The following is a 57671-nucleotide window of genomic DNA, read 5'->3' on the forward strand; positions in this document are numbered from 1 at the left end:
AATGTTCATATAGATGAAGAGACTCTTCTTAATAGGGTTACTTTGAAGAAAGGTGAATATTTTAGTAGCGAAAAGTTCCAGAAAGATATTGAGACTCTTACAGAGTCCTTTACTGCTATAGGGTATGCGTTTGCAAATATTGAACCGGAAACAAGTGTGGATGATGAAAAGCATATTGTTAATATCACGTATCATGTGGATGAAAATATGCTTTACAGAATTGAAAGAATAGAAATATCTGGCAATGAAAAGACGAGAGACAGAGTTATTAGAAGGGAGCTTGAGATTGCTGAAGGGGATGTTTACAGCAGTGTGAAGATAAAGCGGTCAAAACAGAACGTGCAATATCTTAATTATTTTGAGGAAGTCACTCTAACGGAAGAACCGTTGCCAGACAACAAGATGAATTTAAGACTTAATGTAAAGGAAAAACCAACAGGCACATTCAGTATAGGTGCCGGGTATTCTACCCTTGATGGGTTTGTCGGTACTTTACAGATTCAAAAAGATAATCTTTTCGGGTTGGGGTATTCGCTTAATTTAAAAGGGGAATTTTCTTCAAAAAGAACGGATTATACACTTAGCTTTACAAACAAGTGGCTTTTTGACAGGCCCATTACCTTTGGTTTTGATCTTTATAACCTTGAAAGAAGTTACTATGACTATACTAAAAAATCTCAAGGTGGAGCATTAAGGCTTGGGCATCCTATTGTTGGAAGAAAACTTTATATGTATTATAGATTTGCATATGAAATGGAAGATATTTATGATATTGATGATGATGCATCAGATTATGTCAAGGAGCAGGAAGGTAAGACTACGGTTATAAGTTTTACTCCAAGCATAGTTTATAATACTACAAACCATCCTTTGACACCGTCTAAGGGCAATAAATCAAAGTATTATATCAAATATGCCGGAGGAGTACTCGGCGGAGATAACAATTATGCAAAAACAGGCTTTGAGTCTTCGCAGTTTTTCCCGCTATTCTGGAAATTTGTTGGCATGGTGCATGGCGAAATCGGATACCTCAAATCTCTTGATGACAAACCTCTGCCAATTGACGAAAGATTCAGGTTAGGCGGAATGTATAGTGTTAGAGGCTTTAAATACGGAGATATATCTCCAAAAGATGAAAACGGTTATGATTACGGCGGTGACAAATATGTCCTTTTTAATGTAGAGGTGACTTTTCCGATATCAGAGTCGGCCAATCTTATGGGTGTAGTATTTTATGATACCGGTCAGGTTTATGACAATGGGGAAGCTTATTTTTCATACGATTTAAGAAAATCAGCTGGTTTTGGATTTAGATGGTACAGTCCAATTGGCCCTTTAAGACTTGAATATGGTAAAAAGCTTGACAAAAAAGAAGGTGAGTCGAGCGATAGATGGGATTTCTCAATAGGTGGAATGTTTTAGAAAATTAAATATATCAGGAGGTATTACAATGAAAAAGATTTTAGGAGCACTATTAATTTTTACTTTGATTTTTGGTGCGGCGGCATTTGCTGAGACAAAAATTGGTGTGGTAAATATGCAAAGGGCACTGGATGAGAGTGATGCAGGAAAAGATGCCGTAGCAAAAATGAAAAAAGATTACGATCAGATGCAACAGAGAATAAACGAAGAGAGTGAAGTGTTGAAAAAGATGCAGGAAGAATTGAATAATCAGAGCTCACTGCTTACAGAAGAAGCGAAACAGAAAAAAATTGATGAATATCAGAAAAAGCTGAAGGAAGTTCAGAGACTTATAAAAGACTCAAACGAGGAACTGAAGAAAAAAGAACAGGAGTATGTGGGTAAAATTGCAAAGGATCTGGCTGAACTTGTGGAAAAACTTGGTAAAGAGCTAAATTATGACATTATAGTGGAAGCCAAGGAATCGGGTGTCATGTATAATTCCAAAAAGGTAGATATGACAGATATGTTGATAGACAGATACAATAAAGAATGGCATAAGAAATAAATATGTTGCTATCTGAAATTGCATCAAAAATAGGTGGAGAACTTTTTGGTGAAGATATAGAGGTGTTAAACTTTTCTTCACCTGATATGCCCGGGGAAAAAAGTATTTGCATCTTAAGTAACAAAAAGATGCTTAAACACATTGAAAAACCTGTCATTGCTGCTGTTGTTACGACAGAAAAGTTTAAAGATGAAATTAACAAGCCGATGGTTATTGTAAATGATACTCAAAAGGCCATGCTTGTTTTGACAAATATTTTTTATCCTGAAAAAGTGTATTCTGGTGAGATTTCACCGCAAGCATATATATCAAAAAGTGCCATAATAGGGGAAAATGTCACCATCGACCCTTTTGCATATGTAGGTGAAAATGTAAAAATAGGTGATAATTGTTACATTGGGGCAAATGTTTGTCTTCAGGAAAATGTTGAAATAGGTGAAAATACAAAGATATTTCCTGGAGTAGTTATCTATAATGACTGTAAAATAGGAAGAAATGTCATTATTCATTCAGGTACTGTGATTGGTGCTGACGGGTTTGGCTATATAAATGCTCCAAATGGCCACATAAAAATAAGACAGGTGGGCAATGTAATTGTGGAAGACAGTGTGGAAATAGGCTCAAACTGTTCAATAGATAGGGGGACATTGTCCTCTACGATAATTGGTGAAGGGACTAAGATTGATAACCTTGTTCAGATAGGCCATAACGTCAAGATTGGTAAACATTGTATTATAGTATCTCAAACAGGTATTGCCGGAAGCTCAACAGTTGGCAACTTTGTAGTGATAGGTGGTCAGGTAGGAATAGCTGATCACGTCAATATTACTGATGGTGTAATGTTGGCTTCAAAATCAGGAGTCATGTCTGATATAACAGAGCCGGGAGTTTACTCTGGTGTTCCATTGGTGGAGCATAGGAAGTGGCTTAAAAATCAGGCTTGCCTTAAGGATATAGCCAGTACCATAAAGCAGATTGAAAAAATCATAAAGGGGTAAAAGATGGATATAAAAGAGATAATGAAAAATCTCCCTCACAGATATCCTTTTTTGCTGGTTGACAGGGTACTTGAAATAGATAGTTCTCATGTAAAAGCTATAAAGAATGTAACAATAAACGAGAAATTTTTTGTTGGGCATTTTCCAGGTGAGCCTGTTATGCCCGGTGTTTTAATTGTCGAGGCTATGGCACAAGCTGGGGGGCTTATAGCATTTAATGAGCAGGAAGGGAAGAATAGCGAAAATGTGCTTGTGTATTTTATGGCAATAGACAATGTAAAGTTTAGAAAACCTGTTACACCTGGGGATACCCTTGAGCTTCATGTTGAGGTTTTGAAAAAGAAAAAGAATGTATGGAGAATGAAAGGGGTAGCAAAGGTTAGTGATGATGTGGCGTGTGAAGCTGAATTTATGGCCATGATAAAGGAGAAACAATGATACATAAAACTGCAATAATAGATAAAACAGCACAGGTATCAGAAAATGCGGAAATTGGGCCTAATGTGTTTATCGGAAAAAACTGTATTATTCACGATGGTGTTAAGATTGGTGTAAACTCTGTTGTTGAGGAGAATACGGAAATAAAAAAGGGTACGGTTTTATCTCCAAATGTTCATGTAGGTGGAGCGCCACAAGATATAAGTTATAAGGGTGAAGATACAAAACTGATTATTGGTGAAAATTGTATAATCAGAGAGTTTACCACAATACACAGGGCAAGCACAAAAGAGGACTGGGTTACAGAGGTTGGTGACAACTGTTTTATAATGAGCAGCGCACATATTGCCCATGACTGTAAAATTGGAAACAAAGTAATAATTACCAACTATACTGCACTTGCAGGTCATACCCATGTGGGGGACTATGCTGTGATATCAGGACTCTCAGGCACCCATCAGTTTGTGAGAATCGGAAAAATGGCAATGGTTGGCGGGATGTCAAGAATAACCAAAGATGTGCCTCCATTTTGCCTTATAGAAGGGAATCCAGCTATCGTTCACGGGCTTAATGTTGTTGGCTTGAGAAGAAATGGTGTTACCCCTGAGGCGAGAAACCTGTTGAAAAGAGCGCTATCTCTTTTTCTTGACAGGAGTCTTTTGCTTGAGGATGCCATAGCTGAGATAGAGAAAATAGAAGGCTCAGTTGAGGTCAAAGAATTTTGTGATTTCCTAAAAAATTCCAAAAGAGGAATAACCAGGAGATAAAAATGATAAAAATGGGTTTGATTGGTATTGGTAGAATGGGTTCGTACCATTTGAATTTGTATGATGAAATACCATCATTGAGGCTAACAGCTTTAAGTGATGCAAATGAACAGATATTGCAAGAAAAAGCAAAACAGTTCAATGTGTTTTCCAGTTCAAATTTTGAGGACATTCTTGATAAAGTTGATGCTGTGACAATTGCAGCGCCCACTAAGTTTCATTTTGAAATAGCCAGGAAGTGCCTTGAAGCGAAAAAACATGTACTGGTTGAAAAGCCAATTACCACGAATTTTGAAGAAGCTGTTGAGCTTTTTAATATAGCCGAAAAAAATAATCTTGTGCTGCATATAGGGCATGTAGAGAGATTTAATGGCGCTGTTCAGGAATTGAAAAAGATTGTAAATAATCCTTATTTGATAGAATCAAGACGTGTAGGGCCTTATGTTGAAAGGATGAAGGATGACAGTATTGTTCTTGACCTGATGATACACGACATTGATATTATTTTGAATGTGATGAACAGGGAAGTTATTGATGTTGAAGCTAAAGGCAGCAAGGTGTATTCAAATCTGCCAGATTTTGCATCAGTAACCCTTGTTTTTGACAATAATGCGATAGCTAATATTCTCGTAAGCAGGGTAACTCAAAAAAAAGACAGGACAATGAGTATTTCTCAGGAGGATGCCTTTATTCATCTTGATTACACAAGTCAGGATATAAATATTTATAGAAAGGGGCTTTCTCAGCATATATTTGGCAACAAAGAGCTCACTTATAAAAATGAATATATACTTGAGAGGCTTTTTGTGTATAAAGACAATGCACTGAAGCTTGAAATCAAACATTTTATTGACTGCATTGAAGGTCGAAAACCAAGAATAGTATCTGTAAATCATGAGCTGAGATCTCTTAAAGTTGCCCTCGAAGTGGATAGAATTTTAAAAAGTAAAGTGGGCAGGTGTGAGGTAATTTCTTGAAAGTAGCCCTTATTGCCGGTTATGGCAAATTACCGGTTATAGCGTATAATTCTCTGCTTGGTTTAGAAAAAGATTTTATTGTAATTACTCTTGATGAGGAGTTTAATCAGACTATAAACTCTTCTACGGTAAAGATTTATTCGCTGAGTGTCGGCCAAGTGGGCAAAATACTGGATACCTTGAAAAAGGAAAATGTTACCGATGTGATTTTTGCCGGAAAAGTCAATAAGTCGCTTTTATATAATAACCTGAAGCTTGATATGAAGGCAGTAAAAATGCTTTTTTCCCTTAAAGACAGAAATGACGATACTATTATGAATGCTGTTGTTGATGAGTTGAAAAAAATAGGGATAAATGTACTTAAACAGACAGATATCTTGAAGGAATTATTGGCCGAAAAGGGGATGTTAATAGGAAAAAGGCCTAAGGATTCTGAGTTAAAAGACATTTGTTATGGATTTAAAATTGCAAAAGAGCTTGGAAGACTTGACATTGGTCAGACAGTAGTCGTAAAGAGGAAGGCGGTAATGGCGCTGGAGGCAATTGAAGGTACAGATGAGGCGATAGTGAGGGGATTAAGATTTGCAAAAAAAAGTGGCATTGTAGTGAAAGTAGCAAAACCTGATCAAGACGAGAGATTTGATGTGCCTACAGTTGGAGTTGACACTTTGAAAAAAATAGCCGATAATAACGGTCGCTTGCTGGCAATAGAGGCAGGGCGAACTTTTGTTGTTGATAAAAAAGAGTGCGAAGAGTATGCGAAAAAAAAAGGGATTACAATTTTGGCTGTTGATGAATCAATGTGCAAGGGGGATAGATGAAAGCAGAGTATATTAATCCTTTTATAGAATCCACATTGTCAGTTTTTAATACAATGATAGGAATAGAGCCCAAGAAAGGGGAGTTGTACATAAAAAAGGATGATGAACCGTCCTTTGACATTTCGGGCGTAATCGGGCTTGCAGGTCAGGCTGTGGGGTCTGTAGTTATTAGTTTACCGGAAAATCTGGCCCTTAAAATTGTTTCAAAATTTCTTGGTGAAGAGAAAAAACAGGTTGATAATGATGTGGTAGATGCGGTTGGAGAGCTTATAAACATGATAGCTGGCAGCACGAAAAAAGTATTTTCTGAAAAAGGATTGAGATTTAAGATTTCGATACCTAACGTGATTGTTGGTAAAGGCCACAAGATTAAAAGGCCTTCAAGTGTTCCTTGCCTTGGTGTTTTTTTTAATGTCGGAGATGAGAAATTTACAGTGGAAGTTGCCCTTAAAGAAAGCTAAAATCGAATGTTTTCTTTTATATTTTTTATATTGGGTCTTATTTTTGGAAGTTTTATGAATGTAATGATATCGAGGCTTCCATATGGAAAATCAATTGTCCATCCATCTTCAATGTGTCCGATATGTGGTCATAAGATAAGATTTTATGAAAATATCCCTGTTTTGAGTTTTGTTTTGCTGAGAGGCAGGTGCAGTAGCTGTAAGTCCAAAATATCATTTCAATATCCTCTTGTGGAGATTTTGACAGGTATATGTTTTTTGATGATTTACAGTAAATTCGGGATATCTTTGCTTGGTCTGAAGATGTTGATATTTGTTTTTTTACTTCTTGTGATAGCTTTTACTGACTTTTTTACCTCTCTTGATACGGAAAATTTTGAGTGTGGTGTGATTCCTGTTGTTTTAACAAGAGGTGGGATGCTGGCTGGCTTAATACTTTCTTTGGTTGTAAAGCCGGAATTAAAAACGTTAATTAATTCATTTATTGGTATTCTGGCAGGCGGACTGATTATGTGGCTTCCAGGATTTATATATAAACTAATAACAAAAAAGGAAGGGATGGGTTTTGGCGATGTGGAACTTTTTGGGACGATAGGGGCATTTCTTGGCTATAAGCCTTTGTTTATTATTCTTCTTTTAAGTTCGTTTTTGGGTACAGTTGTTGGTATTCCGGTTATAGCAATCAAAAAGGACAAAAACTACCCTTTACCATTTGGCCCCTTTATTTCTCTTGCAACTATTGTTTATATATTTTATGGTGAGGCTCTTATAAAAATATATTTAAATTCAATCTACGGATATGGAGGCTAAATGTTACCTGTAGAAGAACAGCTTAAGGTGATTAAAAGAGGCACGGAAGAGATTATCGTGGAAGAGGAATTAATTGAAAAATTAAAATATTCATATGAGAATAATATACCTTTAAAGGTGAAGGCAGGATTTGACCCTACTGCTCCGGATTTGCATCTTGGCCATACGGTTTTGATACATAAAATGAGACATTTTCAGGAGCTTGGCCATCATGTGATTTTTCTGATCGGTGATTTTACAGGGATGATAGGGGATCCCACAGGCAAAAATGAGACGAGAAAAGCGCTTACAAGAGAAGAGGTTTTGAAAAATGCTGAAACCTATAAAGAGCAGGTTTTCAAAATCCTTGATCCCGAAAAGACAGAAATAGCATTTAATAGTAAATGGATGCTTGAAATGGGAACAATAGGGTTGATACAGCTTGCATCCCAGTACACAGTGGCAAGGATGCTTGAGAGGGACGACTTTTCAAAAAGATATGAAGCCGGTAAACCTATAAGCATACATGAATTTTTATACCCTCTTGTACAGGGGTATGATTCTGTTGCTCTAAAGTCAGATATAGAGCTTGGTGGCACAGATCAGAAGTTTAACTTGCTTGTAGGAAGAGACCTTCAGAGAAATTATGGCCAAAAACCGCAGATTGCTATAACAGTACCTATACTTGAAGGCCTTGATGGTGTTCAAAAGATGAGCAAGTCTCTTGGTAATTATGTAGGGATTAATGAGCCTGCCAATGATATGTTTGGAAAAATTATGTCGATTAGTGATGAGCTGATGCTTAGATACTATTTGCTTTTGAGTGAAAAAAGTCTTGAAGAGATTGAGAAGATTAAGGTTGATATTGCATCTGAAAAACTTCATCCAATGAAGGCAAAAAAAGACTTGGCATATGAAATTGTGAAAAGGTATCATGGGGATGAGGGTGCAAAAGGTGCATTATCTCACTTTGAAACCCTTTTTTCCAAAAAAGAGATTCCTGATGACATAGAGGAATACACATTTGAGACCGGTTTGAGATTGATAGATATTATAAACAGATTAAATTTTGTTTCTTCTAATTCTGAGGCAAGAAGATTGGCTACTCAGGGCGGTGTGACAGTAAATAATGAAAAGGTATCAGACGTTAATGTGGTTTTAGAAAATGGTGAATATATCCTTAAGGTAGGAAAAAGGAAATTTGCCAAAATAAAAATAGGTTAGGGAGGAAGCTGTGGTATATGTAAAGCCTTTTAAGGGTGTTAGATACAATCTGGAGAAATCCCTTTTGAAGAATGTGATAGCCCCCCCTTATGATGTTATTTCGGGTGAAATGAGGGAAAAGTTGCTGACAAAATCCCCTTATAATATTGTTAAGCTTATTTTACCTGAAGGTGATGACAGATACGAAAAGGCAGCAAAAGAATATAAAACTTGGAAAGAGGAAGGTATTCTGGTTAAAGATCAGGTTCCGGCGTTTTATATTTATGAGCAGGAGTACGAATATGAAGGGACCACATATGTAAGGACAGGTTTTATAGGGCTTTTAAAGCTTGAAGAATTGGGTAAGGGAAAAGTTTTTCCACACGAAAAAACCCTGTCGGGTCCAAAAGAGGACAGATTTAATCTGATGAAAGCCTGCAGGACAAATTTCAGCCAGATTTTCGGACTCTATATGGACAAGGAAAATAAACTTGAAAGAGTCTTTTCCTCTGTAAAAAAGGATATGGCAGTATCTTCTGCCGTGGATATATATGGTGTAAAGAATACTTTATGGACTGTTGATGATGAGGAATTAAAGGAAAAGATTGAAAAGTTTATGATTGATAAGGCAGTCTATATAGCTGACGGTCATCATAGATATGAAACCGCTTTAAATTTTAAGAAGTATATGAGAGAGTTAAACGGAGATGATCCTGAAGATACAAAACCTTATGACTATGTAATGATGATGTTTGTGAATTTTTATGATGAAGGTTTAAAAATATTTCCAACACATAGAGTTATAAGAATTGACGAAAATTTTGATGAAACAGCCTTTTTAGAAAAGTTGAAAGGGTATTTCAATGTTAAAGAGATAGCTTTTGACGAAAAAGATGTATTTTTAAAGGAAGATGGTGATAAAAAAATTATATGGAAACATAAGGACAAGTATTATGGGCTTACTGTTCTTGATAATGTCTTTGAAAAACTTCACCCTATTTATAGGAAGGTTAATACATACATACTTCAGGAGATAGTTTTAAAGGAAATTATGGGGTTTGAAGAGGAGAAAATATTAAGAAAAGATGGTATCTATTTTGTTCAAAGTGAGGATGAAATAGAGAAGCTTGCCAAAAAGTACAGTGTTACTTCGTTTTTGCTGAAAGGTATAGATATTGAAATTATCAGAGACATTTCTGAAAGTGGGCTTGTAATGCCGCAGAAGTCGACTTATTTTTATCCCAAGCTTCAGACCGGTCTGGTAATAAATGAACTATGATATTGCTGATTTGTCAAAAAACAATTGACAACTTATGGCCATTGAAATATAAGACTGTTTCCAAATTTAAATAGGATGCCAAGGGATAGATTAGATGTTTGGTGCATTGAATGAAAAGTTGCAGTCTGTCTTTAGAAATATAAAAGGGCAGGCAAAAATTAGTGAAGATAATATAAAAGATGCCATTAAGCAGGTGCGTATGGCGCTTCTTGAAGCCGACGTCAATTACAAGGTGGTCAAGAAGTTTATACAGAATGTGCAGGAAAAAGCCCTTGGTGAGAAAGTCTTAAAGAGCCTTACGCCTGAGCAGGTTTTCATAAAAATAGTAAATGATGAGCTTACTGCCATTCTTGGTGGAAGTCAGGATGACAGTAAATTAAAACTGAGCTCCAACCCTCCTACTGTAATAATGCTTGTGGGTTTACAGGGCTCCGGTAAAACCACTTCAGCAGGAAAGCTTGCAAGACATTTCATGAAAAATGGCAAGTCTGTATTACTGATTGCAGATGATATATACAGACCAGCAGCGATTGATCAGCTTGAGACATTGGCAAAGCAGCTTAAGTGTGATGTTTATTCAGACAGGGTTAGTAAAAATGCAGTTAAAATAGCTGAGGATGGTCTCAATACAGCCAAAAAGAGTGCAAAAGATGTTGTAATAATAGATACCGCCGGGCGACTTCACATTGATGAAGAATTGATGAATGAACTTACTGCTATAAAAAAACATATAAACCCCCATGAGATTCTTTTTGTGGCAGATGCAATGACGGGGCAGGATGCGGTAAATGTTGCATCAAAGTTTGATGAGCTTCTTGGAATAACAGGTGTAATATTGACGAAGCTTGATGGTGATGCAAGGGGTGGTGCCGCACTCTCTATCAAGGAGGTAACGGGGAAGCCTTTAAAATTTATTGGTGTTGGGGAAAAACTTGACGCATTTGAACCTTTTTATCCTGACCGAATGGCTTCAAGGATTCTTGGCATGGGAGACATTGTTACCCTGGTAGAAATGGCCCAAAGTGCAATTGATGAAGATGAGGCTGAGCAGATTGCAGGAAAACTGACCAAAAGTGGAATGGACTTCAATGATATGCTTCAGCAGTTTAAGATGATAAAAAGAATGGGTTCATTTGAAAGTATTTTGAGGTTGATTCCAGGTTTTTCGGGACTTGGTGATGTAGATATTGACGAAAAACATATTAAGAGAATTGAAGCGATTATTTCTTCTATGACACCAAAAGAGAGAAAATATTACAAAATAATAAATGGAAGCAGGAAGAAGAGAATAGCAAGAGGTGCCGGTGTTCAGGTAAGTGAAGTGAATAAACTTATTAATCAGCTTGAACAGATGAATAAAATGATGAAGAAATTAACCAAAAAGATAGGTGGCAAAAATAAAATTGACAAAAAAATGTTAAGAAATATATTCCCTATGCGATAAAGGAGGTGTTAGCTGTGGCTACGAAAATAAGATTAATGAGACTGGGAAGAAAAAAGAGACCTTTTTACAGGGTGGTAGTTGCTGATAGCAGAGCAAGAAGAGACGGTAGGTTTGTGGATATTCTTGGGTATTACAATCCGCTTGTTGAGCCTGCTGAAATCAAAATTGATGAGGAAAAAGCTCTGAATTGGCTTAAAGAAGGAGCAATTCCTACCGATACTGTGAAAAACATTTTAAGCAAGTTGGGCTTAATAAAGAAATTTGCTGAAGAGAAAGCTGCCAAGTAAATTGATGGAGGTGTACTGTGAAAGAACTTGTTGAATTTATCGTTAAGTCGCTTGTTGATAATCCCGACAAGGTTATGCTTGAAGAAGTTGAGGGCGAAAAAACAACTGTAATTGAACTTAGGGTTGATCCTGCTGATCTTGGTAAAGTTATCGGAAAGCAGGGTAGGACTGCAAGGTCTATCAGAACTATCCTTAATGCAGCTGGTATTAAGAAAGGTAAAAGAGTAGTTCTTGAAATTTTGGAATAAAATTAAAGACAAGACATTTAAAGGCCCCTTAAAAAGGGGCTTTCCTATTATTGGTATATGAAATTAATAAAGATTGGAAGCATAGCTGGTTCTCACGGTTTAAAAGGTCATTTCAAGGTTTTACCTCAAACTGAACATGCTGAAATTTTTTTTGATCTTGAGTTTTTGCTTGTTGGCAGAAATGAGAGGATAATTCACTCATTTGAAATTGATGATTTGAAAGTTAATAAAAATAATTTTATAATGAAATGTTCGGAAATAAATGATATTGACAGTGCAAAAAGGCTTAGCGGTTTAAGTATATACATCTCTTCCCGGATGCTTGAAAACTATATGTCAGATGATGAATGCCTGGCAAGTGATTTTATTGGAGCAGATGTTTTTACTGTTGAGGGGGATTATGTTGGAAAAGTCATTGAACTTTACGATAATGGTTCCAACGAACTTTTTGCAATAAAATCTGACGATGGCAAAGAGTATCTTATTTCAAATAATGAAATTCATGTGCCTGAAATTGATGTTAAAAACAAAAAAATTATTATAGATTCTGCAGGTCTGGTAAGTGAAGATTTATAATGTTATAACAATTTTTCCTGAAATGATTCAGTCTATATTTTCCTGGGGAGTCGTATCTCAGGGGATAAAAAAAGGGTTACTGGAGATAAACCCTGTAAACTTAAGAGATTTTACAAAAGACAGACACAAGACTGTTGACGATTATCAATATGGCGGTGGGCAGGGGTTGTTGTTGAAGCCGGAACCATTATGTGAGGCAGTAAGGGATATTAAACAAAAATTCTGCAATACACGGGTTATCCTTCTTGACCCAAGAGGCGAAAAGTTTAGCCAAAAAACAGCAAGAAGACTCTTAAATTATGATAATTTAACTTTTATATGTGGCAGATATGAAGGTGTTGATGAGAGGGTAAGGAAGTTGGTGGTGGATGAGGAAATTTCAATAGGTGATTTTGTGTTATCCGGTGGTGAGCTGGCAGCTTCAGTAATAATTGACTCAGTTGCAAGACTTGTTCCAGGTGTGCTTGGTGATGAAATGTCCTCCGAAGACGAATCATTTTGTAACGGTTTGCTTGAATATCCTCATTATACAAGACCATATGAATATGAAGGACTTAAAGTGCCTGATGTTTTGGTTTCCGGTAATCATAAAGAAATAAATGATTGGAGAATTAAAGAATCATTAAAAATTACTTTACAAAACAGACCTGATTTGCTAAAAGGTAAGGCTCTGAATAAAGAGACCGATGAAATTGTGTCTCAAATTGTGAAAAGGATGAATGAAGGTGTGAGTCTGTATGTTGCTTTGCTGCACTACCCGATGGTTGACAAGCATGGGGATGTTGTAGCCACGTCCATAACAAACATGGACTTACACGATATATCGAGGTCCTGTAGGACCTTTGGCGTTAAAAATTATTTTGTTGTAAACCCTTTGGAGGCTCAAAGGGAAATTGCCAGAAGAGTTTTAACACACTGGCAGGAAGGTTACGGTGCAACTTACAACCCCAACAGAAAGGAGGCGTTTGAGTATACCGTAATAAAAGAAAGTTTGAGTGAAGTAATAGATTTTATAGAACAAAAGGAAGGGTGCAGGCCACTGCTCATTGCCACGTCCGCTAAGGATGCCCCGAATAGAGCGAAGCTTGAGCCTTTTCTGAAAGAGAATTATGACAAACCTATGCTTATTTTGTTTGGTACTGGCTGGGGGATGTCGGAAGATTTGATGAAACTGGTGGATGTAATTATTGAGCCCATAAAAGGTGCTGGTAGTTTTAATCATCTGTCGGTAAGAAGTGCTGTTGCTATATATTTAAATAAGATTAATGGCCTTTTAGGAGGAAATAAAGATGAACAACAAGCTAATTGAAGCTGTAGAAGCTGAATTTATGAATAGGGATATTCCTGAATTTAGAGCAGGAGATACCGTAAGAGTGAATTTCAGAATTGTTGAAGGTAACAAAGAAAGGGTACAGGCTTTCGAAGGTCTTGTGATAAGGATTAGAAGAGCCGGTGTTAGGTCTACGTTTACAGTAAGAAAGGTTGTTGGTGACGTGGGAGTTGAAAGAACATTCCCTTTTTATTCACCAAGAATAGAATCTATTGAGCTTGTCAAGAGCGGTAAGGTAAGAAGGGCTAAGCTTTACTATATAAGAGAACTTCGTGGTAAAGCTGCAAGAATTAAAGAAAGAAGAAAAGGCTTCTAAGAGGGGTAAATTATGAAGACGACTTGGGCAAAAGTAGATATGGATAAAAAATGGTATCTCGTTGATGCCAATGATGTGATACTTGGAAGGCTTGCATCTAAAATTGCCAAGATTCTAATGGGTAAAAATAAACCTGTTTATACACCTTTTATGGATACAGGAGATTTTGTCGTAGTTGTAAATGCTGAGAAGATCAAGGTTACAGGCAAAAAACTCAAGGATAAGAAATATTATGCTTATTCAGGTTATTTTGGAGGGCTTAAAGAGAAGACACTTGAAGAGATGCTTGACAGAAAACCTGAAGATGTAATAAGACTTGCTGTAAAAAGGATGCTTCCTAAAAACAGACTTGGAAGAAAGATGATAAAAAAACTTAAAATTTATGCAGGAAATGAACATCCTCATGCGGCACAACAGCCTGAAAAATTAGAGTTTTAGGGGGAATAGATGGATTACTTTTACGGAACAGGAAGAAGAAAAACTTCAGTTGCCAGAGTGTTTGTCAGGCCGGGTAATGGCAAAATAACAGTAAATGGAAAAGCTTTTGAGGAATATTTTGAAAGAGCAATTTTGAGACAAATTATTATGCAGCCAGTTGAGCTTGTAAATAGCGCTGGTAAGTTTGATCTTTATATAACTGTAAAAGGTGGTGGCAAAACCGGTCAGGCTGGTGCAGTAAGGCATGGCCTTGCAAGAGCTCTTGTTGCTTACAATCCTGACTACAGAAAAACTATCAAGGCTGAAGGGTTTCTTACAAGAGATCCAAGAATGGTGGAAAGGAAGAAACCTGGTAAACCAAAAGCAAGAAAAAGCTCACAGTTTTCAAAACGTTAATAAATGGCCGGATTTGTCCGGCCTCTTTTCATATTATCATCTTTTGAATTGTCCCCAAGTTTATCTTGTGTTTAACTATTAAAGAGTAGTCTTTGTGGTCATTGGAAAGAGATTTTTGTGCAATGAAAAAAAACTATTGCTTTTTTGGAAAATAAGACTAAAATTGTCTTAAAAGACTAAGGAGGATTATTATGAAAATAGAACTTTTGGAGCTCAGGAAAGAGCTGGTTGTAGCAACAGATTTTGCAGAAGAGCTTACCAGGGAAGAAAAGGAACAACTGGAAGAAGCAAAAAATTATTATGAAGATGGTTATGCTAAACTCTCAGAGGAAGACAAAAACTGGCTTGACAATCAGTTTAATGAATGGCTTGAGTTTTATCTAAGTGACGAATGTGGTAGTGGATGCTCAAGTTGTGGTTGTAGTTGCCCTTCCCACTAAAATGATAACCAAAGCTCCTCTTTTTATGAAAAAGTTATAAGGGGAGCTTTTTTATTTTTAAAACACCTGTTTTTAGTAGTTATTCCAGAAAGTTCTTGACTTTAAAATTATAAATTGTTAATAGTCCAGTTCACCTTGCTATGAGCTTATGCTCATGGCTGCAAAACCAGAAGGAGGTAAGATGAGAACATACGAAGCACTATTTATCGTTACTCCTGATGTTACTCAGGAAGATGCGGTTTCAACGTTTGAGAAATTCAAAACAATTGTTACAGAAAACGGCGGTGAAATCATCAATGATGAAGCTTGGGGTAAGCTCAAGCTTGCATATGAAATTGAACACAAGAATGAGGGATACTACTTTCTCATTCAGTTTAATTCTGATGTTAATGTTCCTGCTGAGCTTGAAAGAAGATTTAAATATGATGAGTCTGTTATAAGATTTATAGTTATTAAAATTGATGGCAAAAAGTTTAAGCTTAAAAAACGTTCTGATATGACTCAAAGGGCGCCAAGAAGAGGAAGAGGCTTCAGGAAAGACTCTTCAAGGCAGGGTGACAAGCAGAATTCAGCAGAAAAGGATGAAGCTGAGAATCCGAGCGAAGATTCAAAGGCAGAGGAAGTTTCTGAAGAAAATACTGAGGAATAGGTATGGGATTCTTAAATAAAGTTATTTTGCTGGGAAATGTTACCAGAAACCCTGAAGTCAGATATATACCTGGTTCTGGTACACCGGCTGCAAGATTTGGACTTGCGGTTAACAGAAGGTACAAATCCGGTGATTCTGTCAAAGATGAGGCTTGTTTTATAGATATAGTTGCCTTTTCAAGGTTGGCCGAGTTTGCAGGTGAATATATCGCAAAGGGGATGCCTGTTCTTGTGGAAGGGAGACTTAGTTTTAGAACCTGGGAGCAAGATGGGGCAAAAAGGAGCAAGCATGAAATAATTGCAGAAAATATTCAGCTTGTTCAAAGGAAAGAGAGCTCTGTCGTAAATGACGAAATTGAAGATGTCCCATCAACAATTGATGAAGACGATATACCTTTTTAATAGACAGGAGGAAATATGAACTTTAAAAAGAAATTTCAAAAAAAGAAAGTTTGCAGATTTTGCAGTGATAAGATTGATATAGATTATAAAGACTCAAATCTTTTGAGACAGTTTATAACTGAAAGGGGCAAAATTATGCCAAGCAGGCTTACGGGTACATGTGCAAAACATCAGAGAAAGCTTGCTTCAGCAATAAAGACTGCAAGAATAGTTGCTCTTTTACCGTTCACATTAAGTAAATAACAAGGTCGCCGGGCAATTTGTCCGGCGCTTTTTTTCACTATGCAACATCCATTAATAAATTATATTTTAGCTGTTGTTTTATTTTCTGCAAACATCTTTTTCCCGCAGTTTGGATTTGTACTGACATTTTTCTCGCCAATTTTTGTCCTTAAATATTTGATGGATGAAAGGGCAACATTGCGAGAGCATCTGGCTGCAACCATCATAACAGGGCTATTTGCCTTTTACTCCATGCTTTTTCTTGCTTATTTTGTGATGATTTGTGTGTTTCCGGCTTTTGCAGTATATTTTATTGCAGGCAAGAAAAATAATATTAAACTTGATGTTGTTGTATTCGGTGCATTGCCTGCCTTTATATTTTCCTTACTAACAATATTTGTTTTTACCGAATACAAAGATGCTATAATCAGATATATGGTTGCTTATCTTGATATGGTAATAAGTGGATATGAGAAACAGGGGGGCAACTTTGACTCAAATGCATACCTTTTATATCTAAAAAACAATAAGGATGCCTTTGCCTACACAATGGTACATTTAATGCCTGCGTTCAGTTTTTCCTACTCGGCTCTTTTGACTGTGATTTGCAGAAAGTTTTATTTCAAAAAAGCCAATTTGTCAGAAATACGATATAGGGTAAACGACAAATTGATTATTTTATTTGTTATCGGTGGCTTTTTTATAATTTCAAGTGATTTCAATTATAAGCTTGTTTCGTATAACACTTTGATAATTTTTACAACATTATTCTTTCTTCAGGGGCTTGATATAATAAATTATTATTTTACCAGGTGGAGATTAAGTTACTTTTTGAGACTTATTTTGTATATACTGATATTTAGCGAGCCGCCCGTAATCGTTTTGGTTGCAATATTCGGTCTTTTTGATACCTGGTTTGATATGACAAAAATAAAATTTAGGAAAAGCGGTTAATTTTATGAGTGATAAATCCACTGCTTCTATCGTAAGCATATCCACGGCAGTATTGTTGACGTTGGTCAAAGGGGTAGCAGGATTTATGATAGGTTCACTGGCTTTGCTATCGTCGGCGGTGGATTCGGTTTTAGATATACTGTCTTCAACTATCAATTATTTTGCCATAAAAAAATCTGAAGAGCCACCAGATGAAAAACATCCGTTTGGTCATGGAAAATTTGAATCTCTTGCAACATTTTTGCAATCCTTCATAATCTTTTTGTCGGGTGCCTTTATTTTGTATAAATCCTATGAAAAATTTATGTCAAAAGGTACTGTGAAAAACATAGATTCCGGGCTATATGTTATGATTTTTGCAATTGTATCTACATTAATCCTTACGCTTTATTTAAGGATGGTGGCCCGAAAAACAAATTCGTCAATATTGAAAGCGGATGCGATGCATTATGAAATAGATATACTTACAAACGCCGGAATATTGATATCTTTTGTTGTCATAAAATTTACGAATTTACACATTATTGACCCTCTTATTTCTGCAGTTATTTCTGTATATATAATTTACTCTTCAGTAAAGCTCAGTGTTGAGGTTTCAAAAGATTTGCTCGATGTTGAGTTGCCTGAGGAAATAAAAAAAGATATAGTGAAAATTCTAAACAGTTTCGACAATTTGCATGTAGATTTTCATAAACTTAGAACAAGAAGGTCAGGCTCTCAAAAATTTCTTGATTTACATTTGACATTGTGTAAAGAGTTAAGCTTGTCGGATGCACATAAGATTGCGGATTTGATAGAAAACAGGCTGAAGGACAAAATAGTTGATCTTGATGTAACGATACATATTGATCCGTGTGATATAAAAAATTGTCCCGGGATTGATGCTTGCAATGATTCTAAATTAAGGTTAGAGTTAGATAAAATAAGTAATGATGGAGGATAAAATGTCAGACTTTGTTCAAAACCTTATTGCAGAAAGGCTTGGTGGAAATATGTTTGGTAAAGATACCAAGATTTACAAATTTGAAAAAATCAAACGTGCCAAAAGGGCAGCACATGAAGCAAATCCCGGAAAAGAACTTATAGATATGGGGGTTGGCGAGCCTGATGATATGGCAAATATTGCAATTGTGAATGTACTTAAAGAAGAGGCAATGAAGAAGGAAAACAGATTTTATTCTGACAACGGTATTCAGGAGTTTAAAGATGTAGCTGCAGAATATATGAAAAAGAGATTTGGTGTAGATATAAACCCTCAGACAGAAATAAATCATGCAATAGGCTCAAAACCTGCGCTTGCGATGATCCCATTTTGTCTTATCAATCCTGGAGACTATGCCTTGATGACTATCCCTGGATATCCTGTTACAGGGACTATCACAAAGTATCTTGGGGGGCAAGTTTATAACCTTCCTTTGACAAAAGAAAATAACTTTTTGCCAGACCTTGACAGTATTCCTGAAGATATAAGAAAAAAGGCCAAGATACTTTATCTGAATTATCCAAATAATCCTACGGGAGCGCTGGCAGATAAAAAATTTTTTGAAAAGGTTGTAAAATTTGCAAAAGAAAATGATATTGCGGTTGTGCATGATGCAGCTTATATAGAGCTTACTTATGGCGAAGAACAACCATCTTTTTTATCCGTTGAAGGAGCCAAAGAGGTAGGTATAGAAATACATTCTTTATCAAAATCTTTCAATATGACAGGATGGAGAATGGCTTTTGTTTGCGGAAATGAGACTCTGGTCAAGGCTTTTGCTACAGTGAAAGACAACAATGATTCAGGTCAATTTATTCCGATTCAAAAGGCAGCAGCATATGCCCTTTCACATCCTGAATTAATAAATGAGATAAGAGATAAATATAAAAGAAGACTTGTCAAACTTGCAAAAGTGTTAAGGGATAATGGTTTTTATGTTAACGAGCCAAAGGGGACTTTTTATCTGTACTTCGAAATACCAAAGGGGACCAAAAGTGGCAGGAAGTTTGAAAATGCCGAGCAATTTTGTGACTATCTTATTAGAGAAAAGCTTATTTCATCAGTACCATGGGATGATGCGGGGCATTTTTTGAGATTTACTGTTACCTTTGAGGCAAAAGATTTGGCTGATGAAGAAAGGGTAATTGGTGAAATTGCAAGAAGGCTATCAGAAGAAGAATTTATATTTTAATTCAGGAGAAAAAGGTGGATGTAATATTTATGGGTACGCCGCTTACGGCTGTTCCTATCTTGAAAAGTCTTATAGATGATAAAGAAATTAATGTCAGGCTTGTGGTGTGTCAGCCAGATAAACCAAAGGGGAGGGGGAACAAATTGACCCCTCCACCTGTTAAGGAAATTGCTGTTGAGCATAATATTGAAGTTTTTCAGCCGGAAAAATTGAAGAATAATTTAGATGCATTAAACAAGCTGAAAAGTTATGATGTTGATTTTCTTGTGGTTGTCGCCTACGGTAAAATATTGCCTAAAGAGGTACTGGATATACCCAGGAAGGCTCCGGTAAATGTACATTATTCACTTCTTCCAAAGTATAGGGGCGCTGCACCGGTCAATTGGGCAATTATAAATGGAGAAACTGAAACAGGTGTGACAACAATGCTTATGGATGAAGGGCTTGATACAGGTGATATTTTGTTGGTAGAAAAAACAAGAATTGACAGGAAAAATAGTGAACAGTTACTTGTTGAGTTATCGGATATTGGCGCACAGTTATTGCTGAAAACACTTAAAGAATTTGATAAAATTAAACCTATAAAGCAGGATGATTCACTTGCAAGTTATGCCCCTATAATCAAGAAAGATGAAGGTCTTATAAACTGGAACAGTGATGCTGACTATATTGAAAGGACAATCAGGGGATTTTATCCATGGCCTTCGGCTTTTACAAAACTCAACGGGCTTACATTTAAAATATTTGATGCAGAGATTGTAACTGATAACCCTGATGTAGAACCGGGTACTGTTTACGAGGTTACCAGGGACTTTATGTTAGTCAAATGTGGCAATTACTCACTGAAGCTAAAAGAAGTACAACTTGAAGGCAAGAAAAGAATGGATGTAAAAAGTTTTCTTGCCGGATACAAAGTCGAAAAAGGGATTGTACTTGGATAAAAGCTTAAAGCCTGAGAAGAAGAGGCTTTTTATATATTTGCTTGGGATTTCTTCGGCTGTAACCCTGTTGCTCCTTTTTTTTGTGTGGTATGTTTCACTGAAGGGGATTTCAAGTGTTTCTGGTATTGCAGGTATTATTTTTTCATTAATTGTAGCAGGATTTGGTCTGTTTCTTGCTTTTTCTACTTTTATTATCGTTATAACTATGATTTCTGGTAAACAAACCAAAATTGCCAGAAGAATGAGAGGGTTGGTTACAAGGTTTTTGTTTCCGGTCGTTATGCGGGTCGCAAAAATTTTAAAAGTAGACAGAGACAAAATAATTAGATCGTTTATTGCAGTGAATAATGAACTTGTGCTGGAATCACTGATAGGCAAAAAGGTTAATAATCCATTGGTATTGCTTCCCCACTGTATTCAGCTTGAAGATTGTGAACTTAAAATTACAAAAGACATCTTAGTATGTAAAAAGTGTGGTAAGTGTGATATAAAGGGGCTTGCAAATATTGCCGAGAAATATAAATTAAATGTGAGTGTTGCAACAAGTGGTACAATTGCCAGAAGGATAGTTAAAGAGACAAAACCTGATATTATTATTGCTGTTGCTTGTGAGAGGGATTTGTTAAGTGGGATTCAGGATACTTATCCTTTGCCGGTTATAGGGATACTTAATGAGAGACCATATGGGGACTGTTTAAACACTAAAGTTAACACTAATACGATTGAGAAATTGATAGAAAAAATATATATCGGAGGAAATAATGGGTAACACACTAAAAACAGTATTTTTTATGACTTTGCTTACAATACTGTTTATGTTAATTGGCGGGATGCTTGGCGGTCGAAATGGAATGATGTTTGCATTTATCTTTGCATTGGGAATGAATTTCTTCTCGTATTGGTTTAGCGACAAAATAGTGCTTTCAATGTACAGAGCAAAAGAGGTTACTGAAAGTGACGCACCTGAGTTGTATTCAATTGTTAGAAATCTTGCCCAGAAGGGTGGCCTTCCTATGCCAAAAGTTTACATAATTCAAAATCCTGCTCCAAATGCATTTGCTACAGGGAGAAATCCTCAAAATGCTGCGGTTGCGGTAACTACGGGGATTTTACAACTTTTAAACAGGGATGAACTTGAAGGTGTACTGGCACATGAGCTTGCTCATATCCACGGCAGAGATATTCTTATAGGTACAATCGCTGCTACATTTGCAGGTGCAATAATGATGCTTGCTGATTGGGCAAGATGGGCAATGATATTTGGTGGTGGCCGTGATGATGAAGAAGGGGGAAGTCCATTAGGTGCTATTGGTGCAATTGTTGCTATGATAATAGCTCCTATCGCAGCTCTTTTAATTCAAATGGCAATTTCAAGGTCAAGGGAATATCTCGCAGACCAGAGAGGCGCAGCGCTTTGTGGCAATCCTGTTGCCCTTGCCAATGCCCTAAGGAAAATTGCTTACGGTGTTGAAAAAATGCCAATGGATGCAAAGCCTGCAACTGCTCATATGTTTATCATGAACCCCTTAACAGGGAGAAATTTGATGAATTTATTTTCTACTCACCCCCCGGTTGAAGAGAGAATAAGAAGGCTTGAAAAGATGGTTTACGGTGGATAGAAACAGAAGGAGGCTGTACAGCCTCCTTGTTGATTTTTATTACGGCAAGCTTACTGAAGATTATTTTGAAGACACCACATACCGAAAAGTTTATAGAAAATTATATTTTGAAATATTCAGGCACCTCTCATTTATTGAAAAGTCATTGGCTCTTTATTTGAAAAAAGATACCCCCGTGGAGCTTTATGCTGCATTAACTCTTGGGGCATCCCAGATACTTTTTATGAACGACATTCCTGATTATGCAGCAGTGAATGAAACTTTAAATATTTTAAAACCCAAACAGAGGGGGTTTGTTAATGCGGTTTTAAGGAAGCTTATAACTCAAAAAGATGAAATACTAAAAAATTATAGTATTTATGATGATTTTCCAGAGTGGTATGTAAACAAATTGAAAAAAAACTTTGGTGAAGAAAATCTGACGGAAATTTTATATTCACTGAACAACCCGCCTCTCAACAATTATATAGACCTGTCAAGTCTAACATTTTATAACTATGAAAATTTTGAAGATATTCCAGCACAGGCTTTGCCTGTTGACAGGGCTTCTGCACTTATACCTCTTATTACAAAAGATTTGAAGGTAGATAAAATTATGGATGCGTGTGCAGCTCCTGGTGGCAAAACGGTAATTTTAAGTAAGATTCACCCTCTGGCTGAAATAAATGCTTTTGAAAGGGATCAAAATCGAGCCAGAAAATTAAATGAAAATGTTGAAAAATACAAGTGTACAAATGTAAAAACATTTAACGCCGATGTTTTAAAATATGAACATTTACAAAGGTATGATCTGATTCTACTTGATGCACCATGCTCTTCACTTGGGACTATTAAAAGGCATCCTGAGGTCAGGTTTTTAAGAAATCAAAAAATACTAATCAAAAACTCAATCAAGCAACTAAAATTTCTGACTACATTGTCTGATTTTGTGAAAATTGGTGGTTTTATCCTTTACAGTGTTTGCTCAAATGAAAGTGAAGAGGGGGTCCAGGTAATAAATAATTTCTTAAAAAATAAGAGTAATTTTGAGATCGTACCTGTAAATGCACCTGATGAGTTTTGCTTAGGCGATTTTTTTTATTCGGTTCCTCATAAAACAGAAACGGACGGATTTTTTGCTGCACTTTTAAAAAGAGTTGCCTGATAATTATGAAAAAGATAGTTGAAGAATTAAAATTAGTTGCTGATAAGGATTACAAGCGGGCTGATATCTTTTTGAGTGAAAAGACAGGAAAAACAAGAAGTTTTTGCCAGAAGCTTGTGGAATTGGAGCTTGTCAGCCTTAATGGAAAAGTTTTAAAAAAAACATCTACTAAAATAAATCAAGGCGATTATCTCGTTGTATCTATTTTGGAAGAGGAAAAACCTAATCTTGAGCCGAAAAAGATTGATTTTGAAATAGTTTTTGAACACAAGGAATATCTAATAATTAATAAGCCTGCCGGGATTGTGGTCCATCCGGCGCCTGGTAACTACAGCAACACGCTTGTGAACGGCCTTGTTTATATGTTTTCTTTTGAAATAAATGAGGGTGATTTCAGGCCTGGAATAATCCACAGGCTCGATAAGGATACATCTGGACTAATGATTGTAGCAAAAAACTATAACGCTAAAGAGAGACTATCCAAGCTCTTTAAGGAAAGGGACCTGGAAAAAAGATATATCTGTATTGCATATGGTAGTCCAAAAGAAAATTTTTATAATATTGAAAATCATATTGGTCGCCACAAAATAAACAGAAAGAAGATGTGTGTAAATGAAGACGGCAAGTTTGCTAAAACAGATGTTTTTATTTTGAAAAGGTTTAAAAACGAGTTTATTGCAGATGTAAAGATTTATACTGGCAGAACTCATCAGATACGAGTACATATGTCTTTTCTTGGATTCCCTATAATAGGGGATGAAGTGTATGGTAACAAATTTTCTCTTTCCTATCCGATAAAAAGGCAGGCATTGCACTCATATTATTTAAAATTTATATGTCCTTTTGATAATATTGAGAGGGAAGTAAATATTGATTTGCCGGAAGATATGCAAAATCTAATAGATTGTCTTAATTGAAAAACGAATAATTATTGATTTTATTTATAGGAATTATCGGGTAAAAAATATAGTCATTTCCTTTTAAGTTGTGAATCCTAAAACAATGTTTCTTGTTGACACTTATTAATCTCTATGATACATAATGCATACTGTATACAAAATACAGAGGTGAGAATATGAGCGGATATCTTCCAATAGCGTTAATGTTAGTAATTTCAGCACTGATAGGTATTATCATTGTGAGTGTAGGTTTTTTGATAAGACCTAAAAAACCTGAAAAGGTTAAGTTAAGCGTTTATGAATGTGGTATGCCTGAATTCAGTGATGCCCGAAGACGCTACAATGTAAGGTTTTATGTAATTGCAATGCTTTTTGTTATTTTTGATGTGGAAACAGTTTTTCTTTTTCCCTGGGCGGTAGCATTTGATATGTTGGGGATTTTCGGGCTTATTGAAATGATCTTGTTTATAGTGATATTAGTATTTGGTTACTTCTATGCTTGGAAGAAAGGAGCGTTAGAATGGGCGTAATGGAGCATAAGTTTTCTGACAACATTATTACTGCTACTGTTGACGGAGTAATAAACTGGGCCAGAAGATCTTCTCTATGGCCGGTTACGTTTGGTCTTGCATGTTGTGCCATTGAAATGATGGCTGTTGGTGCATCAAAATATGACCTTGATAGGTTGGGTGTCATATTTAGAGCCACACCAAGGCAGGCTGATTTGATGATTGTGGCAGGTACTGTTACAAGGAAAATGGCACCTGTTGTGAGAAAGGTCTATGATCAGATGCCTGAACCAAAGTGGGTTATAGCTATGGGTAGCTGTGCCACAAGTGGCGGTATTTTTGATACATATTCTACTGTTCAAGGTGCAGATGAGATTGTTCCTGTCGACTTTTACATTCCCGGTTGTCCTCCAAGGCCAGAGGCGCTACTTGATGCGATTGTTGCATTGCAGGAGAAAATTAAAGGCAACAAGGTCTTGAGAAAGTGAGGTGTATGATGGGATTTGAGAGTTTGTTGAAAGAATTGGCAGGAAAATTTGACTCAAAGATTAATGGATATACTCAGTATGGTTGTAATTTTATCAATGCTCCTGCTGATATTGCAAAGGAAGTTTTGAAAAGTCTTAAATGTGATTATGGGTTTACATATCTGGTTGATATAGTAGCTATCCACTGGCCAAAAAAGAATGAAAAGTTTGAGCTTTCTTACAATCTGTTTAATGTAGATAAAAAACTTAGAGTTTTTGTTAAGGTTGCTCTTGCTGAACCCGAATTTGAAACGGTTACTGATATATGGAAATCTGCAGATTTTCTTGAGAGAGAGCAGTATGATCTCGTTGGGGTTACATTTAAAGGGCATCCGGATTTGAGAAGGATACTTATGCCTGATTTCTTTGAGGGTCATCCTCTCAGGAAGGAGTATGGTCTTAAGGACAGAAGCTGGTTTAATTCTGTCGATGAGCAAAACCTTGGCATAAAGTTTACAAAATAGGGTTTGGGGATAGACTATGGAAAATATAAGCACAAAAGATAATTTAAGTGAAATTATAACGGTCAATATGGGGCCTCAGCACCCAAGTACGCATGGTGTATTGAGGCTTGTGGTAGATCTTGATGGTGAGACTATAGTTGATGTGAGACCTGATGTAGGTTTTCTCCACAGAGGTGTGGAAAAACTTGCTGAAAACAGGACATATCATCAGTTTATACCGTTGACGGACAGGTTGGACTACCTTTCCCCTTTGTCAAATAATTTAGGTTATTGTCTGGCCGTAGAAAAGTTCTTTAATGTTAAAATACCTGAAAGAGCTGAATATTTAAGGGTTATATTTGCTGAGCTTGCCAGAGCAGCCAGTCACCTTGTCTGGATTGCAACTCATGCTCTTGATATTGGAGCGATGACTGTATTTCTTTATGCTTTTAGGGAAAGAGAGCTTATTCTTGATATGTTTGAGATTGCCACAGGTCAGAGGATGACCAGTTCATGGATAAGAATAGGTGGTATAAGGGAAGACGTCCCACCTTTGTTTCTGGAAAAACTGAAGGAGTTTGTGTCAATATTTGATGAAAGGATAGACACCTATGAAAGGCTCCTTACGAAAAACAGAATCTGGCTAAAAAGAACGGTAGGTGTTGGGTATCTTTCTAAAGAAGACGCTTTAAGTTACGGTGTAAGTGGTCCAATAATGAGAGGTTCCGGAGTTGATTTTGACTTAAGGCGTGATGAACCATATGGAATATATGATAGATTCGAATTTGATGTCCCTGTCAGAGAAGAAGGGGATATATATGCAAGGTACCAGGTAAGAGTTGAAGAGATGAGGCAGGCTAACAGAATACTTAAGCAGGCTTTGGAGCAGATTCCTGAAGGACCTGTTATGACCGATGATCCGAGAGTTGCTATGCCTTCCCATCAGGAAGTTTATGAAAGAATGGAAGCGTTAATTAGAAGATTTTATCTTATTTCAAAAGGCTTTAAAACTCCTAAGGGTGAAACGTATGCCTGTGTTGAAGCACCTAAAGGGGAACTTGGTTATTATATTGTTAGTAATGGCGAGGAAAGGCCATATAGACTTAAAATTAGAGCTCCTTCGTTTGTGAATCTTGGCGCTATTAACAAAATGGCTAAAGGAGCAATGGTTGCTGACCTGGTCGGTATAATCGGTAGCGTTGATATCGTTCTTGGTGAAATAGATAGGTAGGTGTAATATGTCTGAGAAAGCTATTGAAATGCAAGACAACCAGGAAGAAGTAATCCAGGAAATAGATTTATCCGCCGTAGATGAAATATGTGCAAAATATAGCGGTAAAAAAGGAGCAGTTATTCCGGTTTTACAGCAGGTTCAGGAACATTACGGTTATCTTTCAAGGGAAATGATTGAAAGGATAGGGGAAAATCTTAATGTGTCACCTCATCAGCTATATGGGGTTCTTACTTTTTATGCTCAGTTTTACACAACACCAAGAGGCAAGTATGTTATAAGGGTTTGTCGTGGAACTGCTTGTCACGTAAAAGGTTCAGGGAGAATCTCTGAGGTTGTTAAAGAGGAATTTGGTATTGGAAATGGTGAGACTTCAAGCGACTTAAAATTTACCCTTGAAGAAGTTTCTTGTATAGGTGCGTGTGGTATGGCTCCGGTAATAATGATTAATGATAAGACCTATGGTAATCTGACCCCTGAAAACGCGAGAGCGATTTTCAGAGAATATGCAAATAAAGAGGAATAGGGGTAAAAGCATGGGTGAACACATAATAGATAATTACGAAGTACATGTTTGTATGGGTACAGCTGGTGTAGCATCAGGTGGTACAGAGGTTATGGAGGCCTTCAGGAAGGCCTTCGAAGATGCAGGCCTGCCAGCAGAGATAAAAGAGAGAAATTGTAAAGTCAAGGCAACAGGTTGCAGGGGACTTTGTGCGAGGGATGTACTTGTGGATATTTATGTCCCAGGGAAAGAAGCTGTTACCTATGAGCATGTTACTGCTGAAATGGTTCCAACTATAGTGCAGGAACATGTGGTTGGCGGCGAGGTGGTAAAAAAGTGGGCTGCCAAGGACGATTATTACGATTTCTATAAACATCAAAAGAGATATGTTTTAAAGGATTGTGGTAAGGTTGACCCCGACAGTATTGACGACTATATAGCTCACGGCGGATATGAGGCAATTAAAAAGGTATTAAAAGAAATGACCCCTGAGCAGGTTATAGAAGAGGTTAAGAAGTCAGGACTTAGAGGTAGAGGGGGCGGTGGTTTCCCTACCGGCTTAAAGTGGACATTCTGTAGAAATTCTCCCGGGGATTTGAAATATCTAATTTGTAATGCAGACGAAGGTGACCCTGGTGCCTTTATGGATAGAAGTATAATAGAAGGTAACCCGCATGATGTTATTGAAGGGATGCTTATTGCGGCTTATGCAATAGGTTGCAAGGAAGGATATATATATTGTAGGGCTGAGTACCCACTTGCAATAATCAGGGTTAAAAAAGCCTTAAAGGATGCTGAAGAAAGAGGATTTTTAGGGAAAAATATATTAGGAACTGATTTTGAATTCCACCTTCACTTAAAAGAAGGTGCTGGGGCTTTTGTCTGTGGTGAAGAGACAGCGCTTATTGCTTCAATAGAAGGGGAAAGAGGTATGCCCCGCTCAAGACCACCTTTCCCTGCAGTGAAAGGCTTGTGGGGGAAGCCCTCAAATGTCAATAATGTAGAAACATTCGCAAATCTTCCGATGATTATTTTAAATGGTGCTGACTGGTATGCGTCAATTGGTACCGAAAAATCAAAGGGAACAAAAATATTTGCTCTAAGTGGAAAGGTTAAAAGTACAGGGCTTATAGAAGTTCCCATGGGGATTACCGTCCGCCAATTGATTTTTGATGTTGGTGGAGGAATTCCTAAAAAAAGAAAATTTAAGGCAGTGCAGCTCGGTGGCCCATCAGGTGGATGTTTGCCTGAGAGTCTTCTCGATACACCTATTGACTATGACTCACTTATTGCAGCTGGTGCGATGATGGGTTCCGGTGGTGTCGTTGTTATGGATGAAACAAACTGTATGGTTAACGTGGCACACTTTTTCTTAACTTTCACTCAGAGAGAATCATGCGGTAAATGTATTCCGTGTAGAATAGGGACAAAAACAATGCTTGATATTCTTGCAAGGATTACAAAAGGTCAGGGTAGAGAAGGTGATATAGAGCTTCTGGAAAGTTTGGCTCAAGATATTAAAGTCTCTTCGTTATGTGGTTTGGGACAGACTGCACCTAACCCTGTTCTTACGACAATCAGATATTTCAGGCATGAATATGAGGCTCATATTAAAGAAAAAAGGTGCCCGGGTAGAGAATGTACCGAATTAGTAAAGTTTGAGGTACAAGAAGACGCATGTAAAAAATGTGGTATCTGTTTTAAGGTGTGTCCGGTAAATGCAATTACCTGGGAAAAAGGAAAAGTGGCATACATTGACAAGAGCAAGTGTGTTAAATGTCGTGAATGTATTGTAAACTGTCCTTTTAACGCAATAGATTAAGAAAAGAGGGTGAGCGTATGGTTACCGTTAAAATAGACGGCAGAGAAGTACAGGTAGAGCCAAATAGCACGATTTTACAAGCTGCGGAAAAAGCTGGTGTCCATATTCCGGTATTATGTCATCATAAGACATTAAATCCGTTTGGAGCCTGCCGTGTTTGTTTGGTCGAGGTTGTTGGAAACCCTAAGCTTATGACTGCCTGTACCACACCTGTAACTGATAAAATGGAAATAGTTACACAGAACGAAAAACTACAAAAATTGAGAAGAACGGTTATAGAGCTTCTCCTTATCAACCACCCGTTAGACTGTCCTGTTTGTGACAAGGGTGGGGACTGTATGCTTCAGGATCTTACATTTGAGGTTGGCCTTACGAATGTAAGGTTTGACCCGAAACCAAACGATACGCCATTTGACCACACAAACCCATTTATTGAAAGAGATATTGATAGATGTGTGCTTTGTGGCAAATGTGTAAGAATTTGTGACGAAGTTGTTAATATTCAGGCAATAAGCTTTATAAACAGAGGTACGGAAACATACATTGGGACCTCATTTGACCAACCGTGGAATTGTGAATACTGCGGTCAATGTATGAGCGTTTGTCCTGTCGGTTCATTGAATAACAGGGTATATTTGTTTAAAAACAGACCGTGGAATCTTGAAAAGACAGAGTCTGTTTGCGGTTTTTGTTCATGCGGATGTTCAATTATAGTTGAGCATGAAGATAATGAAGTTTATAAAATCTCCGAAGATCCTGATTTAGGCGTAAACCATGGCTTTTTATGTGCAAAAGGGAGATTCGGGTATGAGCTTATTAACTCGCCTGAAAGGGAGAAGACTCCAAAGATTAAAAAATCGGGGGAATTTTCAGAAAGCAGCATAGAAGAGGCAATAGAATATGTTGCCGCTAAAATAGGTGAAATAAAAGGTAAGTATGGTGCTGATTCAATTGGGGTATTGGTTTCTCCAAGAGTGACAAATGAAGAAGCATTTTTAGCTCAAAAATTTGCAAGAGAGGTAATTGGAAGTAATAATGTGTTCTCATTTGAAACGGTTAATGCTTTGCCTGAAGGGACATACGAGGATGTGGAAAACTCTGACAACCTAATAGTATTAAATATAGATGTAACCGAGTCAAATCCGGTACTAGGTTATGCAATAAGAAGAATGGGTAGAAAAGAAGAGACTACACTTAGTGTATTCTACCCAAAAGTGACTTCACTTAAGAGAGTAGCAACCAACTTTTTTACCGGCAAGCCGTCAGAGGTATATGAGAAGATAGAAAATTTTATAAACGGACTTAAGGGTGATGGTGAATTTAAAGATTTGGCTGATAGTTTTAAAGGCGCTAAAAAGCCTGTTTTAGTTTACAATCCATACGATGAACTCGATTTGTACTATGCTAATGAGATAAAAACTCTAGTTAATAATGTGATAACTGTACCTTGCAGATTAAAAAACAACTCTCAAGGTATAGTAGATATGGGTTGTACCCCTTACTATAAACCGGGTTATGTAAAAACAGAAGCACAGGCTGATTTTCGAAAGGTGTTGGAAGATGGTAGCTTAAGGGCACTTGTAATCTTAGGTGAAAATCCACTATTGCACCCTGAATATAGTGACCTTGGGGATATTTTAGGCAAGCTTGACTTTTTGGCAGTTACCGATCCGTTTATGAGTGAAGTCGCGGAGCTATCTGAAGTATATATACCTGTATCACTTTTTGCTGAAAAAGATGGTACATTTACTAACTTTGAGGGAAGGGTTCAGAGCTTAAACAAGACTGTAGACAATGGAGTAATATCTGATCTTGAGTTTTTGGCATTACTATCTGCAAGGTTAGGCGTAAACCTTCCTAAAGGTATTGATGAGGTTCAAGATTTAATCAGAAAAGAGGTGCCACTATACAATGATGTTGATTTTAATGGTGGAACAGTCAAATATCCGTTTGTGTTAGACGGAGCATTTGCTCTTAAAAAGGTTTCGCCAAAAGGTAAAGGAAAATTTAAAGTTTTCCCTGGTTCATTAAGACTTCATTCAGGTTCATTTACTAGAAGATCTCAGGATCTGAGTAGGGTGTACGCTGAGCCGGCAGTTGAAATAAACCCTACAGATGCATCTAAACTTAATGTAGGAGATGGAGACTATATTATTCTGAAGTTTGAAGATACAACTAGAAAGTTTAGAGTTGCTGTAGTTAAAGGTATGCCGGATGGTGTTGTTTCTTTGCCTAATGATTTCAAAGAGACAGCTGATCTCTTCCACAAAGGGAAGTATTTAAAGGTAGATTTAGTTAAACATAATGGATAATAAATTGCAGGAAGCTTTGAGGATGTATAATATGGGAAACTATTCCGGAGCAATTGAGATACTTAGTGGGTATATACAGGACAGTAAAGATAGTGATGGTTTAGCCAATTACTATCTTGGTCTTTCCTTGTATGACTCAGGCAGACTTAGTGAGTCGGAAAAGCATTTTAAAAATGCAGTTTCCCTTAATCCAAAAAGTGCCAAATATTATTATAGACTTGGGCTTGCATGTGCAAGGCTGATGAAGTTTTCCGAGGCGATACAATATCTGACTAAGGCGATAGAATTGGCTGAAGATAACGTAAGAGCCAAGTACATGTTAGGTACAGTCTATTTTAAAATTGGCAATCTGCAGGAAGCAAAAAAGATATTTAATGAGATTAAAGAGAATAATGAAGAAAATGCAGCAGCAGTATATTATTTGGGGTTATGTGAGTACTATTTGGGAAATATTGAAGAAGCCGAAAAGCTTTTTAAAAGGACTCTGACAATCAACAGTGACTACTTGGATGCTTATAAAAAGCTTGGTGATTTGTACTTTACAAAGCATGATTATGAAGAGGCTTCCAAATGTTATTTTAAGGCATACAGCAGAGGGATAATGGATATAACACTATTGCTTAATTATTCCTTAGCTCTGATAGGGTTGACGAAATATGACGAGGCAGAAGAAGTTCTTGAAACTGCGAGCAAAAATTACCCTAATAACCCCGAAGTTGAAAAGTTGGTTGAAGTTTTTAAAGATATAAAAAAATTATAAGAGGTTGGCTATGCTTTTAGAGATTCTCTTAGTAGTAATCAAAATCCTAATCGTTATCACAGTTTTACTTTTAGGTGTAGCCTATATGACCTGGCTTGAAAGAAAAGTCATCGGTCATATGCAGGTAAGGCTTGGTCCGACACACGTAGGTTGGAAAGGTTTGTTACAACCTATCGCAGACGGACTGAAACTTGTTGCTAAAGAGGACATAGTTCCTGATATGGTTGATAAGCCGGTTTATATTATAGCTCCGCTATTAAGCTTAATTCCGGCGTTATCAGCATTTGCGGTTATCCCTTTTGCTGATAAGTTTACACTGTTTGGCTATCAGATCCAGCCATACATCAGTGACGTCAACATTGGTCTTCTTTATGTGTTAGCTTTATCTTCAGTCGGTACATACGGTCTTATTATGTCCGGATGGGCATCAAACTCCAAGTATGCTCTTCTTGGAAGTTTGAGGTCTTCAGCGCAGGTTATTAGTTATGAGACTGCAATGGGACTTGCCCTTATTGGACCAATTCTTCTTGCTGGTACTGTTAGCCTTAAAGGGATCACTGAGGCTCAGGCTGGAGGGCTATGGTATATAGTTCCACAATTTGTGGCATTTGTTGTATACCTTATCTCTGCAATAGCCGAAACAAACAGGGCGCCTTTTGACTTGCCAGAGGCAGAGACAGAGCTTGTTGCTGGTTTTCATGTGGAATACTCAAGTATGAAGTTTGCAATGTTCTTTTTGGCAGAATATGCAAATATGTACGTAGTTTCTTCAATAGCTGCAATAGTTTTTCTTGGTGGATGGAATGGTCCTGTTTTACCGGGATTTGTATGGTTTGTGTTGAAGGTTTTATTCTTCATGTTCTTCTACCTGTGGCTAAGGGCTACATTGCCAAGGCTTAGGTTTGACCAGCTTATGGCGCTTGGTTGGAAAATATTGATACCTATTGCCTTAGCAAATATAGTTATAACATCTATAGTTGTTTATGTGATAAGGTAGGGGGTGCTTAATGAAGAATATATTTGATACGATATTTTTTACTGAAATATTCCAGGGCTTAGGTGTAACTCTTAAGCACATGTTTAAAAAGCCTGTAACAGTCAGGTACCCTTATGAAGAGTCCCCTATCTACAAATTTAGAGGGATTCATTATATGAATGTCGATGAGAGAGGGGTGAGCAAATGTGTTGGTTGCTACCTTTGTGAAAAGGTCTGCCCTGCTGAATGTATTCATATAGAAACAGATGCCGGTCCTAACGGTGAGAGATTGGTAAGGAAGTTTGAAATAGATTTATCAAGATGTATTTACTGTGGATTTTGTGAAGAGGCTTGCCCTAAAGATGCAATTCACATGAGTGACAGGTATGATACTGTAGATAGCACCAGGGATAATTATATTATCAACATGAGATACATGGTAGAGAATAGGAAAAATGTCAAAGGAGAATAGATTATGGAACAGGTGATTTTTTATATTCTTGCGTTTGTAGCTATAGTTTCGTCCCTGTTTATGATAACTAGGAATAGCCCTGTGCACTCAGCATTATGGATGCTTCTTACTTTTTTTGCAGTTGCCGGAATCTTTGTACAATTAGATGCAGAGTTTGTTGCTGCAATTCAGGTATTGGTATATGCAGGGGCAATTTTGGTTTTATACCTGTTCGTTGTTATGCTTCTTAACCCTAAATCACATGGGTTTATAAAGGTTCCGTTCAGGTATGTAATCGGAGTTGTCGCATCTATTATAATAGTGTTTCAGGTGCTTATGACTCTTAAAAGCTCTGAAGTAATTGGTAAACTTGGATGGGTAACTCCTCAGTTGGCGCAAGAACTTGGTAATGTTAAAATGTTCGGTAAAGAGCTTTTTACGACCTATTTGGTGCCCTTTGAAATTGCATCTATATTATTGTTAATAGCAATGATTGGGGCAATAGTTCTTGCTAAAAAGGATTAAGGAGGAGGGTTTATGACTTTACAGCATTATTTAGCACTTAGTGCAATTATTTTTGGTATAGGGATGACTGGAGTTCTTGTAAGGAGAAACTTGATCGTAATGTTTATGTCATTAGAGCTTATGCTTAATGCAGTAAATATAAATTTAGCAGCATTTTCTAAATATTTACATGCAATGAACGGCCAAGTTTTTATAGTTTTTGTTATGGCAGTTGCTGCTGCTGAGGCTGCGGTCGGTTTAGCCCTGATCATTACTCTCTTTAAAAATAAAGAGACAATTAATGCAGATGAAGTAAACTTTTTTAAGGGATAGGAGATAATGATGATAGAGTTATTAATTCTGTTGGCACCTTTAGCAGCCCTATTAATTAATGGTATATTCGGAAGGCTTTACATTAAAAACAATGCTCATTACATTGCAATAGCAGGTGTTCTTGTGTCTCTACTTGTTTCTCTGATTACTTTTGTCAGAGTCATGGGGGGACATACTGTAGATACTGTAGTATATGAGTGGGTTTTAGCCGGAGATATAAAGATACCTTTTGGAATACTTGTAGACCAACTAACGGCTTACATGCTTGTGGTGGTAACTTTTGTAAGCACTATGGTACATATATACTCCATTGGCTACATGCACGATGATCCTGGTTACTGGAGATTTTTCACATATCTTTCAATATTTACATTTTCAATGTTAGTTCTTGTATTAGGTAATAATTTCCTAATGCTTTTTGTTGGTTGGGAGTTAGTTGGACTGTCCTCTTACCTTCTTATCGGTTTCTGGTATGAGAAGAAGAGTGCAGCAGATGCCAACAAAAAGGCATTTGTAGTAAACAGGATAGGGGACTTTGGTTTTTATGTTGGCTTGCTTTTAGTGTTGGTAACTTTTAGAAGTCTAAACTATTCAGATGCCTTTAATCATGAAGCGATAGTGCATGTTAAAGAAGCAACATTTAAAGTTTTTGGTGCGAATTTAAGCCTATTGGATTTAATGACTTTTGGGCTTTTCTGCGGTGCAATTGGCAAATCTGCCCAATTTCCACTTCATGTGTGGCTACCTGATGCAATGGAAGGTCCTACACCGGTTTCAGCCCTTATACATGCTGCTACAATGGTAACGGCAGGTGTTTATATGGTTGCTAGGTGCAATCCATTATTTGCTGAAGCCCATATTACAAGTAATATAGTCGTCTATATAGGTATGTTCACTGCATTATTGGGTGCTACAATAGGTCTTACTCAGTTTGACCTTAAGAGAATCCTTGCCTACTCCACTGTTAGTCAGCTTGGGTACATGATAATGGCTACAGGTGCAGGTGCATATATAGCAGCAATTTTCCACCTTTTTACTCATGCATTTTTCAAAGGGCTTCTCTTCTTGGGTTCAGGTAGCGTAATGCACGCAATGGAAAATGACCTTGATGTTAGAAAAATGGGTGGACTTAAGGCTAAGATGCCTATTACAAGATGGACATATTTAATAGGATGTATGGCAATTTCTGGTGCGGTTCCATTGATGTCAGGGTGGTTCTCAAAGGATGAGATACTTGCAATGACATTTGCAAGCGGACACTATTTCCCATGGTTTGTGACAGCTGTTGTTGGTGGAATGACTGCATTTTATATGTTTAGGTCATACTTCCTTGTATTTGAGGGCACACCAAGGGATAAACATAAGTTTGATCATGCACATGAATCACCACTAACAATGACTGTTCCATTAATATTACTTTCTATACCAGCAATTTTCGCTGGACTAGTGTTTGGTCTTCCATTAGAAAATGGTATTATCCATAAAATGCTTTCTCATGTTGTAGCTGGTCATGGTGAAGGCGGACATCATCTAAGCCATGCAACAACATATGGTTTAATGGCTCTTTCAACCGTTATCGGTATAATAGGTATTTACATAGCTTATGTATTTTATGTTCAAAAACCGGATGTATTGCCTGCTAAGACTGCTAAGGCTGCAGGTCCGATTTACAAATTATTCTACAACAAATGGTATTTTGACGAGATATATCAGGCATTCATAATTAACCCATTGGTTATGATATCAAAATTCTTATGGAAAGGTTTTGATGCCAATGTTATTGACTTTATTGTCAATGCATTCGGATGGGTGGCAAAGTTTCTCGGTAGCGTGCTTAGACATCTACAGACCGGGAGAATTCAAACATATATATTTAGCATGGTAGTAGGTGTCATCCTGCTGCTAACAATATTCTACATAGGTTAGGGGGCAGAGTATGATGGCGAATATTTTGACTATATTAATCTTCTTCCCGGTTTTAGCTGCATTCTTTCTCTTCCTCTTTTTTAGAAGTGGAAAGGCTACAATGTGGGGTGCATTTATTGCAAGTATTATCGAGCTCGTGTTGACAATGCCGCTTATGACAAATTTTGATAAATCTAATCCTGGCATGCAGTTTGTTGAAAAGTACGACTGGATCAGCTCATTTGGCATTCAGTACTATGTTGGGGTAGATGGCATTTCGATTTTAATGGTATTTTTAACCACATTGCTTACTGCAATAGCTATTTTGGGCTCATTTACATATATTCAAAAGAGACAAAGAGAGTTTTACATTGCAATGCTTATATTGGAAGCAGCAATGGTAGGTGTATTTGTCGCACTTGACTTTTTCCTCTTTTACATTTTGTGGGAAGCAATGCTAATTCCTATGTACTTGATAATCGGTGTATGGGGTGGTGCAAGAAGGATTTATGCTGCAGTTAAATTCTTTCTTTATACACTTGCAGGTTCTGTATTTATGATGCTTGCAATTATCGCACTGTATTTCAAACATGGTAGCATTACTGGAAATTACACATTTGATATTCTCGCGATATCAAGCCAATCTTATGGTGGAGGATTGTTTGAAACATTAGTATTTTTGGCATTCTTTGTTGGCTTTGCTATAAAGGTTCCAATGTTTCCGGTACACACATGGTTACCTGATGCACACGTTGAAGCACCGACTGCGGGTTCAGTAATACTTGCTGGTGTACTTCTTAAAATGGGTACTTACGGACTTTTAAGGTTCTGCTTGCCTATCACACCTATTGCGTCTATTAACTTTATGCCTTTTGTTGCAATACTTTCCGTAATTGCGATAATTTATGGTGCTCTTGTGGCCATGGTTCAGGAGGACATAAAGAAACTAGTTGCTTATTCATCAGTTAGCCACATGGGTTTTGTAACACTTGGAATTTATGCGTTCAACCAGTCAGGTATAGAAGGTGGTATTCTTCAAATGTTTAATCATGGTATTATTACGGGTGCACTCTTCCTACTTATCGGTTTGTTATATGAAAGGACTCATACAAGGATGATTGCAGATTACGGCGGAATTGCATCAAAGGTTCCAGTATATGCTACAATTTTCTTGATATTTACAATGGGGTCAATCGGTCTACCAAGTATGGGTGGCTTTATTGGTGAGTTTTTAGTACTGGTAGGAAGCTTCAAAGCATTTTCAAATATGGCAATCATAGCAGCTTCAGGGGTAATTTTTGCTGCTGTGTATATGCTATGGATGTATCAGAGAGTGTTCTTCCAGTCTTACAACACTGGTTTACACAATTTGACTGATATGAATGTAAGGGAAGTAATTTATATAATGCCTCTAATAATTTTGGTATTTTGGACAGGTATATACCCAGAGACCTTTACTTCTTATATGCATGAGAGTGTAAAACAGCTGGTAGAACAGATTCAAAGTATCAAAGTAGCGATGAATTAAGGGAGGGGATAAGATGGGTCAGAGTATAGTTTCAATTTTACCAGAAATATTGATGACCATTTTCGGATTAATGCTTATTGTTATTGATGTTATGAGTAAGGATGAGAAAAAGTCCGGAGTGGGATATTTTGGAATCGCTTTTATCCTCCTAACGCTGCTAGCATCTGTGCCAGTTGGAGGTTTTAAGATTGTTGGGTTTGATCAGATGTTAGTGTGGGATTCGTATGCATATGCATTTTTCATAGTATTTGCAATTGCCTATATCCTAACCACGCTTGGCTCTGTAGACTACTTGAAAGCTAATGGCATAAATAAGGGTGAGTATTATACTATCCTATATTTTAGTATAATTGGCATGATGTTTATGGTAAGCGCTACAGACCTTTCTGTACTTTACTTAGGTCTTGAAACAATGGCAATTGCTATGTACATAATGGCTGGTTTCAATAAAAAGGATAAGAGATCAAATGAAGCTGGGATTAAGTATTTCATAATTGGTGCTTTTTCATCAGGTATACTGTTGTACGGCTTAACTTATGTGTATGGTTATACTGGAAGTACAAAGTATTCTGTCATAGCTGAAATGTTGAGAACAAACGGCGTAGAAAACTTGAACATTAAGCTTGGTCTTGTAATGATGCTTGCAGGATTTGCATTTAAAATTTCTGCTGTGCCATTTCATATGTGGGCTCCGGATGTGTATTCAGGAGCACCAACACCGGTTACAGGGTTTATGACTGTAGCACCAAAAGCTGCTGCATTCGGCGCCCTTATAAGATTTGTAATGGTTGCTCTTGAACCAGCAAGTGTTCAGTGGCAATTATTTTTCTCCATCTTAGCTGTTCTTACAATGACTTATGGTAACCTTGTGGCTATTGCACAAAACAATGTTAAAAGAATGTTAGCTTACTCCGCAATTTCACATGCAGGTTATATGCTAATTGGCCTTGTTGCTGCAAATGATTTAGGATATAAAGCGATTGCCCTTTATATGATTATTTATGGTTTTATGAATATTGGTGCTTTTACGATACTTGGACAGCTTAAAAATAAAGGAATAATTGATGATGAAAGACTTGAAAGTTTTGCAGGTCTTTCCAAAAAGCATCCACTTGCTTCACTTGCAATGTTAATATTTATGTTTTCACTCGCAGGTATTCCGCCATTGGCTGGATTTGTTGGTAAATTTTATATATTTTCTGCTGCCATTAAGAGTGGACTTGTGTGGCTTGCTATAGTCGGTGTGGTAAATAGTGCGATTGCTTGTTACTACTACATGAGAGTAACAATTTACATGTACTTCAAAGAGGCTGAATACGATGCTTCAATTGAAATGAAGCCTGCCAGCTCAATTGCTACTTTTATCGCAGTTGTATTTGTCCTTTTAATTGGTGTATTTCCATCATTTTTTATAAATATAGTAAAAATGATGATTGTATAAGGGTGAAACATGGAAATAACTATTAAAGAGGCATTGGAAGATGCCAAAAGAAAGGAAGAGCTGGCATATGAATTTTATATGAAGCTTCACGATTATGTGAAAGACCTTGGTGCCAAGACTATTATTAAAGAATTGGCCGAAGAAGAGGTTAAGCATAAAAATCTTATCCAGGAAATGATGGACACCGGGAAGATTGATGTTGTGGGGCTTGATACCAAGTACTATTACACAGACCTTGGAATAAGCCAGATGGTACTTCCAAAGGTTATATCGGATGATATGAGTGTACAGGATGTTTTGAGAATAGCAATGAAGCACGAGGATAACTCAAGAATTTTTTATGAAAAGCTTGCTGAAAAATATCAAAACAGCCCTGTTGAAGAGGTGTTTAAGCGACTTGCCGTTGAGGAGTCGCTGCATAGGAACACTATACAAAAAATGTATGAGGATATAGTCTTAAGTGAAAACTAAAAGGCAGGCTTAGTCCTGCCTTTTTTTATAAATGGTGCGGATTTTTTTTGACAATTTCTGCAGCATTTATTAATTGCATCAGGATAGCTTCATCGCTAACTTTTCTATATGCTTCTGAAAAATCTTCTTCGTTTACCTGGTAATGAGGCGGAATGTTATTTAGAGTGATTGCAACAAGATCAAGGATACAATCTCTACATGTGCAAATAGATTCATCATTTTCAATTAATTGGATTAAAATCTCCCATACTCGCTTTTCATTGATGTTGTGAATTTTGTCATAATCGTATATATTGATTATAGGCATAAATACCCCCTTTAATATTAACTAAAACATTTTACCATTGGAGGATTAAAATGCAAGATAAAATAGCAGTGATAGGCGGTGGAAGCTGGGGAACTGCACTTGCCAACCTTATGGCTGATAACGGCAATAATGTTAGGATATATGCGATTGAGCAAGAGGTTGTTGAGAGTATCAATAATCAGAACAGGAATGCATTGTTTTTAAATGATGTTGATTTAAACAAAAATATAGATGCAGAACTTATAGAAAATTACGCCGGAGGATATGAGAAAATATTGTGGGCTGTACCAACTCAATATACGAGAAACACTCTAAAAAATATAAAAAGATATCTGAAAGATAAGTCGATAATAATTGCTACAAAAGGGATTGAGATAAACACAGGAGAGCTTATTGTAGAAATATTTGAAGAAGAATTAAATGCCGAATTATCAATAATATCAGGTCCATCGTTTGCAAAAGAAGTTGCCTATAAAAAACCAACAGCAGTAAGCATAGCCTCAAAAAAAGAGAGCGAGGCAAAAAAATGGCAGAAAATACTTTCAAGCAACTATTTCAGAAGCTATACAACTGACGATGTGATAGGCGTTGAAGTGGGCGGCAGTATGAAGAATGTGATTGCTGTTGCCACCGGAATATGTGATGGACTAAAGCTTGGGAATAATGCGAGAGCGGGAATTATAACAAGAGGGTTAGCTGAAATTACGAGGCTTGGGGTTATGCTCGGAGGGAAAAAGGAAACATTCATGGGGTTAAGCGGAATGGGGGATCTTGTTTTGACATGCACCGGAGAGCTTAGCAGAAACAGAGGTGTCGGCCTGAAAATAGCTGAAGGTTACACTCTGAATGATATTTTAAATGAAATGAAAATGGTGGCAGAAGGTGTTTTTACTGCAAGAGCTGCCATGAAGTTATCGGAAAAGTTGAAAATAGAAATGCCTATTACAAAAGAGGTTTATGAAATATTGTATAATAATAAAAATCCTTTGGATTCGTTAATAGATTTAATGAACAGGCCGTTAAAAGAGGAGCATGTCTGATTGATCAGACATGCATTTTTTCAACTTTTTTTAACCAGCCCCTGCTGTCTTTTATTTTTCCATATTGAAGGCCGGTATAATATTCGTAAATCTTTTTGGAAATAGGCCCTATTTGACCATTTCCAACATCAATAGAAGAACCATCTTCAAACACATACGTCCCTACAGGTGAAATTACAGCAGCCGTACCGAAACCACCTGCTTCGACTATTTTTCCGGATTTTACATCTTCAATAAACTCATCAATTTTAATTCTTTTTTGAACAACATTTAGTCCCAAATCGCCAGCAAGTTCTATGATGGACTGTGATGTGATTGATTTGAGAATGGTGTCAGTAAATTCAGGGATAACCACAGTACCATCAGAGGTAATATGGTAATGGTTCATCGCACCTGCTTCTTCAATGTAAGTGTTGGTAGTATCAAGGTATAACACCTGATTTGCACCAAATTTTTTAGCAAATTCGCCTGCTTTAAGAGAAGCTGCATAGTTGCCTGCAGCTTTGGCATAGCCTGTTCCGCCCGGAGTAGCCCTATGAAATTTTTTAGTGATTAAAAGTTTAATAGGTTTTGAAAATCCATCTGGATAATATGGTCCGCTTGGAGATAAGATTACTGCATATTTATATTTTGAACCGGGATGAACGCCTAAGGAGTCATCAAATGAAAACATAAATGGTCTTATGTACAAAGAAGCGCCTTCCTGTATTGGAAACCATAATCTGTCGACATCAATCAGTGTATGGATAGCTTTAATTTGAAAATCAACAGGCATTTCAGGCATGCACAGACAATCAGCAGAAATATTCATTCTTTCGGCATTTTTATCAATTCTAAAAGTATATATTTCGTTATCGGGGTGCATAAAAGCTTTTGCACCTTCAAAAATTGCCTGAGCATAGTGAAGCACAATAGCACCAGGCGGTATGGAAAAATCTGAATAAGGTATTATGCTTGCGTTATTCCAACTGCCATCGGTATAATCGCACACAAACATATGGTCTGTTCTTAATTTTCCAAAAGGGAGTTTATCTTTTGGAGTAAGTTGGGATTTGATTCTCTCATCGGGCTTTTTTAAATTTAATTTAATTTCCATAAATACCCCCACAAAATGATAAATATGCTATTTTTAACTTACAAAAAAGTCAAGAGAAGTTATTTGGATATTACAATATTGCTTAAATTTTCAAAACAATACTTGATTAGTTTAATTATAAAGGTTAAATAAGCTTCCTTGTTGTTAGGAGGTATTATGGTAGATATATTGGCTAAAGAGTTTAACAGACAGGCAAAGCAAATTGACAATTTATTGAAATTGTATCTCGAAGGTAATACTGTGCCCTTCATCGCCCGTTACAGAAAGGAGATGACGGGGAGTATGGATGAAAACGAAATAAGAGCTATTATTGAAAGATATGAGTATATTGTAAATCTTGAAAAAAGAAAGGAAGAGGTAATCCGTCTTATTGATGAAAAAGGGAAATTAACTGATGAACTTAAATCAAATATTATAAATGCAGTAACATTAAAAGAGGTTGAAGATTATTACGCACCATATAAATCAAAAAGAAAAACAAAGGCGGATATTGCAAGAGAATTAGGTCTTGGAGGATTGGCCGACTTTATTAAAAGTTGTAACAATAAAGAGATTATTTTTGGTGAAGCATTAAAATATTTAAATGAAAACATAACGTCTGAACAAGATGCCGTGGAGAAGGCACAGGATATAATTATAGAAGAGATAGGTCATAATATTGATATAAAAAACAGAATAAGGGAAATTTTTAAAAATGAAGGGGTCATAATATCGTTAAAAGCGAATGATGTACAGGGCAGAACGGTTTTTGAAGACTATTATGACTATGAGGAGAAGATAAAAAATATACCATCCCACAGGGTGCTTGCTATTTTTAGAGGGGAAAGGCAAAAAGTTTTGAAAGTAAAAATTGTAATCGATGAAGAAAAAGGGGTAAATGCAATTAAAAATATTTTGAATAGCAATGTTGTTTTTAACGAAATAATTGAAAGTGCCATTGTCAAATCGTTCAAAAGGATGATTTTGCCATCTATTGAACTTGAAGTAAGAGGCGAACTTAAAGAGATGGCAGAAGAAAAAGCAATAAAGGTATTTGAAGATAATCTTAAAAATATTCTGCTAACCCCCCCTGTTAAAGGGAAGAGGATTTTGGGGATTGACCCAGCTTTTCGTACAGGGTGTAAATATGCCTGCATTGATGAAACTGGAAAGCTTTTAGGCTACGGAGTAGTTTATCCTGTGGAGCCGCAAAAGAAGATTGACGAGAGCGAAACAGTGCTGATTGAATCGATAAAAAAATACAAAATAAACGCTATTGCCATAGGTAATGGGACTGCAAGCAGAGAGGTAGAGGAGTTTGTTGCCAATATGATTGAAAAACATAATTTGAATGTGGAATACACTATTGTGAGTGAGGCAGGTGCAAGTGTATATTCTGCCAGCAAAATTGCAAACGAGGAATTTCCTGACCTTGATTTGACTATTAGAGGCGCAATATCAATAGCAAGAAGAATAATTGATCCGCTTTCTGAGCTGGTGAAGATTGAGCCTAAATCAATTGGTGTTGGAATGTATCAGCATGATGTAAATCAGATTAGGCTATCAGAAAAACTGAAGTTTGTAGTGGAAGATGTTGTTAACAGCGTTGGTGTAGACATAAATACAGCAGGTTATGCAATTTTAGGCTATATATCAGGCTTAAATACATCTTTAGCAAAAAAGATTGTACAATTTAGAGATGAAAACGGTAAATTTCGAAACAGAAAAGAGTTGTTAAATGTATCCGGGATTGGCGAAAATATTTACAGGCAATGTGCGGGATTTTTAAAGATTTATGATGGGGATGAAATACTTGACAGAATGTTTATACACCCTGAAAGTTATGATGCAACCTATAAACTTTTTGATTATCTTTCACTTGCTCCTGATAACCATAAAATGATAAAACTGGCCTTGAAGGGGAAAAGTTTATCGGAAATAGCAAAGAAAATTAATATTGGTATTGAAACTTTGAAAGATATAGTGGAAAATCTTGAAAAACCTGATGTGGATGTCAGGGATAATATGGCACCTGTTATTTTTAAAAAAGGTGTTATAGATATCAACGATTTACATGAAGGTATGATATTGCAGGGGAAGATTAGCAATGTTGTCGATTTTGGCGCTTTTGTGGATCTTGGGCTTAAAAATGACGGACTTATACATATATCAGAGATGGCAGACAGATTTATCAAACACCCTTCAGAGGTTGTAGAGCTTGGCGATATAGTAAGTGTAAGAATAATTAAGGTTGATAAAGAAAGGGGAAGAGTAAGTTTATCTTTGAAGATATGAAAAAAATACTTGTATTTAACCCATCATTTATAGGGGACAGTATATTAACTACCCCTCTGATAAAGTACTTGAAGTTTGTTTATCCGGAGAGCAAAATATATTTTTGTGTTCGTCCAGAAAGTGTTTCGCTTTTTGAAGGGCTTTCTTTTGTTGATGAGGTTTTGGTTTATGACAAAAGAGGGGAAAAAAGAGGGGTAAGAGGTATTTTCTCATTTATTAAAAAGTTGAACGAAACAAAATTCGATTTAGTTATCTCAGCCCATAAGTCACTGAGGTCAAGTATTATTGTAAACTTTTTAAAAGCTGAATTGAAGGTGGGCTTTAAAGAATCTGTTATGAATTTTGTATATTCCAATAAAGTAAAAAGGGATATGAAACTACATGAGGTTGAAAGAAACCTGATGCTTGCAAGTGAGCTTTTAAATAACTTTAGGCTTGAAGAAGCTAAACAAATTGCAGGTCTTCCAGAGGTTGCCATTGATGAAGAATTTTATAGGAAATTAATGCAGTATCTTCGCATTTCTGCCGGAGGCAGAAAAATTGTCGGATTTGCCCCAACAAGCAACTGGAAAACGAAAATATGGCCTGCTGAGAAATACGCTTTTCTTGTAAATAAATTATATGAAAAAAATATTTATTCTATGGTATTTGCTGCCAGGAGCGAGATGGATGATTATATTAGGTTCAGGGAAAATGTGAAAGTACCTTTTTTTGACTTTTCCCTCAAAACGTCATTAAAAGAGCTATCTTCTGCAATAAAAGCGGTAGATTTGATTGTGTGTAATGACAGTGCCCCGTTGCATATTGCGGTAGCCCACAATAAAAATGTTTTGAGTTTTTTTGGACCCACCGTTCCTGAATTTGGATTTTATCCCTACGGCAGTAATGGAGAAGTTATCGAAATAAAAGGACTTTATTGCAGACCATGTCATATTCACGGTAAAAACAGATGCCCTGAAGGTCATTTCAGGTGCATGAATGATATTGATGAGAATTTTGTGCTGGATAAAATATTAACCTGTCTGGATGTCAAATGAAACTCCTGGTGGTTAGATATAGTGCTCTTGGGGATGTTATTCTTGTTACAGGTGTAATTAGATTTCTGAAAAATATCGGAATGTTTGATGAAATTGATGTTATGACTGACAGGGATTTTAGTTTTATTTTTGAAAATAACAAGAATGTAAACAGAATTATAGAGTATGACAGGAAGATGAGTTTATGGAATTACTTTGAATTTTTACAGAAATGGATTGATGGATATGATGTTATACTTGACTTGCAAGGCAAACCAAGGACTATCCTCTTAAAGCTGTTTTCCGATGCAAAATATGTGGGGTATGGCAAAAAGAGTTTTAAAAGGAGGATGTTTGTTAAATACAGGTTATTTGAAGATTCATTAAATGAGCATGTTACGAAAAGGTATCTTGGCAAGTTTTTGAAGGGTATTAACGTTAAATTGCCGCCACTTAAGGATTTAAGACCTGAAATATTTTTGGGTAAAGAAGTCAGCAAAGATAATACGATAGCTATTCACCCTTTTGCCAGTAAAAACACAAAAGTATGGCCATACTTCAGAAATCTTGCAGATATGCTTATTAAAAATGGCTACAAGGTAAAGGTTATCGGGAGAGGGGAAGAAAATCTTTTTGAAAGTGAGGGATTAACAAATCTTGTCAATAAGACGAGCTTGCAACAGATGTTTGAAGAGATTAAAAAGTCAAGCCTTCTGATTACCACAGATTCCGGTCCCATGCATGCGGCAATTTCTTTGAACGTAAAAACCCTTGCAATTTTTGGCTCTACTTCTTATCACCTTGGATTTTATCCTGAGTTTGAAAATTGTTATGTTATTGAAAATAATATTAAATGCAGACCATGTGACGTACATGGCTTAAAAAAATGCCCTGAAGGGCATTTCAGGTGTATGAAAGATATTGGCGTTGAGCAGGTATTTGAAAAAGTTAAAGAGGTATTAATGTGATATTTTTTGTTCTAAAAAAGCTAATATCCCACATTATCCTTCCGCCGGGACTTTTTGTAGTTATCCTTCTTCTTGCAGGGCTCTTTTTCTTAATGAGAAAAGAAAAATTAAGCGGTCTAATATTAGTGTTTATTGGGTTATTCATATACCTCTTGAGTATCGAACCGGTAAAAGATTTTTTTATCCTCCCCCTTGAAGATAAGTACAAGCCATATAATGAAAACGAATCCTGTGATAAATCCCTGATTGTAGTTCTTGGAGGTGGGATTTATGACAGAAGTCCTGACAATAACTTAAAAGCTACTCTTATGCCTGATGCACTAAAAAGATTAATTTACGGATACAGCATATTTAAAAAATGTGGTGGTGAAATTGCTGTTACCGGTGGTAGAGTTTTCAAAGATACTGATATTTTATCAGAAGCAGAAACAATGAGGGATATGCTGTTGCTTTTGGGGGTAGAAAATAAAGAAATTATTATGGATACTGAAAGTCTTGATACATTTGAAAATATTAAAAACCTTTCTGGTATGATAGATAAAAAAATGTATCCAAAAATAATTCTTGTTACGTCTGCATATCATATGCCAAGAGCTGTAATGATTGCTGAAAAGATGAATCTAAAGATTGTACCTGCACCTACGGATTATAAGACTGATAGGACTGGTTATGATTTTGATAGCTTTTTACCTAAAATGAGTTATCTGGAAGAAACTTATAAAGCTCTTCATGAACATATAGGGATATTATTCTACAGTTTAAAATTTTGAAAATGGGGGGTGGGGCATAAAGCCCCTATGGAAGTCAAGAGAGCTTAATAAGCAAGTCTCCAGCCTCTATCTTATCTCCTTCTGCAAGAAGAATTTCCTCTACTTTGCCGTCAATACTTGCAACAATTTTGGTTTCTATCTTCATCGCTTCGGTGATAATTAGTATATCACCTTTTTTCACTTCCTCGCCTTGCTTTACATTTATTTTGGTAATTTTGCCTGGCATTGTGGCACATATCTGTTTAGGGTCTGTAATATCCCCTTTGATGTTTGATTTAATTATGTCTATAAGAGTGTTATCCTTAATTTTAACATTTCGAGGCTGTCCATTGAGTTCAAAATATACCCTTCTTTCCCCTTTTTCATCAGGCTCACTTACCCCGAGGTACTTTATTACAAGAGTTTTTCCTTCTTCGATGTCTACAGATATTTCTTCTTCTTTTTGAAGAGGGTAAAAGAAAGACTTGGTATCTATTACTAAAGGGTTGCCAAATTCATCCGTGAATTTCACAAAATCCTTAAAAACTTGGGGGTAGAGAGCAAATGATATTATCTCTTCGTCTGAAAATTCTCTACCAAAATCTTTTTGTAGTGTTTTACCGGCCTCGTCAAAATTATAAGGCTCCAAAAGTTCACCGGGTCTGCACTTTATTGGCTTTTCACTTTTTAATACAATTTCCTGTAAATCTGCAGGGAATCCACCCACAGGTTGTCCGAGCATCCCCTTGAAAAAGCTCACTACTGAGTCCGGAAAAGAAAGTGTTTCTCCTTTTGTGTAAATATCTTTGATACTTAAATCATTTCTTACAAGAAAAAGTGCAAGATCCCCGACAACTTTTGATGAAGGGGTTACCTTGATTATATCGCCAAGTGCGTCATTAACCTCTTTGTACATTTTTCTGACTTCTTCCCATCTATCAATAAGCCCCATTGCTTCAACCTGAACCACAAGGTTAGAATACTGACCACCAGGTATTTCATGCTCATAAACTTCTGCGGTTGCAGACTTAAGACCGCTCTCAAACGGGAAGTAATACCTTCTTACCCTTTCAAAATAGTCTGAAATGTTTTGTGCCCAGGCTTTGTCGATGGATGACTTTTTATCGGTCGATTCAAGAGCAGCCATTATAGAATTAAGATTTGGCTGACTTGTAAGTCCGCTCATGGAGCTAATGGCAGCATCTACTATTTCAGCTCCGGCTTCTATTGCCATAAGCACTGATGCTTCGCCATTTCCACTGGTATTATGGGTATGAAAATGTACTGGGAGTCCAGTTTCATCTTTTATCGCTTTGACAAGTAGTTTTGCTGCATAAGGTTTACACAGGCCTGCCATATCTTTTATGCCAATGATATCTGTACCCATTTCGGCAAGGGTTCTGGCAAGATTGGTATAATATTTAAGACTGTATTTATGTTTTTTGGGATCGGTTATGTCCCCTGTGTAACATATTGCTGCCTCACATATTTTGTTGTTATTTTTGACGGACTCTATCGCAACTTTGAGCTGGTCAACCCAGTTAAAGCAATCGAATATTCTAAAAACATCTATTCCATTTTTCGCAGACAGCTCTATAAATCTTTTAACTACATTATCCGGGTAATTGGTGTAACCCACTGCATTTGATGCTCTGATCAGCATTTGAAAGAGTATGTTAGGAATTTTTTCACGCAGAAGTCTCAATCTTTCCCAAGGGGATTCCTTTAAAAATCTGAAAGCAACATCAAACGTTGCACCACCCCACATTTCCATTGAAAATAGATTATTCATGTGGTAGGCGTAAGCATCAGCTATTTCAACCATATCTTTTGTTCTAAGTCTTGTAGCCAAAAGTGATTGGTGTGCATCTCTGAATGTGGTGTCGGTAAAAAGCATTTCCTTTGAATTTCTAATGTAGTCAAGGACACCTTTTACACCTTTTCTGTTCAAAATATCTTTTGTGCCGGTGGGGATTTTCTCGCCGAATTTAACCACTGGGACTTTTATTGGCGGTAAAACTATGTTTTCTGAAAGCTTGACTGAAGAAGGATTATTCACAATGTTATTGGCAAGAAATTTGAGAGTTTTTGTCGCTCTGTCTTTCCTTTTTTTGAATTGATAAAGGGATTTGGTTTCATCTACGAATGTAGTATCTACCTCACCTCTTAAAAATTTTTCATGTGAAATAACATTCTCTAAAAAAGGTATATTTGTTTTTACACCTCTGATTCTAAATTCACTTAATGCTCTTGCCATTTTTCTGGCAGCGTTTTCAAATCTCATAGCCCAGGTGCAGACCTTCACAAGTAATGAGTCATAATGCTCGGTAATTTTCGCATTGACATATCCGTTGCCAGCATCAAGTCTAACCCCAAATCCTGCTGCTATTCTGTAAGCTTCAATTACTCCGGTATCAGGCATAAAATTATTTTCCGGGTCTTCAGTGGTCACTCTGCATTGAATTGCATAACCATGTTTTTGAATTTCATCTTGTGAAGGTATGTTGATGTTTTCGTCAGAGAGCTTTTCTCCACTTGCTATGTGGATTTGTGCCTGTACAAGGTCTATCCCGGTAATAAGCTCTGTTACAGTATGTTCAACCTGTATTCTTGGGTTTACTTCGAGAAAATAGTGTTTTCCTTTGCTATCTACAAGAAATTCAACAGTTGCCGCACTGGAAAGGTTTGACATTTTGCCAATCTTTATGGAGTCACTGTATAAACTTTGCAATGTATTGTCAGGGATATTTATTGAAGGTGCAATCTCAATAATTTTTTGATGTCTTCTCTGCACAGAGCAGTCCCTTTCATAAAGGTGAACAACATTCCCAAACTTATCTGCAAGAAGTTGAACCTCAATATGTTTTGGTCTGTGTATATATTTTTCGATTAAAACATCGTCTTTTCCAAAAGCTTTAAGGGATTCCCTTTTTGCGGATTCAAAATTTTCAATGAGCTCTTTCTCATTCTGGCAAATTCTGATACCGCGTCCTCCGCCTCCTGCCACAGCTTTAAGAAGCACAGGATAGCCGATTTTTGATGCAATACTTTTTGCCTCATCCAAATTTTTAACATTTCCATCAGAGCCTTCGATTACAGGAATATTACATTGTCTTGCCAGATCTTTGGATATTTTCTTATCACCGAAAATTTTTATTGTCTCAGGTCTTGGCCCTATGAAAATAATACCAGCTTTGTCACAGGCTTCTGCAAATTCGTAAGATTCAGAAAGAAAACCGTAACCTGGATGGATTGCATCAATGTTTTTTCTTTTGGCGATATCTATTATTTCTTCTATATTAAGGTATGCCTGTACAGGGTCTAATCCTTTGCCTACAAGATATGCCTCATCAGCTTTATATCTATGAAGAGAGTATATATCTTCGTTTGAATAAATGGCTACAGTTCTTATGCCAAGCTCAGTACAAGCTCTGAAAACTCTTATGGCTATTTCACCTCTGTTTGCACACATTAGTTTTTTGATTCTCATAATTCCCCCAAAAGCACTTATTCTTTGCATGATAATATAGAAAAACTCAATTGTCAATAACCTTGTTTTAAAAAGACAAAAACTTGATTTTCAGTAAATATTGCAAATATCTTTAATGTGTTATTCTTAATATTTATTATTTGTTGTGCTGTTTGATAATGATGTTATAAAACTCGCATATATTATCAAGAAAATCTATAATAATATGATTTTGTGGGTAGAAAAATAGCAGGCATTAAAAAACCTGCTATTTTTCTACAGTTTGATATTATAGTGAATTTATTGTAATTGCTTAATTATTTTTTCGCAAATATTTCTGAAGGCGTTTGTAACTTCTGTATCTGGATATTCTATAACATATGGCTTGCCCGAGTCCCCCTGCATTACGACAATCGGATCAAGAGGTATTTTTCCAAGGAAATTTACTTTTAATTCATTGGCAGCTTTTTCCCCTCCACCAGTCTTGAATATGTCTGTTTTTTCACCACATTTAGGGCATATAAAACCACTCATGTTTTCTACAATGCCAAGAATTGGTACATTTAATTTCTTGCTGAATGTTACCGATTTTCTTGAGTCAAGAAGTGCAACTTCCTGAGGTGTAGTAACTATCACACTTCCATCTACTTCTCCGATTATATGTGCGACACTTAAAGGTTCATCGCCTGTCCCTGGGGGTAAATCTATTACCAAAAAATCCAGCTCTCCCCATTTTACATCGCTCAAAAATTGTTCAATAAGACTATGTTTAAGTGGTGCTCTCCAGATTACGGCATCATCATCATCTCTTACAAGAAAACCCACAGACATTATAAACAGATTATGGACAGGCTCATAAGGGATAATCCCCTCGGCTGTAGATAAAACCCCTTTTTCTTTTACTCCAAACATCTTTGGTATGTTTGGCCCGTGTATGTCTGCATCAATTAGGCCAACTTTATAACCCATCTTGTTTAGTGTTGTGGCAAGGTTGACTGACACTGTCGATTTGCCTACTCCGCCTTTGCCACTCATTACCATTATTTTAAACTTAATTTTGTCAAGCGTTTCAGCGATCATAGCTTTTGTGTGGTCTTGTTTTGTTTTTGTATCGCAAGAATCGCCTGATGAACAGCTGCTACATCCAGAATTTGTGTTACATTTATCTGCCATAGCTACCTCCTTTTTTACAGGAATGAATAATAATAAAAAATAAATTTTTTTCTATCTTTAATTTTATTTTTTGAAAAAAATGCTAAAATCTGAATATGGAAAAACATTACCTGGGCCATAGAAAGAGATTGAAAGAAAAGTTTTTAAAAAAGCCTGATAGCCTCAGCGACTATGAAATAGTTGAATTGCTCTTGGGCTATGTAATAAAAGGTAAAGATACAAAGCCGTTTGCCAAAGACATTATCAAAGATACTGGTGGAATTGGTAATTTTTTTGATGTTAATATTAAAAATATAAACGGGATCGGCACAGAAACAGAATTGTTTATAAGAATTTTGAAAGAACTTTATTACAGAATTGAGAAAGACAATGTTTTTGTAAAAAAGGATGTGGCAAGCTCCCCCGAGGAAGTTTTTAGATTTCTAAAGTACAAAATTTCGTTTGAAGATAAAGAAAAATTTGTGGTAATTTTGCTTAATTCAAAGGGGGAGATAACTGATATCAAAATCTTTGAAACAGGCACTGTTAATCAGGCAGTTGTCTTTGTAAGGGAGGTAGCTGAGTTTGCCATTAATGGGAAAGCGGTGTCAGTGATAATTGCACATAATCATCCGGCCAGTTCTCTTAAATTTTCAGAAAGCGATTATAACTTGACTGAGAGGGTGAAAAGAGGGTTGGAAGTACTTGAAATTATCTTACAAGACCACATCTTAATTTGCAAAGACGGCTTTTTATCAATGAGACAAAGTGACTTGAAAGGGTTTTGGAGGTAAAGGATGAAAGTTTTTTTGACAGGTTCCACCGGTTTTGTGGGCAAAGAAGTATTAAAAAAATTAGTGGAGAAAGGGCATAATGTGGTAGCCCTTGCAAGAGATAAAAGCAAAACTCTGGATCTGGATAATGTTATTTATGTGTATGGAGATATATTGAAGCCTGAAACTTATGAAAAATATCTAAGAGAATGTGATGCTGTGATTCATCTTGTAGGTATAATAAAAGAATATCCTGATAAAGGGGTGACATTTGAAAAGATGCATTTTGAGGCAACAAAAAATATTGTGGATATAGCCTCAAAGTATAGTATTAAAAGGTTTGTTCATATGTCTGCAAATGGTACAAGGCAAGATGCCGTATCAAACTATCATAAAACAAAATATATGGCAGAAGAATATGTTAAAAGCAAGATTAAGAATTATACAATTTTCAGACCATCAGTAATTTATGGTCCTGGAGATATTTTTATAAATATGTTGAACAGGTTTATGAAGTTAACTCCATTTTTCAGTTATTTTGGGGATGGAGGTTATAAGATGCAACCTGTGAGTGTTTTTGAAGTGGCGGAGCTTTTTGTTAATGCTTTAACAAATGAAAATAGTCTGGCAAAAACTTATTCGGTATGCGGCAATAAGGTATTAACCTACAAACAAATACTAAAACTTATAATGGCAGTTACAAAAAGGAGGGTTTTATTGTTTTCTGTACCGGAGTTTATAATATCTGCACTAGTTAAATTGTTTGGAAAAACTACATGGTTTCCAATTACAACAGATCAGTTTATTATGCTTGTCGAGGGGAATACTTGTGACGATGATAGTTGTTTCAGGGACTTGAACGTAGTGAAAAGGGATATTGAGGAAGTATTGAAAGGTTATTTGAAATAAAAGCGGGTAGATTTTTTTAAAATTTTTCATTATAATCCTTTGAAAAAAACAGGAGCATTGAATGAAAAGGCTGATTTTAATGAGTGCGGCAATTTTTGTTTTTATGGTTGGTTGTTCTTCTGGTCCCAAAAAAGAGATTAACCCTTCAGAAGTAATACCCCAAATGAGCATAGCAAAATATGAAGAGGTTAAGTCGCAGTATAAGGGGAAGGTGGTTTTGGTAAACTTTTTTGCATCCTGGTGTCCACCCTGCAAGGCAGAGATACCTGATTTTATTAAAGTATATAACAAGCATAAAGATAAATTTGTTATAATAGGTATATCTATTGATGATGATTTACAGAAAGGTGCTGAGTTTGTTGTTGATAAAGGTATTCCGTATCCGACTTTTCATGCAGAAAGAGCCCTTGAAGCAAAGATGAATGTGTCCAGTATCCCCACAAATATATTTTATAAGCCTGATGGATCACTTTTTAATTTTTATGTGGGGGCCTTGAGCGAAGACTTTCTGGAGTCTATTATAGAAAGACTGACAAATGAATGAAGCTTTAACTAAATCACTTCTAATTATTGATGATGACATAGGTATACGTGACGGCCTGTCATTGTTGATGGGCCGTTATTTTGATGTATCAACTGCTTCTTCCGGTCTTGAGGCTTTTGAGAAAATTAAACATAAAAAGTACGACATATATTTAATTGACCTGTATCTCGGGGATATAAGCGGATTTGAAGTTTTGAAGAAAATTAAAGAATCAGACAAAGACTCTGTAACAATTATCTTAACGGCGTATGGTGACGAAACAGATATCGACAGGGCTGAAAAGCTTGGGGCAGAAGAATTTCTGCATAAGCCAATCAGTTATAACAAATTGATGGAAGTTATTGATAAAGTAATAAAAAAAGGTGAAAAGAGCTCCGATGTTGAGAAGTATAAGAAATCTATTTCAAAGTTTATAAAAGGGGTTAACAGGGAACTGAACGTGCATATAGATATTATTGAAGGAGCAGCAAACTATCTTAATGAAAAATATGAAGATGAAGTAAAAGGTGTTTCCGAAACCATAATGCTTGCGGTAAATGAGATAAAGTTAAGAATCAAATTCTTGAATATTTTATCAAATCTAAAAAATAATACCTACGAAGATAAGAAGGACAAGGTGTTTATAAAAGATGTTATTTTGATGGCATCTAAAATGCTTTTTAAAAAGAATGTGTTAAAGAAAGTTGCTTTTGAGGATTTTGAAGTTTATTTTTACAGGGAAACTCTTCTGAATATTTTTGTTGTTTTGCTTGTAATTTTAAGTCATTCGGAAAAAAGTGTTTTGAGAGTTAATAAAGATTCGGAAAAAATTATATTTACGCTTTTAAATCTCGACTTCAATGTGAAGAGCTCTCTTTCAGGGACTGATGAGTTAGAATATCCTTCTATTGAGTTGAATCTTTTGCGGGAGCTTGTCTTTTTTGCCAGAGGTAAGATAAATATTAAATCTGAAAACAGGTTTACTTACCTGTCAGTTGAGATTAATGTATAGTTTTTGATTCTCTATTTAAAATTTTTTCCATGCTGAATATTGTCCCGTTTTCAATCTGGCTAAACTGCATTTTGTCAACTATTTTAGAAATTATATACAGACCTCTACCAGATTCATCACCCGGGCTTGCTTTTTTTATGGCAGGATGTTTTTTGATTTTTCCTTCTTTGTCAATAATATCAATTTTTACTGAATTGTTTTCTATATTTATTTTAAGTAATATTTCTTTTTTGCCTCCATATTTTATAGCATTTGACAATGCTTCCGTAACAGCGAGGTTTAAATAAAATGCAGCATCCAGATATTCTTCATCAATGGCCTTGACGCATGACTCTATTAACTCGCCTGCTTTTTTTAATATTTCAAGCTGACTTTTTAGTGTAATTTCAAGACTAAGTTTCATGTCATATCTTCAATAGCCTCATTCAAGTCAGAGTAGATTTCAAATACTCTTGTAAGCCCAGTCATTTTCAAAATGGACATTACCTTATCTGAAATATTTATAAATTTGACAGTAATATTCTTTGACACTGCCTGTTTGTAGAAGAAAACAAAGGCACTAAGGCCTGAGCTGTCAATGAATTCAAGTTTGCTGAAATCAACAATTACCGGTTTATCGATTAGACACTCAACAAGTTTGTTTTTGTAGTCTTCAGAAATGCTTGAATCAATTCTGATGTCAAGAATAGTTAACAGTGTGTAGTCTTTTTCTTTTTTTACATTGATATTCATAATTTCCTCGCAATTTCAGTATTTATGCTATAATAAATATTATATACTTCGAAACAAAAAATTTCCATAAAACTTTAAAAAGGAGGTTTAAATGAAAAATATTCTGGTGATTGGACATAAAAACCCTGATACTGATTCAGTTTGTTCTGCATATGCATATGCCAGGTTAAAAAATAAGATAGATAATAAAAATTTCTATGTAGCAGCCAGATGTGGTAATCTGAATGAACAAACCAGGTTTGTTTTTTCGGAAATTAAGGATGAACCTCCATTGTTTGTCAAAGATATTTATCCAAAAGTTAAAGATGTCATGACAAAAGATGTTATTTATTCTTCACCCAACGAGCCAATCTATAATGCTGTTAAAAATCTTGAGTCACTTGGCATCAGGCTTACACCTGTGGTTGATACCGGGCATTATAAAGGTGTAATCAGTATACTTGAGATCTCAAAATTTTTTATACCCAAAGATATTGATAAAAAACCAGAATATTTGCTAAGGCCTGAAAATTTTGTGTATGTGGTTCCTGGCAAATTTATAAAAATTGGTATTATAAAAGAGTTCAGGGCAATTTTTATGGTTGGAGGGATGCCTTTTGAGACTTTTTTGAACAGATTTGAAAATTTAAAGAGAGAAAACACTGTACTTGTTGTGGGAAAAAGAAGAGATTTTATAAAATATGCCCTGGATAACAACTTTGCAGGAGTAGTTGTTACCGGGTTATCTGACGAGAGTGAATTTGATTTCAATACCAGCAACTTTGCAGGCTTTGTGTATCTTTCACATTTAGACACTGCAGAAACACTTAGAAGACTTGTCTTATCTGTACCGATAAAATCGATTATGACTGACAGAATACCTGTTATTTCTCCGGAATCCTACATTGATGAGGCAAAAAAGATAATGATTACAGATAATCATAGAGGGTTGCCAGTGGTCAGTCAGGGGAAACTTGTAGGAATAGTGACAAGGAGCGATTTATTAAAAGATGAAAAGCAGAAAGTTATTTTTGTGGACCATAATGAAATTTCACAGGCCGTTGATGGCGCTGAGACAGCTGAAATTGTTGAAATTATTGATCACCATAGACTTGGTACAATAAAAACAAAATCACCTGTTGGATTTTATGCAAAGCCTGTGGGCAGCACCTGCACCCTTGTCTATCAGCAATATCTTCAAAATAATGTTGAGATTGACAGAAAAAGTGCTATTGCGCTTCTTTCAGGTATACTTTCTGATACAGTCGTGTTGAAATCTCCGACATTGACCGGTGAAGATATAAAAGCGGTTGAACATCTTTCTTCACTCTTGGATATTGATTATAAAGAATATGGACGTCGTATGTTTGAAGCATCTTCCGGTTTGAAAGGCAAGCCCATAGAAGAGATTGTTAATGCAGATTTCAAAATATATGAAGAGTACGGTTTGAAGATTGGTGTAGGACAGGTGGAAACGGTTAACCTTTTAGAGTTAAATGATATTAAACAGGTTTTGATAGATGAATTAAAAAATGTTCTTAAAGTTAAAAAACTTGACTGGGCTGCACTCCTGGTTACCGATATCATCGATGGAAGGAGTATTCTGCTTAGCAGCGGTTTTGAGGCTGGGGAGAAACTTCTTGCTTACAATAAATTAGAAGATTGTGTTTTTGATTTGCCAGGGGTATTGTCGAGAAAAAAACAGTTGTTGCCTGAAATACTAAGGGTTGTCGAGATTTTAAATAGTTAATTGTGTGTTTAATAATAAAAAAAA

At 36.3% G+C, this 57671-nt stretch carries 63 protein-coding genes; 57 read left to right on the forward strand and 6 right to left on the reverse strand.

The genetic code is table 11. The features are described 5' to 3' along the window. From bamA to ACTCAF_RS04620, 47 genes are all read left to right on the forward strand, one after another. Window positions 1-1422: outer membrane protein assembly factor BamA (gene bamA / locus ACTCAF_RS04390; RefSeq protein WP_463062081.1), on the forward strand; the 1422-nt coding region annotated here is incomplete at its 5' end. Window positions 1423-1450: 28 nt separating this feature from the next. Then, window positions 1451-1969 carry an OmpH/Skp family outer membrane protein gene (locus ACTCAF_RS04395; protein ID WP_463062082.1) on the forward strand — a complete coding sequence of 173 codons (519 nt, stop codon included), beginning with the start codon at window positions 1451-1453 and terminating at the stop codon, window positions 1967-1969. A 2-nt stretch (window positions 1970-1971) separates the two neighbouring features. Continuing rightward, window positions 1972-2967 carry a UDP-3-O-(3-hydroxymyristoyl)glucosamine N-acyltransferase gene (gene lpxD, locus ACTCAF_RS04400; protein WP_463062083.1) on the forward strand — a complete coding sequence of 332 codons (996 nt, stop codon included), beginning with the start codon at window positions 1972-1974 and terminating at the stop codon, window positions 2965-2967. Between the two features lie 3 nt (window positions 2968-2970). Beyond that, window positions 2971-3405, forward strand: coding sequence for a 3-hydroxyacyl-ACP dehydratase FabZ (fabZ, locus tag ACTCAF_RS04405; RefSeq protein WP_463062084.1), 435 nt, complete (start codon window positions 2971-2973; stop codon window positions 3403-3405). After that, entirely contained in the window at window positions 3402-4172 is a 771-nt protein-coding gene (gene lpxA / locus ACTCAF_RS04410; RefSeq protein WP_463062085.1) for an acyl-ACP--UDP-N-acetylglucosamine O-acyltransferase, read from the forward strand. The genes fabZ and lpxA overlap by 4 nt, the downstream gene beginning before the upstream one ends. A 2-nt stretch (window positions 4173-4174) precedes the next feature. Continuing rightward, on the forward strand, window positions 4175-5149 hold the full coding sequence (locus tag ACTCAF_RS04415) for a Gfo/Idh/MocA family protein (RefSeq protein WP_463062086.1): 975 nt from the start codon (window positions 4175-4177) through the stop codon (window positions 5147-5149). Then, window positions 5146-5970: an LpxI family protein gene (locus tag ACTCAF_RS04420; protein ID WP_463062087.1), complete on the forward strand. Its 825-nt coding sequence runs from the start codon at window positions 5146-5148 to the stop codon at window positions 5968-5970. The genes ACTCAF_RS04415 and ACTCAF_RS04420 overlap by 4 nt, the downstream gene beginning before the upstream one ends. Beyond that, entirely contained in the window at window positions 5967-6431 is a 465-nt protein-coding gene (locus ACTCAF_RS04425; RefSeq protein ID WP_463062088.1) for a chemotaxis protein CheX, read from the forward strand. Before ACTCAF_RS04420 ends, ACTCAF_RS04425 begins: the two co-directional genes overlap by 4 nt. Window positions 6432-6437: 6 nt before the next feature. Then, window positions 6438-7241 (forward strand): prepilin peptidase, encoded by an 804-nt coding sequence (locus ACTCAF_RS04430; RefSeq protein ID WP_463062089.1) that lies wholly within the window; start codon window positions 6438-6440, stop codon window positions 7239-7241. Continuing rightward, the gene (tyrS, locus tag ACTCAF_RS04435) at window positions 7242-8444 is read left to right on the forward strand and encodes a tyrosine--tRNA ligase (RefSeq protein WP_463062090.1); all 1203 of its coding nucleotides are present in this window, start codon (window positions 7242-7244) and stop codon (window positions 8442-8444) included. Window positions 8445-8454: 10 nt separating this feature from the next. Then, on the forward strand, window positions 8455-9702 hold the full coding sequence (locus ACTCAF_RS04440; RefSeq protein WP_463062091.1) for a DUF1015 domain-containing protein: 1248 nt from the start codon (window positions 8455-8457) through the stop codon (window positions 9700-9702). 94 nt (window positions 9703-9796) lie between these two features. After that, the gene (gene ffh, locus ACTCAF_RS04445) at window positions 9797-11146 is read left to right on the forward strand and encodes a signal recognition particle protein (RefSeq protein ID WP_463062092.1); all 1350 of its coding nucleotides are present in this window, start codon (window positions 9797-9799) and stop codon (window positions 11144-11146) included. A 14-nt stretch (window positions 11147-11160) separates the two neighbouring features. Further along, on the forward strand, window positions 11161-11433 hold the full coding sequence (gene rpsP, locus ACTCAF_RS04450; protein WP_463062093.1) for a 30S ribosomal protein S16: 273 nt from the start codon (window positions 11161-11163) through the stop codon (window positions 11431-11433). Between the two features lie 17 nt (window positions 11434-11450). Then, window positions 11451-11681, forward strand: coding sequence for a KH domain-containing protein (locus tag ACTCAF_RS04455; RefSeq protein WP_242819306.1), 231 nt, complete (start codon window positions 11451-11453; stop codon window positions 11679-11681). A gap of 57 nt (window positions 11682-11738) precedes the next feature. Further along, a complete protein-coding gene (rimM, locus tag ACTCAF_RS04460; protein ID WP_463062094.1) occupies window positions 11739-12257 on the forward strand; it encodes a ribosome maturation factor RimM in 519 nt (172 codons plus the stop codon). Then, a complete protein-coding gene (gene trmD / locus ACTCAF_RS04465) occupies window positions 12244-13566 on the forward strand; it encodes a tRNA (guanosine(37)-N1)-methyltransferase TrmD (protein ID WP_463062095.1) in 1323 nt (440 codons plus the stop codon). Before rimM ends, trmD begins: the two co-directional genes overlap by 14 nt. Further along, on the forward strand, window positions 13547-13903 hold the full coding sequence (rplS, locus tag ACTCAF_RS04470) for a 50S ribosomal protein L19 (protein WP_463062096.1): 357 nt from the start codon (window positions 13547-13549) through the stop codon (window positions 13901-13903). The genes trmD and rplS overlap by 20 nt, the downstream gene beginning before the upstream one ends. A gap of 12 nt (window positions 13904-13915) precedes the next feature. Continuing rightward, window positions 13916-14341, forward strand: coding sequence for a 50S ribosomal protein L13 (rplM, locus tag ACTCAF_RS04475; protein ID WP_463062097.1), 426 nt, complete (start codon window positions 13916-13918; stop codon window positions 14339-14341). Window positions 14342-14350: 9 nt separating this feature from the next. Continuing rightward, window positions 14351-14737: a 30S ribosomal protein S9 gene (gene rpsI / locus ACTCAF_RS04480; protein ID WP_463062098.1), complete on the forward strand. Its 387-nt coding sequence runs from the start codon at window positions 14351-14353 to the stop codon at window positions 14735-14737. Between the two features lie 191 nt (window positions 14738-14928). Continuing rightward, entirely contained in the window at window positions 14929-15177 is a 249-nt protein-coding gene (locus ACTCAF_RS04485) for a hypothetical protein (protein ID WP_463062099.1), read from the forward strand. A gap of 181 nt (window positions 15178-15358) precedes the next feature. Then, entirely contained in the window at window positions 15359-15826 is a 468-nt protein-coding gene (gene rpsF, locus ACTCAF_RS04490) for a 30S ribosomal protein S6 (protein WP_463062100.1), read from the forward strand. Window positions 15827-15828: 2 nt separating this feature from the next. Beyond that, complete coding sequence (ssb, locus tag ACTCAF_RS04495) at window positions 15829-16227, forward strand: single-stranded DNA-binding protein (protein ID WP_463062101.1); 399 nt, start codon at window positions 15829-15831, stop codon at window positions 16225-16227. A gap of 15 nt (window positions 16228-16242) precedes the next feature. Beyond that, window positions 16243-16470, forward strand: coding sequence for a 30S ribosomal protein S18 (rpsR, locus tag ACTCAF_RS04500; RefSeq protein ID WP_463062102.1), 228 nt, complete (start codon window positions 16243-16245; stop codon window positions 16468-16470). Between the two features lie 39 nt (window positions 16471-16509). Beyond that, complete coding sequence (locus ACTCAF_RS04505; protein ID WP_463062103.1) at window positions 16510-17403, forward strand: DUF2232 domain-containing protein; 894 nt, start codon at window positions 16510-16512, stop codon at window positions 17401-17403. 4 nt (window positions 17404-17407) lie between these two features. Further along, the gene (locus ACTCAF_RS04510) at window positions 17408-18346 is read left to right on the forward strand and encodes a cation diffusion facilitator family transporter (protein ID WP_463062104.1); all 939 of its coding nucleotides are present in this window, start codon (window positions 17408-17410) and stop codon (window positions 18344-18346) included. A gap of 1 nt (window position 18347) precedes the next feature. Then, window positions 18348-19577 (forward strand): LL-diaminopimelate aminotransferase, encoded by a 1230-nt coding sequence (locus tag ACTCAF_RS04515; protein ID WP_463062105.1) that lies wholly within the window; start codon window positions 18348-18350, stop codon window positions 19575-19577. A gap of 14 nt (window positions 19578-19591) precedes the next feature. Further along, window positions 19592-20518 (forward strand): methionyl-tRNA formyltransferase, encoded by a 927-nt coding sequence (fmt, locus tag ACTCAF_RS04520; protein WP_463062106.1) that lies wholly within the window; start codon window positions 19592-19594, stop codon window positions 20516-20518. Further along, complete coding sequence (locus tag ACTCAF_RS04525; protein WP_463062107.1) at window positions 20511-21287, forward strand: DUF116 domain-containing protein; 777 nt, start codon at window positions 20511-20513, stop codon at window positions 21285-21287. The genes fmt and ACTCAF_RS04525 overlap by 8 nt, the downstream gene beginning before the upstream one ends. Next, window positions 21280-22137, forward strand: a complete 858-nt coding sequence (gene htpX, locus ACTCAF_RS04530) for a zinc metalloprotease HtpX (RefSeq protein ID WP_463062108.1) — start codon at window positions 21280-21282, stop codon at window positions 22135-22137. The genes ACTCAF_RS04525 and htpX overlap by 8 nt, the downstream gene beginning before the upstream one ends. Next, a complete protein-coding gene (locus ACTCAF_RS04535) occupies window positions 22130-23281 on the forward strand; it encodes an RsmB/NOP family class I SAM-dependent RNA methyltransferase (protein WP_463062109.1) in 1152 nt (383 codons plus the stop codon). The genes htpX and ACTCAF_RS04535 overlap by 8 nt, the downstream gene beginning before the upstream one ends. 5 nt (window positions 23282-23286) lie before the next feature. Further along, complete coding sequence (locus tag ACTCAF_RS04540) at window positions 23287-24198, forward strand: RluA family pseudouridine synthase (RefSeq protein ID WP_463062110.1); 912 nt, start codon at window positions 23287-23289, stop codon at window positions 24196-24198. Window positions 24199-24356: 158 nt separating this feature from the next. Further along, entirely contained in the window at window positions 24357-24710 is a 354-nt protein-coding gene (locus ACTCAF_RS04545) for an NADH-quinone oxidoreductase subunit A (RefSeq protein ID WP_463062111.1), read from the forward strand. Continuing rightward, the gene (locus ACTCAF_RS04550; RefSeq protein WP_463062112.1) at window positions 24701-25177 is read left to right on the forward strand and encodes a NuoB/complex I 20 kDa subunit family protein; all 477 of its coding nucleotides are present in this window, start codon (window positions 24701-24703) and stop codon (window positions 25175-25177) included. The genes ACTCAF_RS04545 and ACTCAF_RS04550 overlap by 10 nt, the downstream gene beginning before the upstream one ends. Window positions 25178-25185: 8 nt before the next feature. After that, complete coding sequence (locus tag ACTCAF_RS04555; RefSeq protein ID WP_463062113.1) at window positions 25186-25680, forward strand: NADH-quinone oxidoreductase subunit C; 495 nt, start codon at window positions 25186-25188, stop codon at window positions 25678-25680. A gap of 16 nt (window positions 25681-25696) precedes the next feature. Next, window positions 25697-26890 (forward strand): NADH dehydrogenase (quinone) subunit D, encoded by a 1194-nt coding sequence (nuoD, locus tag ACTCAF_RS04560; protein ID WP_463062114.1) that lies wholly within the window; start codon window positions 25697-25699, stop codon window positions 26888-26890. 7 nt (window positions 26891-26897) lie between these two features. Continuing rightward, window positions 26898-27416, forward strand: coding sequence for an NADH-quinone oxidoreductase subunit NuoE (gene nuoE, locus ACTCAF_RS04565; RefSeq protein WP_463062115.1), 519 nt, complete (start codon window positions 26898-26900; stop codon window positions 27414-27416). A 10-nt stretch (window positions 27417-27426) separates the two neighbouring features. Beyond that, entirely contained in the window at window positions 27427-29217 is a 1791-nt protein-coding gene (gene nuoF / locus ACTCAF_RS04570) for an NADH-quinone oxidoreductase subunit NuoF (RefSeq protein WP_463062116.1), read from the forward strand. 17 nt (window positions 29218-29234) lie between these two features. Further along, entirely contained in the window at window positions 29235-31529 is a 2295-nt protein-coding gene (locus ACTCAF_RS04575; protein ID WP_463062117.1) for a 2Fe-2S iron-sulfur cluster-binding protein, read from the forward strand. Continuing rightward, complete coding sequence (locus ACTCAF_RS04580; protein WP_463062118.1) at window positions 31522-32289, forward strand: tetratricopeptide repeat protein; 768 nt, start codon at window positions 31522-31524, stop codon at window positions 32287-32289. The genes ACTCAF_RS04575 and ACTCAF_RS04580 overlap by 8 nt, the downstream gene beginning before the upstream one ends. Window positions 32290-32299: 10 nt before the next feature. Then, window positions 32300-33286: an NADH-quinone oxidoreductase subunit NuoH gene (nuoH, locus tag ACTCAF_RS04585; protein ID WP_463062119.1), complete on the forward strand. Its 987-nt coding sequence runs from the start codon at window positions 32300-32302 to the stop codon at window positions 33284-33286. Between the two features lie 10 nt (window positions 33287-33296). Next, window positions 33297-33737 carry an NADH-quinone oxidoreductase subunit NuoI gene (gene nuoI, locus ACTCAF_RS04590; RefSeq protein ID WP_242819279.1) on the forward strand — a complete coding sequence of 147 codons (441 nt, stop codon included), beginning with the start codon at window positions 33297-33299 and terminating at the stop codon, window positions 33735-33737. Window positions 33738-33740: 3 nt separating this feature from the next. After that, window positions 33741-34241, forward strand: coding sequence for an NADH-quinone oxidoreductase subunit J family protein (locus tag ACTCAF_RS04595; RefSeq protein WP_463062120.1), 501 nt, complete (start codon window positions 33741-33743; stop codon window positions 34239-34241). 12 nt (window positions 34242-34253) lie between these two features. Then, window positions 34254-34553, forward strand: coding sequence for an NADH-quinone oxidoreductase subunit NuoK (gene nuoK, locus ACTCAF_RS04600; protein ID WP_242819277.1), 300 nt, complete (start codon window positions 34254-34256; stop codon window positions 34551-34553). A 9-nt stretch (window positions 34554-34562) separates the two neighbouring features. Beyond that, window positions 34563-36479, forward strand: a complete 1917-nt coding sequence (gene nuoL, locus ACTCAF_RS04605; protein WP_463062121.1) for an NADH-quinone oxidoreductase subunit L — start codon at window positions 34563-34565, stop codon at window positions 36477-36479. A 10-nt stretch (window positions 36480-36489) separates the two neighbouring features. Beyond that, window positions 36490-37986, forward strand: coding sequence for an NADH-quinone oxidoreductase subunit M (locus tag ACTCAF_RS04610; RefSeq protein WP_242819275.1), 1497 nt, complete (start codon window positions 36490-36492; stop codon window positions 37984-37986). A 13-nt stretch (window positions 37987-37999) separates the two neighbouring features. Continuing rightward, the gene (locus tag ACTCAF_RS04615) at window positions 38000-39427 is read left to right on the forward strand and encodes an NADH-quinone oxidoreductase subunit N (RefSeq protein WP_463062122.1); all 1428 of its coding nucleotides are present in this window, start codon (window positions 38000-38002) and stop codon (window positions 39425-39427) included. A 9-nt stretch (window positions 39428-39436) separates the two neighbouring features. Continuing rightward, on the forward strand, window positions 39437-39898 hold the full coding sequence (locus ACTCAF_RS04620; protein WP_463062123.1) for a ferritin family protein: 462 nt from the start codon (window positions 39437-39439) through the stop codon (window positions 39896-39898). Window positions 39899-39923: 25 nt separating this feature from the next. Here the strand turns inward: ACTCAF_RS04620 and ACTCAF_RS04625 are convergent, their stop codons facing one another. Further along, window positions 39924-40205, reverse strand: coding sequence for a late competence development ComFB family protein (locus ACTCAF_RS04625; protein WP_463062124.1), 282 nt, complete (start codon window positions 40203-40205; stop codon window positions 39924-39926). A 50-nt stretch (window positions 40206-40255) separates the two neighbouring features. Here ACTCAF_RS04625 and ACTCAF_RS04630 point away from each other — a divergent pair, with 50 nt between their 5' ends. Beyond that, a complete protein-coding gene (locus ACTCAF_RS04630; RefSeq protein ID WP_463062125.1) occupies window positions 40256-41245 on the forward strand; it encodes an NAD(P)H-dependent glycerol-3-phosphate dehydrogenase in 990 nt (329 codons plus the stop codon). A gap of 4 nt (window positions 41246-41249) precedes the next feature. Here the strand turns inward: ACTCAF_RS04630 and ACTCAF_RS04635 are convergent, their stop codons facing one another. Then, a complete protein-coding gene (locus ACTCAF_RS04635) occupies window positions 41250-42341 on the reverse strand; it encodes a branched-chain amino acid aminotransferase (RefSeq protein WP_463062126.1) in 1092 nt (363 codons plus the stop codon). Between the two features lie 156 nt (window positions 42342-42497). Between ACTCAF_RS04635 and ACTCAF_RS04640 the strand changes: the two genes are divergently transcribed. The 4 genes from ACTCAF_RS04640 to ACTCAF_RS04655 are packed head-to-tail and all read left to right on the forward strand — an operon-like array spanning window position 42498 to window position 47369. Next, window positions 42498-44615: a Tex family protein gene (locus ACTCAF_RS04640; RefSeq protein WP_463062127.1), complete on the forward strand. Its 2118-nt coding sequence runs from the start codon at window positions 42498-42500 to the stop codon at window positions 44613-44615. Next, window positions 44612-45652, forward strand: coding sequence for a glycosyltransferase family 9 protein (locus ACTCAF_RS04645; protein ID WP_463062128.1), 1041 nt, complete (start codon window positions 44612-44614; stop codon window positions 45650-45652). Before ACTCAF_RS04640 ends, ACTCAF_RS04645 begins: the two co-directional genes overlap by 4 nt. After that, the gene (locus ACTCAF_RS04650) at window positions 45649-46599 is read left to right on the forward strand and encodes a glycosyltransferase family 9 protein (RefSeq protein ID WP_463062129.1); all 951 of its coding nucleotides are present in this window, start codon (window positions 45649-45651) and stop codon (window positions 46597-46599) included. Before ACTCAF_RS04645 ends, ACTCAF_RS04650 begins: the two co-directional genes overlap by 4 nt. Beyond that, window positions 46596-47369 carry a YdcF family protein gene (locus ACTCAF_RS04655; RefSeq protein WP_463062130.1) on the forward strand — a complete coding sequence of 258 codons (774 nt, stop codon included), beginning with the start codon at window positions 46596-46598 and terminating at the stop codon, window positions 47367-47369. Before ACTCAF_RS04650 ends, ACTCAF_RS04655 begins: the two co-directional genes overlap by 4 nt. A gap of 34 nt (window positions 47370-47403) precedes the next feature. On the opposite strand, the gene ACTCAF_RS04660 is transcribed toward ACTCAF_RS04655, so the two are convergent. Both ACTCAF_RS04660 and ACTCAF_RS04665 read right to left on the reverse strand, forming a co-directional pair. Continuing rightward, a complete protein-coding gene (locus ACTCAF_RS04660; protein ID WP_463062131.1) occupies window positions 47404-50838 on the reverse strand; it encodes a pyruvate carboxylase in 3435 nt (1144 codons plus the stop codon). 279 nt (window positions 50839-51117) lie between these two features. Continuing rightward, window positions 51118-51990, reverse strand: a complete 873-nt coding sequence (locus tag ACTCAF_RS04665) for a P-loop NTPase (RefSeq protein ID WP_463062132.1) — start codon at window positions 51988-51990, stop codon at window positions 51118-51120. A 95-nt stretch (window positions 51991-52085) separates the two neighbouring features. On the opposite strand from ACTCAF_RS04665, the gene ACTCAF_RS04670 reads away from it, so the two are divergent. The 4 genes from ACTCAF_RS04670 (at window position 52086) to ACTCAF_RS04685 (ending at window position 55186) form a co-directional block, all read left to right on the forward strand. Beyond that, entirely contained in the window at window positions 52086-52763 is a 678-nt protein-coding gene (locus tag ACTCAF_RS04670) for a JAB domain-containing protein (RefSeq protein ID WP_463062133.1), read from the forward strand. Between the two features lie 3 nt (window positions 52764-52766). After that, window positions 52767-53651 (forward strand): complex I NDUFA9 subunit family protein, encoded by an 885-nt coding sequence (locus tag ACTCAF_RS04675; protein WP_463062134.1) that lies wholly within the window; start codon window positions 52767-52769, stop codon window positions 53649-53651. 61 nt (window positions 53652-53712) lie between these two features. Continuing rightward, a complete protein-coding gene (locus ACTCAF_RS04680) occupies window positions 53713-54195 on the forward strand; it encodes a TlpA family protein disulfide reductase (RefSeq protein WP_463062135.1) in 483 nt (160 codons plus the stop codon). After that, on the forward strand, window positions 54188-55186 hold the full coding sequence (locus ACTCAF_RS04685) for a response regulator (RefSeq protein ID WP_463062136.1): 999 nt from the start codon (window positions 54188-54190) through the stop codon (window positions 55184-55186). Before ACTCAF_RS04680 ends, ACTCAF_RS04685 begins: the two co-directional genes overlap by 8 nt. Here ACTCAF_RS04685 and ACTCAF_RS04690 read toward each other — a convergent pair. Both ACTCAF_RS04690 and ACTCAF_RS04695 read right to left on the reverse strand, forming a co-directional pair. Next, complete coding sequence (locus tag ACTCAF_RS04690; RefSeq protein ID WP_463062137.1) at window positions 55176-55589, reverse strand: ATP-binding protein; 414 nt, start codon at window positions 55587-55589, stop codon at window positions 55176-55178. The two genes, ACTCAF_RS04685 and ACTCAF_RS04690, sit on opposite strands and share 11 nt — an antisense overlap. After that, complete coding sequence (locus ACTCAF_RS04695) at window positions 55586-55918, reverse strand: STAS domain-containing protein (protein ID WP_463062138.1); 333 nt, start codon at window positions 55916-55918, stop codon at window positions 55586-55588. Before ACTCAF_RS04695 ends, ACTCAF_RS04690 begins: the two co-directional genes overlap by 4 nt. Window positions 55919-56009: 91 nt before the next feature. Here ACTCAF_RS04695 and ACTCAF_RS04700 point away from each other — a divergent pair, with 91 nt between their 5' ends. Then, a complete protein-coding gene (locus tag ACTCAF_RS04700; protein WP_463062139.1) occupies window positions 56010-57647 on the forward strand; it encodes a putative manganese-dependent inorganic diphosphatase in 1638 nt (545 codons plus the stop codon). Window positions 57648-57671 lie beyond the last annotated feature (24 nt).

Source organism: Deferrivibrio sp., assembly GCF_055117995.1.

Coding starts and splice junctions, on each gene's coding strand:
- ACTCAF_RS04395 (WP_463062082.1), top strand. CDS start 1,451: ATGAAAAAGATTTTAGGAGCACTATTAATTTTTACTTTGATTTTTGGT.
- lpxD (WP_463062083.1), top strand. CDS start 1,972: ATGTTGCTATCTGAAATTGCATCAAAAATAGGTGGAGAACTTTTTGGT.
- fabZ (WP_463062084.1), top strand. CDS start 2,971: ATGGATATAAAAGAGATAATGAAAAATCTCCCTCACAGATATCCTTTT.
- lpxA (WP_463062085.1), top strand. CDS start 3,402: ATGATACATAAAACTGCAATAATAGATAAAACAGCACAGGTATCAGAA.
- ACTCAF_RS04415 (WP_463062086.1), top strand. CDS start 4,175: ATGATAAAAATGGGTTTGATTGGTATTGGTAGAATGGGTTCGTACCAT.
- ACTCAF_RS04425 (WP_463062088.1), top strand. CDS start 5,967: ATGAAAGCAGAGTATATTAATCCTTTTATAGAATCCACATTGTCAGTT.
- ACTCAF_RS04430 (WP_463062089.1), top strand. CDS start 6,438: ATGTTTTCTTTTATATTTTTTATATTGGGTCTTATTTTTGGAAGTTTT.
- tyrS (WP_463062090.1), top strand. CDS start 7,242: ATGTTACCTGTAGAAGAACAGCTTAAGGTGATTAAAAGAGGCACGGAA.
- ffh (WP_463062092.1), top strand. CDS start 9,797: ATGTTTGGTGCATTGAATGAAAAGTTGCAGTCTGTCTTTAGAAATATA.
- rimM (WP_463062094.1), top strand. CDS start 11,739: ATGAAATTAATAAAGATTGGAAGCATAGCTGGTTCTCACGGTTTAAAA.
- rplS (WP_463062096.1), top strand. CDS start 13,547: ATGAACAACAAGCTAATTGAAGCTGTAGAAGCTGAATTTATGAATAGG.
- rplM (WP_463062097.1), top strand. CDS start 13,916: ATGAAGACGACTTGGGCAAAAGTAGATATGGATAAAAAATGGTATCTC.
- rpsI (WP_463062098.1), top strand. CDS start 14,351: ATGGATTACTTTTACGGAACAGGAAGAAGAAAAACTTCAGTTGCCAGA.
- ACTCAF_RS04485 (WP_463062099.1), top strand. CDS start 14,929: ATGAAAATAGAACTTTTGGAGCTCAGGAAAGAGCTGGTTGTAGCAACA.
- rpsF (WP_463062100.1), top strand. CDS start 15,359: ATGAGAACATACGAAGCACTATTTATCGTTACTCCTGATGTTACTCAG.
- ssb (WP_463062101.1), top strand. CDS start 15,829: ATGGGATTCTTAAATAAAGTTATTTTGCTGGGAAATGTTACCAGAAAC.
- rpsR (WP_463062102.1), top strand. CDS start 16,243: ATGAACTTTAAAAAGAAATTTCAAAAAAAGAAAGTTTGCAGATTTTGC.
- ACTCAF_RS04505 (WP_463062103.1), top strand. CDS start 16,510: ATGCAACATCCATTAATAAATTATATTTTAGCTGTTGTTTTATTTTCT.
- ACTCAF_RS04510 (WP_463062104.1), top strand. CDS start 17,408: ATGAGTGATAAATCCACTGCTTCTATCGTAAGCATATCCACGGCAGTA.
- ACTCAF_RS04515 (WP_463062105.1), top strand. CDS start 18,348: ATGTCAGACTTTGTTCAAAACCTTATTGCAGAAAGGCTTGGTGGAAAT.
- htpX (WP_463062108.1), top strand. CDS start 21,280: ATGGGTAACACACTAAAAACAGTATTTTTTATGACTTTGCTTACAATA.
- ACTCAF_RS04540 (WP_463062110.1), top strand. CDS start 23,287: ATGAAAAAGATAGTTGAAGAATTAAAATTAGTTGCTGATAAGGATTAC.
- ACTCAF_RS04545 (WP_463062111.1), top strand. CDS start 24,357: ATGAGCGGATATCTTCCAATAGCGTTAATGTTAGTAATTTCAGCACTG.
- ACTCAF_RS04550 (WP_463062112.1), top strand. CDS start 24,701: ATGGGCGTAATGGAGCATAAGTTTTCTGACAACATTATTACTGCTACT.
- ACTCAF_RS04555 (WP_463062113.1), top strand. CDS start 25,186: ATGGGATTTGAGAGTTTGTTGAAAGAATTGGCAGGAAAATTTGACTCA.
- nuoD (WP_463062114.1), top strand. CDS start 25,697: ATGGAAAATATAAGCACAAAAGATAATTTAAGTGAAATTATAACGGTC.
- nuoE (WP_463062115.1), top strand. CDS start 26,898: ATGTCTGAGAAAGCTATTGAAATGCAAGACAACCAGGAAGAAGTAATC.
- nuoF (WP_463062116.1), top strand. CDS start 27,427: ATGGGTGAACACATAATAGATAATTACGAAGTACATGTTTGTATGGGT.
- ACTCAF_RS04575 (WP_463062117.1), top strand. CDS start 29,235: ATGGTTACCGTTAAAATAGACGGCAGAGAAGTACAGGTAGAGCCAAAT.
- ACTCAF_RS04580 (WP_463062118.1), top strand. CDS start 31,522: ATGGATAATAAATTGCAGGAAGCTTTGAGGATGTATAATATGGGAAAC.
- nuoH (WP_463062119.1), top strand. CDS start 32,300: ATGCTTTTAGAGATTCTCTTAGTAGTAATCAAAATCCTAATCGTTATC.
- nuoI (WP_242819279.1), top strand. CDS start 33,297: ATGAAGAATATATTTGATACGATATTTTTTACTGAAATATTCCAGGGC.
- ACTCAF_RS04595 (WP_463062120.1), top strand. CDS start 33,741: ATGGAACAGGTGATTTTTTATATTCTTGCGTTTGTAGCTATAGTTTCG.
- nuoK (WP_242819277.1), top strand. CDS start 34,254: ATGACTTTACAGCATTATTTAGCACTTAGTGCAATTATTTTTGGTATA.
- nuoL (WP_463062121.1), top strand. CDS start 34,563: ATGATAGAGTTATTAATTCTGTTGGCACCTTTAGCAGCCCTATTAATT.
- ACTCAF_RS04610 (WP_242819275.1), top strand. CDS start 36,490: ATGATGGCGAATATTTTGACTATATTAATCTTCTTCCCGGTTTTAGCT.
- ACTCAF_RS04615 (WP_463062122.1), top strand. CDS start 38,000: ATGGGTCAGAGTATAGTTTCAATTTTACCAGAAATATTGATGACCATT.
- ACTCAF_RS04620 (WP_463062123.1), top strand. CDS start 39,437: ATGGAAATAACTATTAAAGAGGCATTGGAAGATGCCAAAAGAAAGGAA.
- ACTCAF_RS04625 (WP_463062124.1), bottom strand. CDS start 40,205: ATGCCTATAATCAATATATACGATTATGACAAAATTCACAACATCAAT.
- ACTCAF_RS04630 (WP_463062125.1), top strand. CDS start 40,256: ATGCAAGATAAAATAGCAGTGATAGGCGGTGGAAGCTGGGGAACTGCA.
- ACTCAF_RS04635 (WP_463062126.1), bottom strand. CDS start 42,341: ATGGAAATTAAATTAAATTTAAAAAAGCCCGATGAGAGAATCAAATCC.
- ACTCAF_RS04640 (WP_463062127.1), top strand. CDS start 42,498: ATGGTAGATATATTGGCTAAAGAGTTTAACAGACAGGCAAAGCAAATT.
- ACTCAF_RS04645 (WP_463062128.1), top strand. CDS start 44,612: ATGAAAAAAATACTTGTATTTAACCCATCATTTATAGGGGACAGTATA.
- ACTCAF_RS04650 (WP_463062129.1), top strand. CDS start 45,649: ATGAAACTCCTGGTGGTTAGATATAGTGCTCTTGGGGATGTTATTCTT.
- ACTCAF_RS04660 (WP_463062131.1), bottom strand. CDS start 50,838: ATGAGAATCAAAAAACTAATGTGTGCAAACAGAGGTGAAATAGCCATA.
- ACTCAF_RS04665 (WP_463062132.1), bottom strand. CDS start 51,990: ATGGCAGATAAATGTAACACAAATTCTGGATGTAGCAGCTGTTCATCA.
- ACTCAF_RS04670 (WP_463062133.1), top strand. CDS start 52,086: ATGGAAAAACATTACCTGGGCCATAGAAAGAGATTGAAAGAAAAGTTT.
- ACTCAF_RS04675 (WP_463062134.1), top strand. CDS start 52,767: ATGAAAGTTTTTTTGACAGGTTCCACCGGTTTTGTGGGCAAAGAAGTA.
- ACTCAF_RS04680 (WP_463062135.1), top strand. CDS start 53,713: ATGAAAAGGCTGATTTTAATGAGTGCGGCAATTTTTGTTTTTATGGTT.
- ACTCAF_RS04685 (WP_463062136.1), top strand. CDS start 54,188: ATGAATGAAGCTTTAACTAAATCACTTCTAATTATTGATGATGACATA.
- ACTCAF_RS04690 (WP_463062137.1), bottom strand. CDS start 55,589: ATGAAACTTAGTCTTGAAATTACACTAAAAAGTCAGCTTGAAATATTA.
- ACTCAF_RS04695 (WP_463062138.1), bottom strand. CDS start 55,918: ATGAATATCAATGTAAAAAAAGAAAAAGACTACACACTGTTAACTATT.
- ACTCAF_RS04700 (WP_463062139.1), top strand. CDS start 56,010: ATGAAAAATATTCTGGTGATTGGACATAAAAACCCTGATACTGATTCA.